Origin of the sequence: Paenibacillus sp. FSL H3-0310 (assembly GCF_038002785.1) — a bacterium.
Taxonomy (GTDB): Bacteria; Bacillota; Bacilli; order Paenibacillales; family Paenibacillaceae; genus Paenibacillus_AQ; species Paenibacillus_AQ odorifer.
This window is the reverse complement of record NZ_JBBODC010000001.1, coordinates 2,017,795-2,075,465: the sequence shown is the minus strand read 5'-3', so window position 1 is coordinate 2,075,465 and position 57,671 is coordinate 2,017,795. Positions and strand designations below refer to the sequence as shown.

Sequence of the window (57,671 nt, the reverse complement as noted above, 5' to 3'; positions counted from 1 at the left end):
ATACCTTCTCCGGATCCACACCACCCACTACGAACAACAGCATATTGCTGGGATGATAAAAAGAGTTGTAACAAGTGTACAGTGTTTCTTTCGTAATCGTACTAATCGACTCTATAGTTCCGGCAATATCAATCCGAACCGGATGTTTCGAATACATCGCCTCAATAAGGCCAAAGTACACGCGCCAGTCTGGATTATCTGCATACATATTGATTTCTTGACCAATGATCCCTTTTTCCTTTTCTACATTCTCATCCGTAAAATAAGGTCGTTGTACAAAATCAACGAGTGTACTAAGGTTGGTCTCTATGTTCTCTGTTGCCGAGAAAAGATAAACCGTCTGATCAAAACTTGTAAAAGCGTTAGCTGAAGCTCCATTTGAAGCAAAAGTGGCAAAAATATCGCCTTCTGGCTCTTCAAACATTTTGTGCTCCAAAAAGTGAGCTATACCATCAGGAACAGTGGTCTCTTCTCCACCTGCGACATGAAAATGGTTATCTACAGAACCATATTTAGTTGCAAATGTGGCGTAAGTTTTTTTGAATGTTGGTTTTGGCAATACATAAACCTGAAGCCCATTCTCCATCACCTCATGATAAAGGGTCTCTTGAAGTCTGTCGTATTGAATCTGTTCCATCTCTATTCCTCCTTCCCTGTCAAGAAATAAATCGTATCCAGCTGAAAGGTCTCCGCTGCAGCTTTTACTTCCCCTGCACCGATTTGTTCCACCTCTTCTAGCAGCTGATCCGCTGTCCGTTCTTTTCCTGACAACTGGCGGTTGAAGTCGTAAGAGATCATCTCAAAAGCAGAATCCGGAATCTCGGAAAGCTGATTGCGGATCATGGCTTTGGTCTGGCTTAACTCCAGATCACTGATATTGCCAGCTTTCATCTCTTCCAGTTGTTTCTCTATAATTTCAACAGCTTTGTTGTAATTTTGCGTTTCGATGCCTGATTGTATCGTTCCAATCCCCTTGTGACCGTCATAGCGTGAAGAAGCATAGTATGCAAGACTGGCTTTCTCCCGTACATTGACGAAGAGTTTGGAGTGTGGATACCCTCCTAATATTCCGTTGTACATAAGTGCGGACGCATATGTATCGTCCTTATACGTAATCGATGTGCGCAGACCCATGTTCAACTTGCCCTGACTGACATCCAGCTTCTCCTCTACCGTCCGCACCTCGCTGACGGATACTGGGACAAACTTGGAGCTATATAAGCCCACCTCCGACTGAATGCGTCCGAAGTGCTGCTGCACAAGCTTTTCAACTTCCTCAGTAGTCGTATCTCCCACAACATAGAGATCCAAAATGGCTCCATCCAGCCATGAGTTATAAGATTCGTACAAACTTTTTGGGGTAATCCGATCCAAATCTGCTCTTTGACCCAGTGGATGAAGACGATAGGGCTCGTTACGGCACATTTCTTCGATACAGCGTTCCGCAGCATAACGAATCTTATCATTTACGATAGATTCCAGCTTCTTGCGCACTGTTTCACGCTCTGTTGCAACATAGGAAGGACGGAAGCTTCCATCCTCCACCAACGGACGGGTCAGGACTTCTCCTAGGAAAGCAAAGGATTGTTCAAGTAAGCTCTCCTGACTCTGCACGAAGGAGTCATTAATGGTGTCCATGCGAAACTGAACAATCTGATAATCGCCTCTTTTATAAATATCAAAACCAAATCCAGCGCCATACAGCTCCTCCAAACGCTCACGGAATTGAGTAGTCTCTGGATAAGAAGCGGTACCTCTGCGGAGCACAAATGGAGCAAGTGCTGTAGGGGTGACCGTATCCTCATTAAGTGGGACGCCGGCATAAAGTGAGATGGCGTAGGTCTTGAACGCCTTGGTAGGCATCACGTGAATACGCATACCTGCAACGTTGCCATGCTGAAATACATTATTAGTCAAGTCCAAAACTCCTTTACCGCGTGGATAGTTGCTCATTAACATGTTTATGAATTAATAACCATTCTAAACCATTCCAAAGTAAGGAAGCAACCGGATGCCTCTTCCCGGTTGCTCTCTGGATTTACTTCTTTACTTATCTACATACAGAAAATATGCTGGCCTATAGTCTTGACCTGTGGACGAGTCCAAATCCATTTGGAGGTCGCCGTTTTAGGGTTGAAATAATACAAACATCCACCCGAAGGATCCCAGCCATTCAGCGCTTGCTGCACTGCTTTTCGTGCCTGCTCATTTGGCTCCAAATAAATCTGCCCGTCAGCTACAGCTGTAAAAGCTCCCGGCTGAAAAATAACGCCAGACGGCGTATTTGGAAAGCTCGGGGATTTTACCCGGTTCAAGATTACTGCAGCAACAGCAACTTGTCCTTCGAAAGGTTCACCTCTTGACTCACCATAGACGGCATTAGCCATAATTTTGAGATCATTTTCTGATAATCCCATCGTATTCCCTGAAGACAGAGACGCTGAATCCGAATTATTGGTTGTATTTGTTTTGTTACCGGTGTTGTTGTTTGCTGTATTATTTCCGGTTGCTGAAGCCGACTCTGTTGGCTTCCAGTTCTTAGTTGCGTTATACAATTTCAGCTTAGTCTTAGCGCCTACGATGCCGTCAGACTTCATTCCAAACTTCCATTGAAACCACGTTACTGAATTTTTCGTTTTCGGACCAAACTGACTGTCTATTTTCCCTTCATAAAAGCCCAGATGTTTTAAACGTCCTTGCAACTCATAAACATCCTGACCAGAAGAACCGAGTTTAATCGGAGTCGTGCTGAAGGCAGGCAAGGCCTCTTCTTCAGGATGATTTAGTTCATGGACAAATGACGCAGCAGCACTTTGCTTGGTCTGTACTATGCCATTACCCTGGAGCAGCATTCCTGCAAACGGCGCGGCAGCAAGTGCAAGGGTTAAAGAAGCAAAGATCCACAACTTATGTTTCTTCATAGGGGTTCGCTCTACCTTTCTTTTGTGAGTTCTGCATGGATGGCTAAAGTTATTATGACGACTGTCAGGACATCCTATGCATTACTAAAAAAGAAGTAATAGCATTTCATTGTAATTGAGAATAATTATCAACTATAATCGAAATAAGAAAACGTTGGAGTTGATATTAATCATGAATTTAAAGGACCACATTTTATTGTGGAACCACGCATTAATAGAAATTATTGATATACGCCATACTTTTCAACGATCTAGTGATCTGAATTCACATTATCAGCTGCCCTCAAGCGCATTCTTGTTGATCATAAACGGCAAAGCCGAAATACTGATTGACGAGATCCCGCATGAGATCGGCAACTTTCATATCCTTCATGGTGGAAAAGGAATGAACATTCAATTTTTACGCACGGAGGAACTACTGGAGTATTACTTAATTTTATATAAAGCAAACCTTTCACTCGCCTCACGCAACAATCTAAAAGCAATTATGGAACACAATAATCCCTTCAATCTCCAATATGGATTTACGCCTACTAGTCCACTGCCCTTATTTGATAAGATGGAGAACATGTTTACTGATTGGGGCAAAACAGGTCTTTTGGATCGGCTGCATGTTAAAACACTGTTTTATCAATGGATTTATGAGCTGCTTAGGCAGCTGCATACGCTGGAAACACAGTTAATCCAACCTGATCCGCTAAATCAAGCAATTCGCTATATGCAGACTTATTATAAGGAAACCTTCTCTCTTGAAAAATTAGCTAAAGCGGTAAACAGCAGCCCTAGAACATTATCCAGATTATTCAGAACACGACTGCAGACTAGCCCTGCTCAGTACTTAATCAGCATCCGCATGGAAAAATCGAAAATACTGCTCCTGAACACTGAGGCGAGCTTGCATGACATCGCAATTGCAGTAGGTTATCCTGATGGCTATTATCTAGGAAAAATGTTCAAAAAATATTACGGAACCTCCCCTGTCCGATACAAAAATAAATTGATCACCCAACCCAGTTGGCGTGATATGCCATCCCAAGGTGCGCAAACTGACATTGCCCGAACACAACCTCTCCGTTATATTGATTATGATAATCATTATCATTATAACGGAGAAGGGGAATTACCAATGTTTAGAAATGCCAAACCATCATTACTGCTCACCCTGTTATTATGCTTTACCATAGTGTTAAGCGCTTGTTCCACGGGAACCACAAATTCAAATGCGTCAAGCAATGGGACACCAACCCCCTCAGCAGAAACAAGTACAGTAGCAAATACAGACAAAGCTGCTGTCGAACAACAAACCCGGATAATTTCCACAGTTAAAGGAGACATTGCCGTTCCCACTAGTCCACAAAGAGTCGTAGTTCTTTATTTGCTCGGTGATGTACTGGCTCTAGGCATTAAACCTATAGGTGTATCCGATGTGTCCGAGGGTGCTGCATTTGAAGATGAGCTAAAAGATGTGCAAAAGCTTGGCACCTGGTTTGAGGCTAGCCCTGAAGCAATCCTTGCTCTAAATCCTGATCTTATCATCGTGCCGTCAGAGGAAACTTATGAAGCCCTCCACCAAATTGCACCAACAGTGTTAGTTCCGTATGAAAAAATGTCAACAGAAGAACGGGTGTCCTTTATTGGACAAGTCGTAGGCAAAGAAGATCAAGCAAAAGAATTATTTACTGATTTCCATAAAAAAGTTGAAGACAGCAAACAAAAGCTGCAAGAAGCTGGTATTCTGGATCACACAATATCCATCATGGAAGGTGGAAAAGACAACAGTATGGCTGTTGTGGCAAGCAAACAATTCGGACGTGGTTCGCAAATCATTTATGAATATTTAGGCATGAAGGCGCCGGAAATCATTCAACAGAAAATAGATACGGCGACTGGTGCGGATGGCGAATCCGTATCCTTTGAAGTCCTTGGCAAATACAGCGGTGACTATATCTTCCGCTCCTCTTATGATGGTATGGCTGATCTGACCCAAAACCCAATTTGGAACAATATCCCTGCCGTGAAAGAAGGCCGTTTGATGGAAATTGATTTTGGATTAGGTTATTACAGTGATATCTATTCTCTAAATGTGCAACTGGATTATATTGTTGAAGCTTTGCTTGCTGCACCAAGAGTCAAATAAGTACTCAGGATACAAAAAAGAGATGGTCCACTTCATAAAGTGGCCATCTCTTTTACTGTCTATTGAAGATTTCGACGGGCTTGTCCAGCTTAGGAGCTGATCTTGTTATGCTGATATTGCTCAAGTGACACCAGCACCTCACGCGGCTTGCTGCCCTCGTAAGGACCGATGACTCCACGAGCCTCCATAGAGTCAATCAACCGGGCTGCACGGGTATAACCGACACGCATACGACGCTGTAGCAGCGACACTGAAGCCTGTTTAGCCTCCAGCACAATTTGTACGGCCTGCTCGTATAATTCATCCTGCGGCTCCTGATCCTCTGTGATCGTATCATCCACTTCAGGAACGATGGACTCATCGTATTCGGCTTCACCTTGACTGCTGACATATTGAACAATAGTCTCTACTTCTTGGTCGCTCATAAAAGCTCCCTGTACACGAATAGGTTTAGATGCGCCCATTGGCAAGAACAACATATCACCTCGGCCTAACAACTTCTCTGCACCGGGCATATCCAAAATGGTACGTGAATCCACATTGGACGATACGCCAAAAGCGATCCGGGATGGAATATTAGCTTTAATTAAACCTGTGATGACATCTACTGAAGGACGTTGTGTAGCGATAATTAAATGAATTCCAGCCGCCCGCGCCATTTGTGCAAGTCGGCAAATTGCATCCTCGACATCATTGGCTGCAACCATCATCAAATCCGCAAGCTCGTCCACAATAACAACGATATACGGGAGAATTGCCGCTGGATTCTCAGCCATTAGCTTATTATAACCTTCCATATTCCGTGTTCCCGATTTGGAGAATAGCTCATAACGCTTCTCCATTTCCACAACAATCTTCTTCAAAGCTAGGCTAGCCCGCTTTGGATCTGTGACAACCGGAGCCAAAAGATGGGGAATTCCATTGTACACATTCAGCTCTACCATCTTAGGATCGACCATGAGGAATTTAACTTCATCAGGTTTAGCTTTGTATAAGATGCTTGTTATAATCCCGTTGATGCAGACAGATTTACCGGAGCCAGTTGCACCGGCCACCAATAAATGGGGCATCTTAGCCAGATTTCCAATAATGGTCTGGCCGGAAATATCACGGCCAAAAGCAATCGATAATCTGGATTCAGCCTCCTGAAAAATCTGTGTTTCCATAACTTCGCGCATGGTAACAATAGACACCTCAGAGTTCGGAACTTCTATTCCTATTGCAGATTTACCCGGAATCGGCGCTTCCATCCGAATGTCTTTGGCCGCAAGTGCAAGGGCAATGTCATCCGTCAGATTTACAATACGGCTAACCTTAACCCCAATATCCGGTTGTATCTCATACCTCGTAACCGCTGGGCCTCTTACTACCTCCAGCACCTTAGCCCGTACCCCAAAGCTTTCAAGTGTTGCTTCTAACTTACGGGCAGTCTGCATATAATCATTCTGATCTCCAGCTTTGCCACCATTGTTAGGTTTGGCTAGAAGACGGAACGATGGCAGCTTATATGGCTTCGGTGGCGGTGGTGCTGGAGGAGCAGGAATAATCTCTCCATCTGGAGAAGCACCTAGCAGGCCTTCCAAGTCTATGCTTACATTCTCCTCAGACTCATCCGTAGGCTGCTGCTTAACGGCATTAGGTCCGGCTACAGCAGGTTTAGCTGCTTCACCACGAGCTGCGGGTGAGAATTCACTCCACTCTTCCCGGTCTTCTTCGTTTAACCCTTCTGAACGGATATGTTCAAAGAAGTCACGAATAATAGGCGTCACAGGTTCAATATCCAGATCCGCATCATCAAAATCATGATCGATATCGTCTAATGGAATTACATGACTATCTGGAGTTAATCCCGAAATAATCGGACCGGTTGAAGCACTTGTCACAATTGGACCCTGATCGTCATCCTCAGAATCTGCTTCCACCTGTGAACGCGTGGACCCTGAGAACCAGCCAGATATTTTTTTCAAAAGGACAGGTTGTTTGCGATTAGGCAAATACCGATCGTCTTCGTCTTCTTCCTCCTCGTCATCATAGACAGGCTGCTTCACCTGCCGAGCTTTAGCTGGAGCAGCGGCTCTAGAAGGTCTGGCCGCTACGGGAACCGCCTTAGGACGGTTTGCAGCATGGAGACGAATCCCCTCCACAAACTTAACCAAGCGCACTCGCAAAAGCGTAAAAATCTCCACATAGGACAAGTTGGTAATTAGCATAAAGCTGATCGCCAGCATGACGATCATAAGCAGCTTAGCGCCCAGACTACCAAAAAGCCATAACAGCGCTGCATACTCCAACCCGCCAATGTACCCTCCGCTTATATCCTTACCCAGCATATAGACATTGCTTTCGTTCGAGCCAGGTGAAAGTGATCCCGAAAGATCATTATGTATTTGTGTCATTACATTGCCAGGATGTAACAAAGACAACGGGCCAAGCTTCTGCTCCATTGCAGATATTGTGCTCATAAGGCACATAGACAATAGAAGCAGAAGCACGCCAGTATGCCTGCTGTTCCACGAGGAAGGCCATCTTCGATGGATCATCACCATAAGTCCATAAAAAATGCCGATAAGCGGCAACACAAAATAAAATCTCCCTAATAAGTAACCCGCCATACTTGAAAGTGAGCGCCCTACGGCTGCTTCACCAGACAGTGCAATGACGGAAATAGTTATTAATAAAATTCCATATATTTCATATTTTAAAACGCTGCCGAGCAGCGCTTTTTTCTTCTTCTTTTTTCGTTTAGCCACGCCAGCCACCCCCGGAACAACATTATACCATATAATGGCGTGGCGTACCTATGTTCTCTTTTGTCAGAAAATGAATCTTTATGTTAATGTAATTATCGAACCTGGAGAGAACGCCGGATCTAGATAACGGTTCAGCGGACAATCCAATAATCTCACAATCCGCGCACGTCCTTCCTCCATCGGTTCAACCTGCATCAGCATGCCCTGCACACTAACTTCTCGGGTTGCGGCATAATTGTTAAATGCCCCCTCCCACACCTGTTCCATTGCAACTACTGTGTACAGTGTCATTGCGTAATCCCTCCTGGAGTCGATGCTGAGAAATCCCCGCCGATCATTCGGTTAAGATGCGCAAGTGCCGCTCCGATCCCGCCGACCTCATCCATCAGACCATATTTAACGGCATCCAAGCCCCCCACAGCCGTCCCGATATCACGATTGAGCTCACCTGTCTTAAACATGAGATCACGGAACTGTTCTTCAGAAATGCGCGAATGGGAAGTCACAAATTTAACGACACGTTCCTGCATTTTCTCCATATACTCGAAAGTTTGCGGCACTCCGATCACTAAACCATTCATTCGAATCGGATGAATCGTCATCGTTGCACTTTCAGCAATAATCGAATAAGTGGAGGAAACTGCAATCGGCACCCCGATGCTGTGCCCGCCTCCAATGACTACGGTTACCGTTGGCTTGGAGAGGGATGCAATCATTTCCGCAATTGCTAATCCCGCTTCTACATCTCCACCTACCGTATTTAAAATGATAAGCAGGCCTTTGATGTTTTTATTCTGTTCAGCTGCCACCAGCTGCGGAATGATATGCTCATACTTTGTTGTTTTGTTCTGTGGAGGCATAACAATATGTCCTTCAATCTGACCAATAATCGTTAAGCAAAAAATATCAGGCTCTCCACTTGGGACTACTGTTTGTCCAAGCTCCTTAATCGCTCCCATTGTAGTGGGCGGCATATTTTCATTAGGATTCGGATTAGTTTCTCCTGGGACAACTTCCTCATTTTTTGCTCCATTTGATCCTTCGATGTAGTTCATCTTCGCAGCTCTCCCTTGTTATATGCAGCTCTAGTCTGCTGTTGCCTTACTAACAATCCTTAGTATGACGTTTCAGGGTGCTGCATTATGCAATTTTCAGCTTATGAACATACAAAAACCCCTTCTCCCGTGGAAACCGTCCAATATTTCCGGGGAAAAGGGGCTCAGCCCTAGCTATATTCATTGAAGGAGAAACTCTCCTTACACTTCCATGATAATTGGCAAAATCATCGGTCTGCGGCGCGTTTGTTCATATAAGAAACGGCCCAGCGAATCTTTTACGCTTGTTTTAAGGGAAGCCCACTCATTTACTTTTTCACTCATCAGGCGTTGCAATGTACTGGATACAATTCGGTTAGCCTCGTCGAGCAGCCCTTCGGACTCCCGAACATAAACGAAACCACGTGAAATGATGTCAGGTCCAGAAACAATTGCACCATTCTGCTTACTAAGTGTAACCACGACAACCAAGATACCATCTTGAGACAGCAACTTACGGTCACGCAATACAATGTTACCAACATCGCCTACACCTAGTCCGTCAATCAATACGTTACCAGCTGTTACTTTACCAGCCTTACGAGCGGCACCGCCCTGGATTTCAACAATTTCACCGATTTCAGTGATAAAAATGTTCTGTGGCTCTACGCCAACCGATTCTGCCAGCAAAGCATGTTTGCGCTGCATACGGTATTCACCGTGGATCGGAATGAAGAATTTCGGTTTCATCAGGTTAAGCATAAGCTTAAGTTCTTCTTGACTACCGTGACCGGATACGTGAACGCCGGAGTTGGAACCGCTGTAAATCACATTAGCACCAAGACGGAACAATTCATCGATAGTACGGCCTACATACTTCTCATTACCTGGCACAGGTGTTGCCGCAATAATAACGGTATCGCCTGGCAGGATATCTACTTTGCGATGACTAGAACGTGCCATACGTGTCAATGCAGACATTGGCTCGCCTTGGCTGCCTGTGCAAAGAACAACTACACGATTTGCTGCCATTCTATTCATTTCTTCCGGTTCGATCAGCATTCCGTCAGGTACGTTCAAATATCCAAGCTCTGAAGCGATGGATACAACGTTGACCATACTACGGCCAATTACTGTAATCTTACGACCCGTAGATTCTGCTGCATTAACCACTTGTTGAATACGGTGCACATTGGAAGCAAAAGTTGCTACAACGACACGTTGCTCAGCCTTGCGGAAAATATCTTCCAGCACAATACCGACATTCTTCTCAGATGGGGTAAAGCCTGGTTTCTCAGCATTCGTACTATCCGACAAAAGAGCAAGTACGCCCTTTTGGCCAATCTCTGCCATCCGATGCAGATTTGCAAATTGACCGTTGACTGGGGTGTGGTCAAATTTGAAATCGCCCGTATGAACAACATTTCCTTCCGGAGTCTCAATGCATACACCCACGGAATCAGGAATACTGTGGTTGGTTCTAAAGAAAGTTACCTTAAGTGAGTTCCCCAATTGAATTTCTGAATCTTCGTTGATCAGAATCCGTTTGGTGTCACCCAGCAGGTTCGCTTCCTTCAATTTGTTCTCTACAAGACCTAAAGTCAATCTTGTTCCATAGACTGGAACATTCAAATTCTTCAGGACATAAGGTAGACCACCGATGTGATCCTCGTGTCCGTGAGTAAGCACAATACCTCTTACCTTGTCACGGTTCTCTGTCAAATACGAGATATCAGGAATTACGATGTCAATACCGAGCATATCCTCTTCCGGAAACTTGAGTCCCGAATCCACGACTACAATGTCAGCTCCGTATTGAATAACATACATGTTTTTCCCGATTTCTCCGACTCCGCCCAATGCGAAAATCGTCAATTTATCGTTGTTGTTTTTTTTGGACAAATGAATCTAACCCTCCTATGATGTTGGACGTCATACTTTTATTGGTAAATATCGAACTTCGATTATTTCAGCGGCGCTGAACACATTTCTTTCAAACAGCCAATAACTTCCAATCGACGAGGAAATTCCTGAAATCTGTAAAATGCGCAATGCGAAAGCTCCCGATTCCGGGCAGTAAAGTTCATATTGAAGCGGACAAACGCCGTCAAAATTCACCGTCGCGCCCCTCGCGCGAAGACATGTCATTTATTTAAACAGACTCATCTTGGGACCTATCCTGTCTCACAATGTATTACATTGACGGAAGATTACCGCATATTTAATTTTAACCGCACCCAGTCACTTAAGATCATTATACATGATTTTTTTGGCAAAAGACAAGTCATCCGCCTCGTATCCAAATTCTTTCCTTAAATTCGCCTCAATATTTCAGAAAAAAAATATAAATGCAAAAACCGGCTCCCTCAATAGAGTAGCCGGTTTAGAACGTACATCAGCAATGATTAATTCTTAGTGAAAAAGTGCTTCAATAAAAGCCGCTTCCGCTTCCGTTGGCGAAATAAGCGGCAATCTGACTCCGCCCACAGGGATCCCCTTGAGTCCTAAAGCATATTTTACAGCTGAAGGATTGGGCAGCGGTTGTGGGCATTCAAACATTCCTTTAAAAATCGGGAACAGCTGGCGATGAATCTCTCCAGCAAGCTGAACATTGCCGGAGGTATAAGCGTAAATCATTTCTGACATCTGCGCACCAACCACATGGCTAGATACACTTATAATTCCGTATCCACCGACAGCCAGACTGGCAAGACCTGAGGCATCATCACCCGTATATACACGGAAATCATCTGAACAAGCAGAGGCAATAAGTGTTACCTGATCTACAGACGCGCATTCTTTCGTAGCAACGATGTTCGGAATCTCAGCAAGTCGCAGGGTAGTGGCCACGCTCATACTTACACCTGTTCGACCTGGAACATTATATAGAATCACTGGTAATGAAGTCTCTGAAGCAATCGTGGAAAAATGCTGATAAAGACCTTCCTGATTCGGTTTATTATAATAAGGAACGACCAAAAGCACTCCATCTACGCCTATTTTCTCCGCTTCCTTCGTCAGATGAATGGAATGTTTCGTGTTATTGCTGCCAGTTCCAGCAATAACTTTACAACGTCCATTCGCCTTTTCCAGCACAAAAGAAAACAGCTGCAGCTTTTCCTCATCGCTTAACGTAGGCGATTCCCCTGTCGTTCCGCAGACAACCAAAGCCTCTGATTTCTGTACCTCAATTAAATAATCGACAAGCTGTGAAGTTACATCCCAGTTGATTTCTCCATCCCCATCAAAAGGGGTTACCATGGCTGTTATTAATCTTCCGAAATCCACTTTGAATTCCTCCTTGTCAGCGGTGCAATTCAAACATAGCATGCAGCGAACGCAGGGACTGCACCATATCTTCTTTTTTCACAAGCACCCATATCGTTGTATTCGAATCCGCGGATTGTAGAATTTGAATGTTTTGCGAGCTAAGCGCCTCAACAATGCGCGCCATAATACCAGGCACACCATTAATTCCGCCCCCGATAACAGAAACTTTGGCACAACCCGACAAACTCTTAGGTCGCAAACCCAGCTGCTGTAGAGCAGAAATAGCCTTCTCTGATTTGTCATCAAAAACCGTATAAAGAGCTTCCGTAGGTGTTACATTAATAAAATCAACGCTTATCCCGTTATCTGCCATACTCTTAAAGATTTGCAGTTGCACTCCGGTTCCGTTACCGTCCGGGCATTCCACAGAAATCTGTGTAACATTGCTGACATAAGCAATCCCTGTAACGAATCGATCCACAATTCCCCCTGCTTGGATATCGTTAAATCCTTCTGGATTCGTAACCAACGTACCTTCAGCTTCTGAAAAGGTTGAACGAACACGAACTGGGATCTGTGCCTGCATAGCAATCTCAACCGCACGTGGATGAATGACTTTTGCTCCCTGATGAGCCATATTGCAAATTTCAGTATAACTAACGTAAGTTAATGGCTTAGCATCTTCAACGATCCGTGGATCTGCTGTAAGAATCCCGTTAACATCCGTATAAATATCCACCATATCAGCATGAAGAGCAGCACCCAGTGCTGTAGCAGAGGTATCACTGCCGCCACGGCCTAAAGTTGTCAAATCACCCGCTTCAGTCTGGCCCTGGAACCCGGTAACAATAACCACCTTATCCTCACGCAGCTCACGGAGAATGCGTTCCGGACGTACATCCAGAATTCTGGCATTACCGTAGTTGCTGTCTGTCAGAAATCCTGCCTGAGCTCCCGTTAATACTGTAGAAGCGATGCCTTCATTCTCCAGTAGCCCACATAGAGTAGTAGCTGAAATAATTTCACCACAGCACATCAAGAGATCTTTTTCCCGGTCTGGAAGTGCATCTCCGTTCTGCACGGCCCAATCCAGCAAAGTGTCAGTTGCGTAAGGCTCTCCACGACGGCCCATAGCCGATACAACAATTACAAGGCTATAGCCACTAGCCAGCTCCCTTTTGACATTGCGGATTACGTGTTCTCTAGCTTGCGGTGTGGATAGCGATGTTCCTCCGAATTTTTGTACCAGAATACCCATGTATAATTCCCCCATTATTATCAAAGCAAACACACTAATCATTCGTGAAAAGATTACGGTACGTGAGCTTATTCGTTAAGTAAGTTGTTAAATGGCTGTACCGCCCTCGAACCTGAGGACGGTAGCAATACTGCTTATATTTTTTTGATAGCAATGAACTTAGCTGGTTCCACTACGTTATCTTGGCACTTCTCATTGCTCATTTGGTGCATCTCCCCTTTTATTGTCCACAACAAAATCAGCCGAGCTCTGTCAATTTTCTATGCTGAATGAAACCGTTCGATGATCATCGGCTGTAGTTGTTTACCTTGCAAAGCGGCATAGCAAGCTTCCGGGATAAGATCCATGCGTGCCACGAGCGAGTTAGGTTTACCCTCAGGGTTATCTTGACCGAATGGTACAAAATAAATATGTTTAGCCACCAGAAGCTTAGCAATATTTGCGGCATTTAGGCCCAATCCATCATTTGTAGATATCGCTAGAACTAGTGGACGTCCGTTGCGCATCTGTGATTTAGCTGCCATTAGCACGGGACTATCCGTCATGGCATTAGCCAGTTTACTCGTTGTATTTCCTGTGCAAGGTGCTATTGTCAGCACATCCAGCAGCTTGGAAGGACCCAGCGGCTCCGCTTCAACAATTGTAGAAATGATATCATTCCCTGTTATATCTTTCAACTGTTTTAACCAATTTTGCGATGTCCCAAAGCGGGTGTCTGTTCCTAGTACAGAGGCAGAAACTATAGGTACTACGTTTGCTCCCCCGTCTACGAAGCGCTGAATTTGTGGCATTACCTCAGCAAAAGTGCAATGAGATCCAGTGATCGCATACCCTACTGTTTTTCCGTGCCAATCCATTTTATTCGTCCCCCTTGATTAAAGCCTCGTCCGAAATCGACTGTACCAGCGCATTTGCCATAATAATCCCAGCGCTTTTTGGAGCTACAATGCCAGGGAGTCCTGGAGCCAGCATCGCCTTAATCCCACGTTTCTCAGCATAACGAAAGTCACAGCCGCCTGGTGCAGATGCCAGATCAATAATTACGCAATGCGGCGCAAGCCGCGAGAGCACCTGCGCGGTGATGATCATACTTGGTATCGTGTTAAATATAAGATCCACATCCGGTACGTGAAGCAGCAGCTCATTGGTCATAAAAGGCTTCCAGCCCATTTCCTCAGCACGTGCATAATGTTCTTGTTTTCTGACACCAACCTTTACACTGGCCCCCAGTCCCTGTAGACTTCGAGCCATTGTAAATCCAGTTCTACCTAAACCCAGCACCATTGACTTCGAGCTGTGAATTGTAAAATCCGTGTTCTGAATGGCCATTACCAGCGCTCCCTCCGCTGTCGGGATAGAGTTGTAAATAGCCACATCATCACGATTAAGCAGTTCGATTAACTTCAGTGAGTGCTTGGTACACATCCCGCGCAAGTAACTTTTAGCCATACCGGTATACACTAAACAATCGGATGGCAGCGCAGTGAAATGCTCCTCCAGAATCGTTAAACGCTCAGAAGAAAATAGAGCACTAATATTTCCTTCATCATCACAGCCTACCGTAGGCAACACTAATACATCTGCATTACTCAGCAGCTCTACCGTCAATTGTTCCAGGCTCACCCCTGGGCTAGGGGCCTCCCACTTATCGAACCCGGCAGCGCTTACCGTCGCATCCAATTCCACACATTTCCGAATCACTTCAAGCTGTCTCGCGTCCCCGCCCAGGAACACGATCCTGACGCCAGTAAGCATAGGGATGACGCTCCTTTCAACATACACTATCGACTATAAAGCATCTTATGCTGGGCATAGTTAATGGGTGAAGAGCGGAAATGAAATCCCCGGCACGCAAGGCTGATGATGAACTAATGGGTTACGGGTTACGGGTTACGGGTTACGGGTTACGGGTTACGGGTTACGGGTTACGGGTTACGGGTTACGGGTTACGGGTTACGGGTTACGGGTTACGGGTTACGGGTTACGGGTTACGGGTTACGGGTTACGGGTTACGGGTTACGGGTTACGGGTTACGGACCGAGATGCAACTATTTGTGTATTTTTTGCCTTTTAGGAGGAGTTTCGGACTGGAGAGCTCTTATTCGATGTAAATAGGTTCGTTAACAGGTGTTATTGATCAAATAGTGACACTAGGGTCCGAAAACAGCCGAATTAAGCAGAATTGTTATAAATAAGAGCACTGGGGTCCGATAGGGGCTTCGTCTTTACTTTGACGGTAGGGTTAGAGTAGTGGCAGAGCGCCAATGAAAATGCTGAGTTTATTCGATGGGGGAATCGGAGTTAGTTGCATAACAATCGAAGAAATTAAAGTTTTGGATAATTAACTCTGCATATCAAAAAAAGCTCACGAATCATGCCTTGGGCATGAATTCGTAAGCTTTTTAAATGAATTGTAACAACAATCTTACTTGCCAGTATGGCCAAAGCCTCCGGCTCCGCGTTGTGTTTCGGACAACTCTTCCACTTCCACCAAATTAACCACTGGAACGGCTTGAAATACCATTTGGGCAATCCGCTCATTGCGAGCGATAGCAAAAGGCTCCTGCCCCAGATTGATCAAGAGCACTTTGATCTCTCCGCGGTAATCAGCGTCTATAGTTCCAGGTGTATTCAAGCAGGTAATCCCGTGCTTCAAGGCCAGTCCACTACGCGGACGGATCTGCGCTTCAAGCCCCTCTGGCATAGCCAGTGAAATCCCTGTTGGAATTAATGCCCGCTCTCCTGGTGCAAGTACAATTTCACCCGCAACGGCAGCATAAAGATCATAACCGGAAGCTTGCTCCGACATTTTACAAGGAAGATTTACATCCTCGTTTCCAGCAAGTTTATTGATTTGTACGTAATAAGACAAGATCATCTCTCCTAACATTTGCAATAGCTTTATCTGATGAGCCTACCATCGCTAAAGAAAGCGGCTCCGCGAACATATGGTCCAGCACACTGTTGATATTGTCCATCGTCACTAGCTGAATTTTGGCGATCATATCGTCCAATGTATTATGTCTTCCGAGCATAAGTTCATTTTTTCCGATACGGTTCATTCGGCTGCTAGTGCTTTCGAGACTAAGAATGAGGCTGCCTTTAAGCTGCTCCTTACCTTTTCTCAGCTCATCTTCACTGAGGCCGTTGGTAGCAAGTTCGTACATCATTTCCTTGATTAACTCCATGACATCCTTTGTTTGCTTGGGCGCTGTTCCAGCATAGACCGTAAACAGACCAGAATCTGCCTGGGAGCTGTGATAGGAATACACCGAATAAGCTAATCCGCGCTTTTCACGAATTTCCTGGAACATGCGGGAGCTCATCCCTCCGCCTACGGCATTATTAATCAGCACCATAGCATACTGCAGGGGATCGCCAGAACGGACACCTGGTAAGGAAAGACAGATGTGATTCTGCTCTGTTTTCTTGCGGTGAAATAAGAGCTCTCCATAGTAATCTGGTGGAGTCAGCGGCGCACTTGTACCATGATTATCAAAAGAACCAAAATGCTGTTCCAGCAGTTCAATCAATCCATCACTGATGTTGCCGGCAACGCTTATAACCGTATTCTCAATCGTGTATTGTTCCTTCATATACGCCCGAAGATCATCCGGCTTCATCTCCATTAGCCGTTCCTTCAAGCCAAGGATGGAATACGCAAGCGGATGGTCCTTGTAGGCAGCAGCACACATCAAATCATGCACAAGATCATCCGGCGTGTCCTCGCACATGGAAATTTCCTCAAGGATGACATTCTTTTCTTTCTCCAGCTCTTCAGCATCCATCCGTGAACGGAAGAACATATCCGCTAACACATCTACAGCGATGGGCAGATGCTCATCCAATACTTTAGCATAATAACATGTATATTCTTTTGAGGTAAACGCATTTACATTGCCGCCGATGGCGTCAAACTGCTCAGCAATATCCTTGGCACTGTACCGATCCGTACCTTTAAAAAGCATATGTTCTACAAAATGGGATATCCCGTTGTTTCCAGGATGTTCATTCCGAGAGCCTGTCTTTACCCAGATTCCGAAAGAAACGGACCGGCCGGTCGGGATTTTCTCCATTACCACTCGTAAACCATTGGATAACACTATTTTTTCCACTTCAAGTCCTCCTGGCTAATAGCCATGTTCTATCTAATTTAATTACACGTGCCTATAATCCTACCAGAAATACATCTCTCACTCAACATTAGAGGGGATTAGCCGCTCTGCTGAGAGTGTTTGACTAACTGTGCCTAGCTGTAACCCTTTTGCTTTGATTCCACGTATCATGGCCTTCAGAGCTTTGGAGGATGCGGCTGTGGGATGCATTAGGACTAGAGTGCCCGGTTCCGCTTTGCTTGTGATTTTGGCAACCACAGATTCAGGAGACGGATTACGCCAATCTACGGTATCCACGGTCCAAAGTACGGTTTTGAGCCCTAAACTGCCTGCAATTTCTACGGTCTCCTGATCGAAATCACCAGAAGGGGGAGCGAACCATTTATTAGTGACTCCAAGCGATTCCTTTAACAGCTTTTGTGTCTTCTCAATTTCTACAGTAGCTCGTGCACGACTTAAAGTACTCATATTAGGGTGGGTATAAGCGTGATTCTCCATCTCATGACCGCGTTTTAGCATTTCTTTAGCCAGTTCCGGGTTTTTACTCAGCCAGCTCCCATCCAGAAAAAACGTAACTTTAACGTTCTCTTCATCCAAAACATCCAACATTGGCACAATGTACTCATTTCCCCACGCCACATTAATCATCAGCGATACCATCGGCTTAGCCGGATTCCCACGATATATGGGTTCAGCTCCCAGTTGATTCAGGGATATCTGTGGTTCGATCTGCCGATACACAAATTTTATAGGTTCTTTTGGTGCCAAAAGAGCATTCCGATATGTACTCTCTACATCAATTTCAAGCCCGTTATAACCCGGAATCGCCTTCCATACCCGATCAACCACAGCATTCACTGGAGGGGCATTAAGCTTGGCTGCGGCGGTCTCAATCCGTGCCCGAAGATCATTGTTCTCCGCCTTAGAAATATCCTTCCACACAGCTAGGTCATCCTGCGGCTTCAATTGCGCAAGCATGTCCTTTACCGGTCCCTGAGTGCTGCCAATTCCTATCACGATCGCAATACAAGCAACCACTAAAGCCACTTTTTCCGTCTTCATGACGACTTCCTCCCCGGTAGAAACGACTTGTAGTCCGTTCCACACGAATACAAAGACACTTTGTCCCAATCTATGAGACAAGAGAGGAATTTATGTCATAAGAACAGAGGCCAGAGGCGTGATAGTGATGCACTTTACTTTATTTCATATAAAAAAAGAGCCAGAACGCAATCGCTTCTGTCTCCTTTTATTATGCTATTAGGTACTTTAGAAAAGGTACCTCTACAATCGAAACTTAAGCTTTAGCTCCAGTTTCCGAAGTCAATACCGCTTTACGCGACAGGTTAACCCGGCCTTGTTGGTCGATTTCGGTAACTTTAACGGTAATTGTATCCCCGACAGCTACAACATCTTCAACCTTAGCTACGCGCTCAGTAGACAATTGGGAAATGTGTACCAATCCGTCTTTACCCGGAATTAGTTCAACAAATGCTCCAAATTTCTCAATACGTCTAACTGTACCCACATAGATTTCTCCAACTTGTACTTCACGCACAAGTCCTTCGATAATCGAACGCGCCTTTTGGATCATTTCTTCATCTGAAGAACCGATAAAGACACGGCCATCTTGTTCGATGTCGATTTTTACGCCGGTTTCTTCAATAATTTTATTGATAATCTTACCACCAGCACCGATAACATCACGGATTTTGTCCGGATTGATGTTGATAATAATGATTTTTGGAGCATATTTGGACAGATTAGGTCTTGGCGCAGAGATCGCTTCATTCATTTTGTCCAAGATGAACAGACGGCCTTCTTTAGCCTGCTGAAGTGCATCCTGAAGAATTTTGCGGTCGATACCGGCAATCTTAATGTCCATTTGAATAGCTGTAACACCTTCTGCTGTACCAGCTACCTTGAAGTCCATATCTCCGAGATGATCTTCCATACCTTGAATATCCGTCAGGATGGAGACATGCTCTCCGTCTTTGATCAGACCCATTGCTACTCCGGCTACAGGTGCTTTGATTGGCACACCAGCGTCCATCATAGCCAGAATGCTGGCACAGATACTTGCCTGGGAAGTAGAACCGTTAGATTCAATCGCTTCTGATACTAGACGAATCGTGTACGGGAATTCAGTTTCACTAGGAATAACCTTGGATAATGCACGTTCTCCAAGTGCTCCATGACCGATTTCACGGCGTCCTGGTGCTCTAAGCGGACGAGCTTCCCCTACGCTGAACGGCGGGAAGTTGTAATGGTGCATGAAACGTTTCGTTTCAGTAGGATCGATTCCGTCAAGAATTTGCACATCACCTAGTGCTCCAAGAGTACAAACGCTAAGGATTTGTGTTTGTCCACGTGTAAACAGACCGGAACCGTGTGTACGCGGTAACAGACTTGTATCACATTCAATCGGACGGATTTCATCAAGTTTACGTCCATCTGGACGAACCTTATCATGTGTGATTAGACGTCTTACTTCATCCTTCACGATATCATGTAGGACTTCTTTAACATCTTTCAGAAGCTCCGGTGCTTCTATGTACTTCTCTACGAAATACGCAACCGCTTCATCATTAACGACATCAATCGCTTCCTGACGCGCATGTTTTTCAGCTATTTTAACGGCTTCCACCAGACGAGCCTCAGCAAATGCACGGACCTCAGTATTCACGTCAGCATTCACTGTATGCAGCTTCACAGCCATTTTTTCTTTACCAGCCACTTTAACCAGTTCTTCAATGGTTGCAACGATCTTGCGGATTTCATCATGACCGAACATAATCGCTTCGAGCATCACATCTTCCGTCACTTCGTTCGCTTCTGCTTCAACCATCATGATTGCATCCTTCGTTCCAGCAACCACCACATAAACATCACTGATTGCTTGCTGAGACATATCCGGATTGATCACAAACTCTCCATTAATCCGACCTACAGCAACGCCGCCGATGGGTCCATCAAAAGGCACATCGGAAATACTAAGTGCTGCTGAAGTACCGATCATAGCAGCAATATCTGGTGCGCAGTCCTGATCCACACTCATTACCATGTTCAATACCTGAACATCGTTACGGAAACCTTCAGGGAACAGTGGTCTGATTGGACGGTCAGTCAAACGGCTGGACAGAATCGCTTTCTCACTCGGTCTACCTTCCCGTTTAATAAATCCGCCAGGAATTTTACCTACCGCATATAATCTTTCCTCATAGTTAACTGTAAGCGGGAAAAAATCCAGATCCTTAGGCTCTTTTGAAGCCGTAACGGTACATAATACCGAAGTATCCCCGTAACGCACCATAACGGCTGCGTTTGCTTGTTTAGCCAGGCGGCCCGTTTCCAGCACAAGGCGTCTTCCACCCAGCTGCATTTCTACACGTTTTTCCATAAATACCTCCTTGAATAGTAGTAGACCCGCAGTCTAAAATAGCAGGTTCACATATCGATCTAAATGAATTGGAAAGGCTTGTCCCAAAGGGAGGCTGCCTATTCTGTATGCATATAAGAAGAAACGGCTGGGCCTTACTGAAAAGTAAAGTCGCCGTTTTTGCGAATAATCTCATCGATCCTAATATTAAGTTTTCCCTAAATTTTCAAAAAGCAACCCAGCTGTCCCGCTGTCGCTCCGAGAAGGACATACGGTATACAACCAGGCTGCTTTAAGAGTAATCTTATGGAAAATTAACGACGCAATCCCAGTCTTTCGATCAGGGCGCTGTAACGTCTGATGTCTTTGTTTTTCAAATACGCCAGAAGTTTACGACGTTGTCCAACCATTTTCAACAATCCACGACGGGAGTGATGATCTTTCTTGTGCGTACGCAAGTGGTCAGTCAAATTAACGATGTTCTCCGTTAGGATAGCAACTTGCACCTCAGGGGATCCAGTATCGGATTCGTGAGTTTTGTGCTCGTCGATCAATTGATGTTTACGTTCTTGAGTTAATGCCATCCTGTTCACCTCCTTCAATATAATCGCCACTAGCCTCGTCACCGTCGGTGAGAACGTGCAACCAAGCTAAGGTTATGATGCTGTAAGCCAGCAACGTTACTTAGTATAGCATCTCCATTAACAAAAGTAAACGGCTTGTCCGGGATGACTATAAATTATACTCCAGAATCTTCTTCGCGGTTTCTGCATCCTCGCCAATCTGAGTAATCAATGCTCCAATGGAGTCAAACTTCCGTTCTGGACGAATGTAAGATACCAATTCTACCTTAAGCTCTTGATCATACAGGTCACCCTCGAAGTCAAAAAGATGAACCTCAAAGCTCGGAGTTAACACACCCTCATGAAAGGTTGGTTTAACACCCACATTCATAACCCCGTACAGAACTTTATCCTTATAAAAGACTCGGACCGCATATACACCTTTGGTCGGAATGACAAAATGATCACTGAGCTTCAAATTGGCAGTTGGAAAACCAATTGTGCGGCCTCTCTTCTCACCATGCCCCACTTCACCACGCAGATGATAGCAACGTCCGAACCAGGAGTTTGCCAGCCCCAGATCTCCATTTTGGAGACTTTTACGAATGCCGGAGCTGCTAACCTTTTCACCTTCAAGCAGAAAAGGAGGAGCAACTTCCACATTCATAACACCTTCACCCAGTTTGCGAAGCATCTCAACATCGCCTTCACCTTGGTAGCCAAAGCGAAAGTCAAAGCCAACAACTGCAGTTACAATATGTAGCGGCAAAAGCATAACAGAGACAAAATTCTGTGGACTAACCCGGGAAAGCTGCTCATTAAATTCAACAACATACAGGATATCGACACCCATGCTGGCAAGAATCTCTTGCTTTTCAAAGGGTGGCGTCAAGTACCCTTCATAATCTCCCTTACCCATAACATCTTTGGGATGAGGATGAAATGTAAGGACTGCAGCCGGCACACCTTGTTTACGGGCTAAGGCTACAGCGGATGTAATGACGCTGGCATGTCCACGATGCAGGCCGTCAAACTGCCCTAGAGCAGCCACTTGAGGTTGTGCCCATTCGGCAGCAGTCTCCGGCGACATCGGATAGGTTAACGTTACGGTTCTCACGCTGTTTCTCACCTACAATTCACTTGGTAAAATTGATTTAAGCTTGTGCAAACACCTTTACTGGGGCAATAGCACCTGTCTCTTCCAGCTCATAAATGCCAAGAAACAATCCCTGAAGATCGTATAGCCGAATTTGACCTGTTGTCTTCACTTCTGGAGCAATGAACCGCGAAGACAAACGTTGCCCTTGCAGTGCTGCCTTCTTCTTCTCATCCATAACGGTATGCTTAGGCAAATGCGAAATTGCCTCATCAGCAGCGATTAAATGATCTTCCAATGTTCCGGCTTCCTTGTGCGCGGCAATATCCTCAAGAGATAAGCAATGGCTGGCAGAAATTCCTGCCGACATTGTTCTCTCCAGCTTCACCATTACACCCGGCAGTCCAAGCGCACGACCGATATCTACACAAAGTGTACGAATATACGTGCCTTTGGAGCATAATACCCGGAAAGTGATGTCGGGATGATTACCTTCCCAAGTCATATCCGTCATTTCGATTTCATAAATCTCTACTTCGCGACTTTTCCGTTCAACGGTTTTGCCTTCTCTAGCCAATTCATAAAGACGTTTGCCGTCGACTTTCACCGCAGAGTACATGGGAGGAACCTGAGAAATTACGCCTTTGAAAGAGGCAAGCACTGCAAGAATCTCTTCCTCAGTTACATGAACCTCATCAACAGTTTCCGTAATGGTTCCAGTTAAGTCTTCAGTATCACTGGACATCCCCAGTCTCAGTGTTGCCACATATTCTTTGGGCAGCTCCTGAATATACTCCACAACGCGAGTAGCACGTCCCAGACAAAGCGGCAATACACCAGTCACTTGGGGATCTAGTGTCCCCGTATGACCAATTCGTTTCATGCCGAGAATCCGACGTGCCTTGGCTACAACATCATGTGAAGTGAAGCCTGCCGGTTTATAAACCGCCAGAACACCTTCTAATTCACTCATAAATGACGTCTTACCTCCTCAAGCACCTGAGCTATTGCCTCTTCAAGCGTAGCTTCTATACGCGCACCTGCAGCACGGGTATGACCGCCGCCTCCAAACGTTTGCGCCAATGCAGCCACGTCTACTTTACCGGCAGAACGCAGGCTAACCTTGACCGCATGTTCGTGAATAACTTTAAAAAGAATGCCTACTTCCACGCCCCGAATATTACGAGGGTAGTTTACGATTCCTTCCAAATCTTCATTAGCAGCAGCACATTCGATCATATGCTCGGGTGTAACATATAGCCAGGCAATATCTCCTTCAGGAGATAATTCCAGCGTATTTAAGGCTTTATTTAATATTTTAACCTGTGGCAGCGTCATTTCTTCAAGCAATGTCTCAGCGAGTTCAGGACCGTTAACCCCAAGGGATAATAGCTCAGATACAGCTGCCATTACTTTTGGTGATGTGTTGGTATAACGAAAACCACCGGTATCTGTTAACAGACCCGTATATATAGCTGTGGCGATATCAATATCCCATTCGATCTCGAATGTCTTCAGCAGGTCGAACAAAATTTCCGCTGTCGCAGCTGCATCCGGTTTGATTAAATTAACGAATCCATAACCGTTATTTGTTGGATGGTGATCAATGTTCAGGATAAGAGCCTCATTCGCAAAATAGCGATTTGTCAGCCCTACTCGCTGAAAATCCGCACAATCCACACAGATGACGTTGCTGTATTGACGGGGCGGTTCACTAGAGGCCATATTGATGATTTCATCCGAATGCCATAGGTATTCCATTCGCTTCGGGATTGGTCCTTCATTCAGCATAGTGTATTTTTTGCCCAGACATGAGAGAAGCCAGCCCACCGCAAGGGTGGAGCTGACTGCATCTCCGTCCGGCTGAACATGCGACACTACAAGGTAATCGTCGTGTTCCAGCAGAAACTCACGGGTCTGCTGGAGACTTTGTTCATAGCTCTGCATTCGCCGTCTCCTTTTTAAAGGTTGTTCAAAATAGCATAACGCTATTTTGAACCCCACTTTAATCACTTATTTCTAATCGTTCTTATGAAGCTCTCCAAGAAGCTTCTCAATATGACTGCCATAAGCGACAGATTCGTCGAACTTGAAGATCAGCTCCGGTGTATGCCGAAGGCGAATGGCCTTGCCAAGCTCTGAGCGAAGAAAACCATTGGCTTTCTCAATCGCTTTAAGCGAGTCTGACTTCTGCTCTTCATCCCCGAACACGCTTAGGTATACCTTGGCTTGCGATAGATCGTTAGTCACGTCTACGCCAGTTACAGTTACAAAACCGATTCGAGGGTCTTTCAGACCGCTTTGGATAAGTTGACTAAGCTCTTTCTTGATCTGCTCGCCCACTCGTCCTGCTCTAATTTTAGACATCTATATTCACCTCTTCGCTTAGCGCTCTACAGTTTCCATAAGAAACGCTTCGATAATGTCGCCCTCTTGGACGTCATTATAGCGTTCCAAAGTTATGCCACATTCATAACCTTGCGCCACTTCTTTGGCATCATCTTTGAAACGTTTCAAAGTATCAACCTTACCTGTGAACACTACGATTCCGCTACGGATCAAGCGCATTTCAGCATTACGGGTAATTTTACCGGAAGTAACCATACATCCTGCAATGGTACCCACTTTGCTGATTTTGAACACGCTGCGAACTTCGGCGTGACCGATAACATTCTCTTTATAGATAGGATCGAGCATACCTTTCATGGCACTTTCGATTTCTTCAATTACATTGTAGATAATGTTGTGCAGACGAACATCTACTTTTTCTTGCTCAGCAGCTGCTTTGGTCTGTGCGTCTGGACGAACGTTAAAGCCGATAACGATAGCATTCGATGCTGCTGCAAGCGTAATATCGGATTCAGTAATTGCACCAGCACCGCTGTGAATGATCTTCACGCGTACGCCTTCCACTTCGATCTTAGCCAAGGATCCTTTAAGCGCCTCGACTGAACCTTGTACGTCAGCTTTGATAATCACGTTAAGGTCTTTGATCTCGCCATCTTTAATGTGCTGGAACAGATCATCCAAAGTTACACGGGTGTTCGTATTCAGCTCAGATTGACGTTGGGAAGTAGAACGTCTATCAGCAATCGCACGCGCTTTACGCTCATCTTCGAAAGCCATAAACGGATCTCCAGCTTGTGGTACCTCAGTCAAACCTGTAATTTCAACTGGAGTAGATGGTCCAGCTTCTTTGATCTTACGACCTTTATCATTGACCATCGCACGTACACGTCCGAAGCAGTTACCTGCTACAAAGGCATCGCCGACTTTCAACGTACCGTTCTGAACGAGTATACGAGCAACTGGTCCACGGGATTTATCAAGCTCAGCTTCTATAACAGTACCGCGTGCCCGTTTGTCAGGGTTCGCTTTGTACTCATTAACTTCAGCTACGAGCAGGATCATTTCCAGCAGTTCTTCCAAGTTAATACGTTGTTTCGCAGAGAGGTTAACGAAGATGGTATCTCCGCCCCACTCTTCAGGAACAAGTTCATAACTTGTAAGCTCTTGCTTCACCTTATCAGGATCTGCACCCGGTTTGTCGATTTTATTAACAGCGACAATAATCGGAAGTCCAGCAGCCTTAGCGTGTGCAATAGCTTCAACGGTCTGAGGCATAACACCGTCATCAGCAGCTACTACGATAATTGTCATATCCGTAACCTGTGCACCACGAGCACGCATAGCAGTAAATGCTTCGTGACCAGGTGTATCAAGGAACGTGATTTTCTTTTGGTTGATTTCGACTTGATAAGCACCGATGTGCTGAGTGATTCCGCCGGCTTCGCCTAGCGTCACATTGGTCGAACGAATAGCATCAAGTAGTGTAGTTTTACCATGGTCAACGTGACCCATAATAGTAACTACTGGAGGACGAGTCTGAAGATCCTCTTCATTGTCATTCTCTTCCACTGTTTCGAAGCTGTCCTCGTCAACAGGAATCTTCACTTCTACTTCTACGCCAAATTCAGCAGCGAGCAGCAAAATGGTGTCGATATCAAGTTCTTGGTTGATGGTAGCCATAACACCCATCGAAATCAGCTTTTTGATTACTTCAGAAGCATCCTTGTGAAGCAATTTCGCTGTTTCACCAACGGTCATGCTGCCACGAACGATGATTTTCTTAGGTGTGTTATCGATCTTCTCGCGGTGTACCATTGGCTGGTTCTTGCCACGACCATTCTTACCACCACGACCGCGGTAGTTACCACCTTTACCATCATCGAAACGTCTTTGATTATTATTCGGTCTGCCACCAGTTGTGTTCTTTTTAGGACCTCTGTCATCACCGCGTGTGAAACCTCCGCCTGTGCCAGATTGACCTTGTGGACGGCTGTCAGTGCGTGGTGCACTGCTTTGTCCTTGCGGACGGCTGCCACTTGTATTGCTGCCTTGTGGACGGCTTCCACCAGTGTTGCTGCCTTGTGGGCGGCTACCACCAGTATTGCTACCTTGCGGACGGCTGCCACCGGTATTGCTACCTTGTGGACGGTTGCCGCCAGTATTACTGCTTTGCGGACGGCTGCCACCGGTATTGCTACCTTGTGGGCGATTGCCGCCAGTACTGCTGCTTTGCGGGCGGCTGCTACTAGTACTGCTAGTACTGTTAGTACGTGGAGCACCGCTTTGTTGCGGACGTGCATTCTGCGTTGAACCTGTTTGTGTTCTGCGGGAATCTTGTCCGCTTTGGGGCCTTGGGGACGTCGTCGATTGGTTGTTGTTTTGGTTACTGTTCATACCTACCTGCTTTTCCTGTTGATTTTTGTTGGCATTCTGAGCACTTTGAGGTTCGGCTGTTACCGCACCGGTTGTTACCGGCCGGCTGCTGGTGCCGGTATCCCGCTTGGCTGCAGCATTTGATTTGATATCCTTAAAGAACTGTTCAACTTTGTTCACGGATCCATTCTCCATGACACTCATATGATTATTCACAGGGACATTCAAACGCTTCAGAATAGTAATAATTTCTTTACTGCTCATGTTTAGTGACTTGGCGTATTCGTACACGCGCAATTTATCTTTGTTCTCTTCTTTAGTCAATAAATCCACCTCCGACAGTATCTCCGAGTTGCTTGGAGATCATTTCCGCGAATCCTTTATCCGTAATGGCCAGTACTACGCGCTGGTCTTTACCAATACTTGCACCGAGTTCATCCCGGTGAAATGCGATTACTAGTGGAATATCGTAAGTTCCGCATTTATCACGGAACTTTTTTTGGGTATTATCTGAAGCGTCACCTGCCAGAACGACCAGCTTCGCCTCTGAAGACCGTACAGCTTTGAGTACAGCCTCGTCACCGGTGACTATCTTGCCTGCTCTCATGGCAAGCCCTAAATAAGAAAGCGCCTTACTCATTATCCTCACTATCCTTTGCTGCTAGAAACTGCTCTTCCACGGAAGTAAACTCCCGGGCTAGCTGGGCGTAGATTTCAGGACTCACTTGACATTTCAATGCACGGTCAAGTGCTTTGTTCTTTTGTGCCAGCTGAAAGCATTCAAGCTTGCCGCATATGTAAGCACCACGGCCTGACTTCTTGCCCGTCAGATCAATCAGCACTTCACCTTCAGGCGTTCTTACCACACGAATCAGCTCTTTTTTAGGCATCATCTCTTGGGTAGCAACGCATTTACGCAGCGGCACCTTTTTTTGTTTCATTACAAACGCCTCCCGTCAAGCAGGTTAATTAATCTATGGAGACGGAATCCTGATGCATTTCATCAATAGAAGATTTCGGTCTGCCGTATTCCTGCTCCGCTTGAGTTTCACTCTTGATATCAATCTTCCAGCCGGTAAGTTTAGCGGCAAGACGTGCATTTTGCCCTTTAATACCGATAGCCAGTGACAATTGATAGTCAGGAACGATAACTCTCGCCATCTTCTCCGTTTCAAAGACTTGAACTTCAAGAACCTTTGAAGGGCTAAGTGCATTCGCAACATATTCCTGCACCAGATCAGAATAACGGACGATATCGATCTTCTCACCGCGAAGCTCAGTAACGATGGTCTGAACGCGTGTGCCTCTTGGACCTACGCAAGAACCAACGGGATCTACTTCTGGATTGCGGGAATACACAGCAATCTTCGAGCGGAAGCCAGCTTCACGGGCTACAGAACGAATCTCAACTACACCGTCAAATATTTCAGGAACTTCAAGCTCGAACAGACGCTTCAGTAATCCAGGATGACTGCGGGAGAGCATAATCTGCGGACCTTTTGTTGTATTCTCAACTTTTGTGATATAAGCCTTGATGCGTTCGCTTTGTTTGAACTTTTCACCTGGCATCAATTCGCTAAGCGGAAGAACCGCTTCGATTTTACCAAGATCAATGTAAATGTTCCGCATATCTTGACGTTGAACTAGTCCAGTAACGATATCATCTTCTTTGTCGATAAAAGCATTATAGATAAGTCCACGCTCTGCCTCGCGAATTCGTTGAGTTACAACCTGCTTAGCAGTCTGTGCGGCAATACGTCCAAAATCACGCGGTGTCACTTCAAGCTCAGCGATATCTTCCAGCTGGAAATGCGGGTTAATTTCTCTGGCTGCCGGCAACGAGATTTCAGTCCTTGTATCCAGGACCTCCTCAACAATTAACTTGCGGGCAAACACTTTAATGACACCTGTATTGCGATTCATGTCAACACGCACGTTCTGTGCTGCATTGAAATTACGTTTATAACTAGAGATCAGCGCCGCTTCAATCGCTTCAAACAGCACATCTTTACTGATGCCTCTCTCCCTCTCCAGCTCATTCATTGCTTCAATAAACTCCATACTCATGAATTTCCGGCCCCCCTTTCAAGACGTTAAAAAATAATGGCCAATCTCGCACTTGCGACCTTGGCGTACGGTACTACATGTTCTTTTTTGCCCGCGGAGATGAGCAGTTCCTCGTTCTCGAACGAGAGCAAACGACCTTCAAATTCTTTGAGTCCTTGAATCGGCTCATAAACAGTCACATACACGTCCTTACCTACCGCTTTAGCTACATCCGCAGCTTTTTTGAGAGGACGCTCTGCTCCCGGCGAGGAAACCTCAAGGAAATATGCCTCAGGAATAGGATCATTCTCATCTAACTTCTGACTGAAATATTCGCTAATGATCCCGCAGTCATCAATATCAATGCCGCCTTCTTTATCTACGAATATACGCAGAAACCAATTGGAGCCTTCCTTCACGTATTCAACGTCCACCAGTTCGAAACCATTGTCGTCGAGATAGGGCCCGAGCATCTGCTCTACCGTTTGTTTAATTTTAGATTTGGGTGTGCTCAAAAGAAAATTACCTCCACGAACTTGTCTTTTGCTATATACCAAAGATAAAGAGTGGGTTTCCCCACTCTTTACACAACGGACTTATCTCATTATTACCAAAGAAATTATACCATAGGGAAACTGGACTGACAAGTGCTAGCCCTTGACTCCCCCTTTGGAGCACTCTTTTCTAGCCATGAAATAAGTGTTGTTAAAGCCTTTAAAATAGGGAAAGTTGATTGCTTTCCGGTAAGCCGCGGAAGCAGCCCATGCCGGTCAGCAGCTCAATAACCGTCTTACTTGCCTTTGATTTCTGCTGGAAATCTTCAATAGACAGGAACTCGCCAGCATCTTTCGCAGCAGCTATGTTGATAGCAGCATTCTCACCAATTCCCGCTAAAGCAGAAAACGGAGGGATCAAACTCTTGTCATCAACAATAAACTTATTCGCTTCTGAGCGGTAAAGATCAATGTTTTTGAATGTAAACCCACGTGCCGTCATCTCCAAAGCCATCTCAAGGACAGGCAACATAGCCTTTTCCTTAGGCAAAGCTTGAAATCCTTTTTGCTCAATTTCTACGATCTGACGGCTGATGGCTTCATACCCCTTACAGCACAATTCAATATCAAAATCTGCTGCACGTACAGAGAAATAAGTCGCATAATATTCAATAGGATGATACAGCTTGAAGTAGGCGGTACGCACTGCAGAAATTACGTATGCAGCAGCATGCGCCTTCGGGAACATGTATTGAATCTTTAGACAAGAATCAATATACCATTGTGGGACCTTGCACTTTTTCATTTCCTCGATCCACTCGTCAGACAAACCTTTACCTTTACGAACACTCTCGGTAATTTTAAAGGCCAAGCTCGCATCCATTCCCGCTTTATAAATTAAGAAGAGCATGATGTCATCACGACAACCGATAACGGTCTTAATGTTACAAGTGTTATTCTTTATAAGCTCTTGAGCGTTACCAAGCCAAACTCCAGTACCATGAGACAAACCTGATATTTGCAGTAAGTCAGCAAAGCTGGACGGCTTCGACTCAATAAGCATTTGACGTACGAACTTGGTACCCATTTCGGGCACACCATAGGTCGCAACCGGTGATCTGATTTCGTCAGGTCTTACTCCAAGTGCATCTGTAGAGTTAAACATGCTCATTACTTTCGGATCATTCATCGGGATAGAAGTTGGATCAACACCTGTCAAATCCTGAAGCATCCGCATCATCGTCGGATCATCATGACCCAGAATATCAAGCTTCAGCAAATTCGCGTCAAAAGCGTGATAATCAAAGTGTGTGGTCTTCCATTCAGCATTGACATCATCCGCCGGGAATTGTACTGGCGTAATATCTTCTACCTCCATATAGTCTGGAACAACGACTATACCACCCGGATGCTGTCCCGTACTACGTTTAACGCCTGTACAGCCAGCCGCCAGACGGCCAACTTCAGCTCCACGCCAACGTTTCTGGTGCAGTTCTTCGTATTTTTTTGCAAATCCGAAGGCTGTCTTCTCAGCTACGGTACCAATCGTTCCGGCACGGAATACATTTTTCTCACCAAACATTTCTTTGGTAAAGTTATGTGCATTCGGCTGATATTCCCCTGAGAAGTTCAAGTCGATATCGGGGACTTTATCCCCTTTAAATCCAAGGAAGGTCTCGAACGGAATATCCTGGCCTTCACCTTTGAGCTTCTGACCGCAATCCGGGCAGACTTTATCTGGTAAATCGAATCCGCTCCGCACACTACCGTCCAGGAACCATTCATTATGGCGACACTCGGGGTTTAGGCAAATATAATGCGCAGGCAAAGGATTTACTTCTGAAATCCCAAGAAATGTAGCTACTACAGAAGAACCTACGGAACCCCGCGAGCCTACGAGATACCCATCCTGATTTGACTTTTTAACAAGACGTTCAGAAATCAAATAGTTGGCAGAGAACCCGTATTTAATAATCGGTGCAAGCTCTTTCTCCAAACGGGCAATAACTACCTCAGGCAGCTCTTCACCGTAAATGGATTTGGCAGTATTGTAGCAGGTCTCGCGAATTTCTTCGTCCGCCCCGTCAATAATTGGTGTAAATAGCTTATCTGGAAATAGCTCCAGTTCTTCAAAACGCTCCGCCAGCTCAACTGTATTTGTGACAACGACTTCCATCGCTTTTTCAGCACCAAGAAATTCGAATTCAGACAGCATTTCATCTGTTGTGCGGAAGTGTGCATCCGGTTTGCGTTGGTCTTTAAGCGGACTAAAGCCCGTGATCCCATTAATCGTAATATCACGATACAGCTTGTCCCGGGGTTCAAGATAATGCACATTCCCCGTTGCGATAACAGGTTTATTCAACTGTTCCCCTATTTCGCAAACCTTCCGGACTACATCGCGAAGCTCATCAGGACCTGCTACAAAGCCCTTGTCCACCAAGTGCATGTACATGGTCAATGGCTGAATCTCCAGCACATCATAAAAATGAGCAACCTCCATGGCTTCCTCAGTCGTTTTGTTGAGTACTGCTTCAAAAAACTCTCCACGTTCACAACCGGAAATCACGAGCAGTCCATCTCTATGCTCTTCCAGCTTGGATTTCGGAATACAAGGTACACGTTTGAAATATTCCGTATGTGACATGGAAATGAGCTTATAGAGATTTTTTTTCCCTATTTGATTTAGTGCATAAATATTACAGTGGAACGGTCGTGTGTTCGAAAGATCATTACCCACATAATCGTTTAGTCGATCAAGGCGGGTCATGCCCTTCATCTTTTCAGCATCTGCGAGCAATCCTGTTAATATACCGCCGAGTGCTATGGTATCATCAATCGCACGGTGATGGCTTTCCAGAAGAACTTTATATTTATCGGCTAATGTGTTCAGCCTGTGATTCTTCATGCTTGGATATAGTAACCGCGCGAGCTCAAGCGTATCAAGAGATGGATTCGGAAGCACAGGTTCACCTATTTTACGTAACGAGGCCTGAATAAAACCCATATCAAATCTGGCGTTATGAGCTACAAGGATACTGTCACCCACAAATTCAACAAACTTACGCAGCACTGGTTCAAGATCAGGAGCATCCTTAACCATTTCATCCGTAATATTGGTCAATTGCTGAATATGATAAGGGATTTTCTCATGCGGATTAACAAAAGTAGAATAACGGTCTACTTCTTTGCCTTCGCACATTTTAATGGCCGCCAGCTCCGTAATATTATTGCGGGTAATCGATAAACCCGTGGTTTCTATATCAAACACTACATAGGTAGCTGTCTTCAAGTCCAAAGGCTGAGCGTTCTCGACAATATTCACAGAGTCATTCACAACATTAGCTTCCACACCATAAATCATTTTTATCTTATGCTTATGAGCTGCATGGTTTGCATCAGGAAAAGCCTGAACGCCGCCATGATCAGAAATAGCAATCGCAGGATGACCCCACTGGGCAGCTGTTTTGACATAGGTAGTGATCGGAGTGACCGCATCCATCGTACTCATCGTAGTGTGAAGGTGGAATTCCACCCGTTTCTTAGGAGCTGTATCTTTACGCGCAGGCGGTGCCTTAACTTCCGTTAAATCTGAAGGGATCATCACGAGCTCAGGAATCTGCATAAAACGGTCATATTCTACTTTCCCGCGTGCTCTTACCCATTTGCCATTAGCTAGCTGACTCATAACCTTCAGATCATCTTTAGTCTTCGCGAACATCTTCATTTGTAGAGAATCCGTAAAATCGGTCAGACTGAAAGTGAACAAGGTACTGCCATTGCGAAGCTCCTTACGATCCAGACCAAAAATGGTACCCTGAATTGTAATTTTCTTCTCTTCATCTTGAATTTCAAGAATCGGCACGGCCTGTTCCTTAATTTCATACCCCACTTGAAGCTTAATTACTTCATTAGGATCGCTATCATCAGCAGGAGCTTCTGTTTCCACAGCAGTCATCATCTGCTCAACGATCTCGCGTTGTTCTTGCTGAAGCTTTTGCTGAAATTCTTCGAATGCTTCAACATTATTATTTTCGTTCTCCGCCATTAGTAATTTAACTTTTAAGGAGAGACCGAAATACTTTTCATAAAATTTAATAATTGCTCCATCGATGCCTTTTTTGCGAGCCAGCTCCATCGAGGTGGAATCACTCATCGTTAACATTAAAGTATCCTCTTTAAGCTCCTGTGAGGAGCGGGTCAGCCAGCCGTTCACCGATGGAATCTCCCGATGCACCCACTCCAGAAACAGTCCCCAATATTCCTGGACAAGCTCCGCTCTACTAACCTTCTCATCATATAGGAACAAAAAGCTTACTTTAGCTATATGCTGTAGCTTCTCACGCATTCTAAGGCAAAATGTCCGATATACCTGTGCTGGAACCAGACTTTCTTTCGCAATAATGATTTGCCAGTCCCGATTACCGCGACTGATCTCAACACGTTCTATATACCCGTCCAAAAAGTAGGGGTCCATGATTGCAGGCGGAATTTCACCCTGCTTCATCAAGAGCTCGAACCTTTTTCTTCTCTCCTGGTTTTGTTCCATGCTTTCCTCCCACCTTTAATAACCCAGTTAAAACTATCCATGATATACAGTGAAAGTACAATATGATAAGAAGAAACGATGTAGTCGCCTTTTAAAGACGACAACTGTTTCTCGTAAAATATAAGGATAATTTATAGCGAATTCCTATAAATTCTTATATTTTAAAAAGCTTCTGGTTTCAAAAAGCATTGGGTTCTTACGGCCCGCCGACTCCTTTCGCCAGAAGCTAAATTAAAATACTACAAGACTGTTGATCGGTGCCTAATGATTAATACGCCTTTGCAAAAACCACAGTATGCTTGGCTGGTTGGCCACAGCAAATGCAGACTTGCTTAGTCTCCGCTGGATCAAAAGGAATATTGCGGCTACCCGCACCTGTCTCTTCCTTAACTTTGGACTCGCATTCTTCGGAACCACACCATCCCGCTAGAGCAAATCCACGTTTTTCGTCCATCGAAGCTTTCATTTCCTCCAAGGAATCTACAGAATAGAAATGGTCCTCACGGAATTTCAGCGCACGTTCGAACATTTCATTGTGAACCTGTTCAAGCATTGTTTGAACCTCTTCTACGAGGTTTTCCTGTTGAATAACCTTCTTCTCTCCGGTGACACGTGAGACGAGAACGCAGACGCCATTCTCCATATCGCGTGGTCCAAGCTCCAAACGTACTGGCACTCCACGCATTTCATATTCATTAAACTTCCAGCCTGGGGTAACATCTGAACGATCATCTACACGTACACGTACGCCAGCATTCTTCAATTCCTTGAACAGCTCGTCCGTCCGCCCAATCACAGCTTCGCGGGTCTTAGGAGGTCCGATAGGAATCATAATAACTTGCGTTGGAGCTACCTTAGGCGGCAGAACAAGACCGCGGTCATCTCCATGTACCATAATCAAGGAGCCAATCAAGCGAGTGGTTGAGCCCCATGAAGTAGTGTGTACATACTCCAAATTATTGTCACGGCTTAAATATTGAATCTCAAAAGCTGTGGCAAACTTGGTGCCAAGGTAATGTGAAGTAGCAGCCTGAACAGCGCGTCCATCCTTCATCATCGCTTCAATAGAATACGTATCTACCGCACCGGCAAAACGCTCGGAAGGTGTCTTTTGTCCGGTAATAACCGGAATGGCAAGATAGGTCTCGACAAAATCACGGTAGTTATCCAGCATCCGCATAGTTTCTTCACGAGCTTCCGCTTCATTCTCATGCGCGGTATGCCCTTCTTGCCAAAGAAACTCAGTAGTGCGGATAAATGGCAATGTACGTTTCTCCCAACGAACCACGTTCGCCCATTGATTGATAAGTACAGGAAGGTCACGATAAGATTGAATCCATTTGGAGTACATGTGGCCAAACATGGTCTCTGAAGTAGGACGAACTGCGAGACGTTCCTCAAGTACGTCACCACCCGCTTCTGTTACCCATGGCAGCTCTGGATTAAAGCCTTCAATGTGATCCTTTTCCTTCTGAAAGAAACTCTCTGGAATGAACACTGGAAAATAAGCGTTTCGATGCCCAGTTTCCTTGAGTCGACGGTTCATTTCCTCCTGAATATGCTCCCATATTTCATAGCCTTCTGGCTTAAATACAATACAGCCACGAACAGGAGAGTAATCCATCAAGTCTCCTTTTTTAATAACATCAATATACCAGCGTGAGAAATCCTCGCTTTGCGGCGTGATTTCCGTAACGAATTGTTTATCTTTTGCCATGTAATGGAATGCCTCCCGAAGAAAATTAGCCGCTGATCAAACGTAAAATATCATTATACGTAACAGCAATCATTAATAAAAATAGCAGTGCAAAACCTACAAAGTGAACCATGCCTTCATGACCCGGATCCACAGGTTTGCCACGCAGTGCCTCTACACCTAGGAATGCCAGACGGCTTCCATCGAGTGCCGGAATCGGCAAGAGGTTAAATATCCCCAGATATAGACTCAAAATAGCGGCCCAGTATGTAAGATACTGAATACCTTGTTGAGCAATTTGACCGGTTACCTCAAACGTACGAACCGGACCTCCAATATCATCCATATTGAATTTATTGATCAATTGTTTAAAGCCCAAAAAGATAGCTTCTGTCGTATCGACCATAGCTTTTCCTGAACCCGTTATCGTCTCGCCAAAACCAGCTTTACGAGTAGGCAGCTCAGGAGTGATGCCTATTTTACCGCCTTCTTGTCCTTCCATACTGCGAGGAACTAGCGTAACGTTAAGGGTTTCCTCTCCCCGCTGCAGCGTCCAGTTCATTTCTTTCCCTTTGGACTCCGAGGTCAAGCTAATCATTTTTTTGTAATCAGCACCGATTTTCTCACCATTGATAGAGACAATGATGTCACCCTTTTGGAGTCCTGCTTCTTGCGCAGGCATTCCTTCGGAGACGTCACCAATCTTAACAAAAGTAGGATTTTCAACTTGAATACCGACCATTTGCAAATGGATGGCAAAGAGTACAAAGGCTAACAGAAAGTTCATCACAGGACCCGCAACGATAGCCAACGCACGCTGACCCACGGTCTTGCTGCCGAATTGACGATCTTTAGGTGCAATTTGTGTCTGTTGCGTTCCTTTAATCATCATCGCTTGCGGATGAACATCATAAGTTGTAACTTCTCCGTCCACATCTAAGGTAATCTGCAATTTATCCTCGAGATCGGTATTCAGCGCCTCACCACGGATAACATTTCTACGGGTGTCTAGTGCATCCAGATAAATGTTTTTAACTTTATTGTCTTGTCCGAGCCTTACCGCAATGGTCTGTCCAGAACCTATCTCGACAATCTCAGGATCTTCACCAGCCATGCGGGCATAACCGCCAAAAGGCAGTAAACGAAGAGTGAACTGAGTCTCATTCCGTTTATAAGAAAACAGTTTCGGACCGAAACCGATAGCAAATTCCCTCACGAGAATACCGGCGCGTTTGGCAAAATAATAGTGACCCCATTCGTGTACAGTCACAAGTACAAAAAACATGAGCACCGTTAAAAAAACGACCTGAACCATTTCCAAACGTATCATCCCCCTTTAGGTGTAAGACCGAAGTATGTCCTCTTAATTTATCATTATTCTCCGATCAGGCACAAGAGAATCAACTGTCCCAACCTATTTTTAGGGCAAAGTAAGTATTTCCAGTCAAGCAATAACACCATCGGTGTCCCTTAAGGAGTCGGTACGCGTTTACGCGAGAAATATAAGGATACTGTATAAAGTGAAACTTATACTTTCTTATATTTCTAAAAGGAGATCTTTCAACGTTCTACAGCGTAGCTGCCAGTTCTCGAACACGTCTATCACAGGATTCAATTTGTTCCAGATTCGGATTATGCTCGTTATTATGACGATCTAGCACTTCTCCGATAATCTCCTCAATACGCAGGAACGAGATCTCATGACTCAAGAATCGAGCAACAGCTATTTCGTTCGCAGCATTAAAAGCCGTAGTCGCTGTTCCACCAGCTTTTCCACAATCTATCGCTAGCTTCAGTGCAGGGTAACGTTCAAAGTCCATTTCACGGAAGGTCAAACGTCCTATCTCTGCTAACGACAAACGCTGTGCCGGAGATTCCCAACGAGCTGGATAAGTAAGTGCATATTGAATCGGGACACGCATATCGGGATTGCCAAGCTGGGCAATAATACTGCTATCACGGAATTCAACATATGAGTGAATGATGCTCTCCGGGTGCAGCAGCACATTCACTTGTTCATACGGAAGACCGAATAACCAATGCGCTTCAATAACCTCTAGGCCCTTGTTCACCATTGTAGCAGAATCTATCGTTATTTTCGCGCCCATGCTCCAATTCGGATGACGAAGCGCATCTTCTACCGTCACATCCTTAAGCTGATCACGCGTAAAGTCACGGAATGAGCCGCCGGATGCTGTTAAAGTAATATAGGCAATATCTGAGATGTTCTCGCCATTGAGACATTGATAAATAGCTGAATGCTCACTATCAATCGGCAACAGCTTAACTCCCTTACGATTAGCAAGATCAGTGACCAAATGTCCGGCCGTTACTAATGTCTCCTTATTGGCGAGTCCAATATGTTTGCCAGCTTCAATTGCCGCTAGTGTTGATTGAAGCCCTACGCTTCCCATAACAGCCGTTACGACCATTTCGGCATCGCCGCCAGCCGCCACTTCAACAAGCCCTTCATTCCCGCTGTAAAGCTCTATACCAGAAGGTAGGCTGGATCTAATCTCATCTGCCAGCTCTTTCGTTGCCACAGAGACTCTACGCGGGTTAAAACGACGAACTTGCTCCAGTAATAATGCTGTATTTGTTCCGGCCGCCAAGCCATCTACTTCAAAAGAGTCTGGGTGCATTGCGATGACATCTAGAGTCTGAGTGCCGATCGAACCCGTCGAACCTAGAACACTTATTTTTTTCATAGTTATACTCTCTCTCCCTTCGTTTAATAGTAAGGCATAAGCATTACAATATGTACGAATGGAAATACGATAATCCAGCTGTCACATCGATCAAGAATACCGCCATGCCCTGGCAAAAGTGTACCTGAGTCTTTAATGCCATACGCACGTTTATAAGCTGACTGCACAAGATCTCCAAGCTGTCCTAATATCGCACAAGAAAGCCCAATAAGCAATGCTCGTCCTATCGTCAAGTGTTCAGGAGCAAGCAGCGCAAACACGATAGAAATAAGCATCGAGATCAGTACCCCGCCAACAGCACCTTCCACCGTTTTGTTAGGACTGATGGCCGGCCAGAGCTTATTCTTGCCAAAGCTTCTGCCTACAAAATATGCCCCCGCATCACTGCCCCAAATGCAGAACAGGAGCAAAAAAGTCCAGAACAAACCATGTCCGTCATCCGATGCACGAGCCACGGCCATATAAGAGAAGCCCATTCCAATGTATACAATGCCAGTAAACAGCAAGGCTGTTACTCGAATATCTAATTTATTTTTAGTAAAAACGGTGACCAGAAGGAACAATAACAGCAGAATCCAAATCCCTTGCTCCCAGGACAACGGCTCATTAACACCAAGCAAATTCCATGGGATCATGAAGCTTAGAATAGCTGCGTAACCCAGAACAGTAGTACCGGAAAGCGTAGGAATACCTATCATTTTGACAAATTCATAAAAACCTATAAGAGCCATAGCAATAAGCAGAACCTGATACGGCCAGTTTCCCAGTACACATAACCCTAAAAATAATACTCCGGCAACAATTCCGGTAATCAATCGCTGCTTCAAAGGTTCCATCTCCTAACAAGCTACTTCAGTCCACCATAACGGCGTGTTCGTCGTTGATATTCAGCAACGGCCTGATGCAAATGCTCTTTGTCGAACTCAGGCCAGTACACATCAGTAAACCACAGTTCACTATAGGCAACCTGCCATAACATAAAATTGCTAAGCCGAATTTCTCCGCTTGTACGTATCAGCAAATCAGGATCGGGTAAACCAGCAGTTAATAGTCTGTTGTTAATCAACTCTGATGTAATTTCTTCTGGCGACAATATACCAGCTTGGATATCTTTCCCTAAACTGCGCATACAGCCTTCTATTTCATTGCGTCCACCATAGTTAAGAGCAAAATTTAAGATCAATCCAGTATTCTCTTTTGTTCGAGCTACCGCCTCTTCCATAGCCTTACGGGTATATGAAGGTAAAGCGTCAGCGTCACCCATCATGCGTACTTGAACATTCTTCTCGATTAGCTCATCAAGCTCAATCGCCAGAAACTCCCCAGGCAAACGCATCAAGTAATCGACTTCTTCTTTCGGGCGTATCCAGTTTTCTGTCGAGAACGCATACATCGTTAAGTATTTAATACCTAATTCGTCTGCAGCGATCGTAGCACGTTTGACAGCCTTCATGCCGTTCTGATGACCCATAACGCGCGGTAAGCCGCGCCGTTTAGCCCAGCGTCCATTACCATCCATTATCACAGCCACATGCCGGGGAATGTTATCCGGTGAAATCTCGACTGACTGTTGCCTGTCTTTACGGCTCAGCCACGCTTGAATCCGTTTGATCATTTCCGTTTCCTCCAAGCTCTTATCAGAAAGAGACAAACCCCACCATTAACGGAGGGGCCTTAAGTCTCTTGAATATCATTAAACTTCCATAATCTCTTTTTCTTTGGAAACAAGCACTTTGTCAACTTCGGCTATGAACTTATCCGTTGTTTTTTGAATGTCTTCCTGATGGCCACGGGACTCATCTTCAGAGATACCGTTTTTCTCCATCTTTTTAATATCATCGTTGGCATCACGGCGAATGTTGCGGATCGCAACTTTCGCTTCTTCACCAAATTTCTTAGTCAGCTTAACCAAGTCCGTCCGACGCTCTTCAGTCAGCGGAGGGATAGAAAGACGAATAATGGTGCCGTCATTGGCAGGTGTCAATCCGATATCGGATTTCATGATCGCCCGTTCAATATCAGACATCGATGTTTTGTCCCACGGCTGAATCAACAGTGTCCGGGAATCCGGAGTACTAATGTTGGCCAGCTGATTAATTGGAGTAGGTGCCCCGTAATATTCAACTTGAATACGATCGAGAAGCGATGTTGTTGCACGTCCTGCACGTAATGTCGCCAAGTCACGTTTCAGCGATGAAATCGCTTTTTCCATACGCTCTTCAGCATTTTTTTTGACCGATTGTGGCATTAATCTACACTCCCTTTAACAATCGTTCCGATCTTCTCACCGAGAACGACACGTTTGATATTGCCTTGTTCTGTAATGGCAAATACAATGAGCGGTATATTGTTATCCATGCATAAAGATGAAGCTGTTGAATCCATAACACCGAGGTTTTTGTTCAGAACATCCATATAAGTAAGCTGTTCGAATTTCTCAGCGGTACTATCTTTGAACGGATCAGCAGAATATACTCCATCAACCTTATTTTTCGCCATCAGAATAACTTCTGCTTCGATCTCTGCCGCTCTAAGTGCTGCAGTAGTATCTGTTGAGAAGAATGGGTTACCTGTGCCTGCTGCAAAAATAACAACACGGCCCTTCTCCAAGTGGCGAATCGCACGACGACGAATGTATGGTTCAGCAATTTGCTGCATCGAGATCGAAGTCTGTACTCTTGTTGGCACATCGATTTGCTCCAATGCATCCTGCAGTGCAAGTGAGTTCATTACTGTTGCCAGCATGCCCATATAATCTGCAGTAGCGCGATCTATGCCGCTTGCGCTGCCCGCGATCCCGCGCCAAATGTTCCCCCCGCCACAAACAATCGCAACCTGAACGCCAAGTTCTACAACTTCCTTGATCTGTTCAGCGATGGAAATAATCATGTCGGCATCAATACCATATCCGTTTTGTCCTGCCAAAGACTCTCCACTTACCTTAAGGACTACTCTCTTAAATACCGGCTGTTCCAAATGTATACCCTCACTTTCTGCAAAAGACGGAACACTACGTGTACGTGTTCCGCTCTTCTGATGCTTGCCTTTATTCAATTCTTCACATTTATGATGAAACTATTATTGATTAACTTGTGCCATAACTTCTTCAACAAAGTTATCCACTTTCTTTTCCAAACCTTCGCCTAGTTCAAAACGAGCAAAACGACGGATCGAGATGTTTTCTCCGATGGTGCTGATTTTTTCATTCAACAATTGGGAGATTGTTTTGTCAGGGTCTTTAACGAAAGTTTGCTCAAGCAAGCAATATTCTTCGTAATATTTACCAATACGTCCTTCAACCATTTTTTCAATGATTTTCTCAGGCTTACCTTCGTTCAAAGCTTGAGCTTTCAGGATTTCTTTTTCTTTTTCAACATCTTCTTGTGGAACTTCTTCACGACGAACATAACGCGGGTTTGCTGCAGCGATTTGCATAGCGATATCGCGAGCAAATTCCTTGAAGGAATCTGTTTTACCAACAAAGTCAGTTTCGCAGTTGATTTCTACAAGTACACCAATACGGCCGCCAGCGTGGATGTAAGATTCTACAACGCCTTCAGTAGCAATACGTCCTGCTTTGTTCGCTGCTGCAGACAGACCTTTTTCACGAAGCAATTCTGCTGCTTTAGTGATATCGTTATTAGCTTCTTCAAGCGCTTTTTTACAATCAAGCATACCAGCGCCTGTTCTTTCACGAAGTTCTTTTACTGCTTTTGCATCAACTGCCATTGTTTATTCCCTCCAGGTAATTGTCGTTTTCTTACATTATTCAAGGCCTTTATCCTAAAAAAAGGGCAGTGAGAGGTTATCCACCTGCCAACCACCCTTTTCATTTAAGTTCTTGTATGTGTTAGTCGCTACTTAAGCAGTAGTTGTGTCTTCGCCTTGGTGAGCTTCAACAACAGCGTCTGCCATTTTACCAGTCAACAATTTAACAGCGCGGATAGCGTCGTCGTTACCTGGAATTACGTAGTCGATTTCGTCTGGATCACAGTTAGTATCAACGATAGCTACGATTGGAATACCCAATTTGCGAGCTTCTGCAACTGCAATACGCTCTTTACGCGGGTCAATGATGAACAGCGCGCTTGGAAGACCTTTCATGTTCTTGATACCGCCCAAGAATTTTTCAAGACGATCTTTCTCTTTGCGAAGAAGGATAACTTCTTTCTTAGGTAGTACTTCAAAAGTACCGTCTTCTTCCCAAGATTCCAATTTCTTCAAGCGATCAATACGCTTTTGGATAGTTTGGAAGTTGGTAAGAGTTCCGCCCAACCAACGTTGGTTAATGAAGAACATACCGGAACGTTCTGCTTCTTCTTTTACGGAATCTTGAGCTTGTTTCTTTGTTCCTACGAATAGGATTGTGCCGTTGTCACCAGCGACGCTTTTTACAAAGTTGTAAGCTTCCTCTACCTTTTTGACTGTTTTTTGCAAGTCAATAATGTAAATTCCGTTTCTTTCAGTGAAGATATAACGATCCATCTTTGGGTTCCAACGACGAGTCTGGTGACCGAAGTGTACCCCAGCTTCTAGAAGCTGTTTCATGGAGATTACTGCCATCTTCACACACCTCCTAAGTTTGGTTTATTGTGTGTCTCCTCCGCCATGCGTCATCTTTCAGCAAGACTTTCTTCAGAAGAAAGCACCCCTTGTCGAAATCAACCGGCGTGTGTTTTAACACCGTCAATTACTATACCATATTATCTCAGTGTATGCAACGATCACTTTAAAGTTATTAATTTCTCTATTATCGAGTCAATACTTTCTCCCTTATTAAAGCTATAAGAACCGGATTGAATTTTGGTATTAATCTTACGTTTGTTTGCAGCCTCTAGAAAAGTAGACTTATCTTTAATGACGCCAGCCTTCGCTAAAATATCTGTTGTTGCGGTCAATGTGCTGCCAGATGGAATTCGAACAGAAACACTAGCATTTGCTGTGACTTTAGGCGTTACAGGAGCTACAGCGGTTGGAGCGGCACTGGCCTTTGGAGTGACCTTTGGCTGCTCAACCTTGCCGTTAGTAGGCGTAGATGGCTTGTTCGGCGCAATGGCTTTATCAGAGCTCTCAGGCGTTGTAGGTGACACTGCCGGCGTGGGGGAGGCTGCAGCAGCCGGCGCAGAGGGGCTGACGTTCTCCTTGCTTTCTGCTGTCGCCCCCCCGGTCTCTGTGACTTCCTCTTTATTATCATTCTCAGTTTCCCCTGAGGAAGGTACTGCAGCTTCATCGATGACTTTCATATTCAGTTTCTCCGCACCCTGTAGAACTTGTTCTTTGGTAAGTGGAGCCGCTCCACCGGAGATCATTAATTGAAGTAATAAAGCGCCAGTAATTAGTCCTGTGCCTAGCCCGAACAAGAATGAACGGTTCTTAATCATACCGATTCCTCCTGTTTGGCAAGTTGCAGAATCAGTTGCACTTCCCCTCGCTGAAGTCCAGCTGTCTTGGCAATGGAGTCTATCGATTTGCCCTGCTCATGCAGTTCAAACAATCTTGGGTAACGTAATTTTATCGAACTAATAGGTTTCGCTTTCACATCTGGCGACACTGAACTCATCTCTGCTGGGAGAGACGGATCTTCGTTTACACCAACTTTAACCTTCGAACCTTGTTCAACCGACACTGCAAGTTCTTTCAAACTCTTTTCTTCCTCGGCCACTCGTGCTTCTAGCTTTAAAGAGCTGTTCTGCAACTCTACCACTTGACTCTGTAATTCATTAACCTGTCCCTGCAGTACATTATGATTAGTTTGCGATTGTTGTTTAATACTACTAACTAATTGTACCAGTTCCTCATTCTCGCGCTCTATGTCTGCCATATATAGCTCAAGCGCAGCCTCTGTATCTTTGAGGCTTTGCTGATTAGCTTTTCCTTCCTTTACACGTGCGGGAAGTAAAAGGGCATAAAGAATAGCGGCGACACCTACTAGCACAATATAAACCCATGGTTGCAAGTGCCTTATCTCCTTTTACATATCAGATGTAGATTCGTGTAGATTCTTATTAAAGACTTAGATCAATGCGTTGGCCTTTGTAAGGATGCTCAGCATCACGGGTTGCAGGCGGGTTCGAATGTTTATCTGACGAAGAATTGCCACCTGAATGCTGATTGCCTTTTCCACCGCCATCCCGTAAAGCTGATTCAGAAGACTCATCCACTTCAGTGCTCCGCATGGCCAATTCCTGACTTTGTTTTACATTTTGCCCAGCCAATTGATGTTGGTCGATAGCAGGACGTTGCTGAGATTCATTCTGAAGCTTGCCCGCCTCCGTGGTGCGAGGCAAAGCAATTTGCAGTTCCACCGGTTTTAGGCTCATCTTAACCCTTCTCTCACAAGTAATGGCCGGCCGCAAATGCTGCCCGCCCGATTAATTGTACGGCGTTAAAGATATATCCCCATCACTGTAAATAAACACAACCCGCTCCGTAGCATCCTTAACAAATCGGGTATATCTGCCGATCATGATCTTTGAACCGCCATAAATGGTTTTGATAACCTCAACTCTCGCTCTACCTGTATCTTCTAACATTCTTTCTATCTCTAGCACTCGTTCTTTAATTCTTTTTTCTTCACGTTGATGGGATTGTTTAGTAGCATTTAATTTGACGCGAAGCGCCACTTTATCCGCAGGGAGCTGACCGTTAGTAGCCAATTGATTTAATAGATACAAAGCTTTAGAGGTTTTATCCTCGTTCTCCAGCAGCTGCCGCAGCTCTTGACGAAGTTCGTTAATCTCATTTCTAAGCTCTGGAACCACGCCTACCTCAATCACAGTCGCAGTGGACATGGTGTTACCTATAGTTCTTGCTACAACTCTTTCTCCAGACTGAACGATTCCACCCACTATCAAACCTTTAGAGCCGTTACAGATAACATCTCTACCAGCACGTATATTGGAGTGCATAATACTCTGAGAAACAATTACATCTTCACCAGCGGTTACGTTTCCATCTTGAATGAAAGAAACCTTCACACTTTTTCCAGCGGTAACTTGGCCTTTGTTATATCCGATAATTCCACCAGTAATTTCAATGGAGCCCCCAGAGATTAACTCTGCACCTTCAACGCCGCCTACAACCCGAATATCACCGGCAGACTTTACAGTGAAGCCTGAAAGGACATTCCCACGTATGACGACTGTACCTACAAAATCAATATTTCCAGTGCCGTAATCGACATCACCATTCACTTCATATACAGGAAACACATTAATTTTCCCGTTATCAGTTAACGTGACCAGTCCATCAATCGCTGCGTACATCGAAGTGCCATCGTTATCAATGAGTACATTTTTCCCGATTTTAAAATGAGCTTCCTTTCCAGCCTTGAAAGCAAGCTCATCACCAGTAACAGTCATCCCTAACTTTCCAGGCTGGGCAGGGATAATTTTAGCTATTAACTTTCCTTTAAGCACATTACGAAGCCGGACCAAGTCCTTGTAGTCGACCTTACCATCCGCTTTCTCAAGCGGTTTGCGGTCCTCTTCCAGATCAACTGTAAGCATAACTCGTCCATCCGTGCCATGCACAGCAGGATAACCTGCAGCAATCGGAACTTTACTCCAAAAAAACTCCTCAGGATGACTACTAATACGTTCGACAACATCACTCTTGATACCGTAGCGAATATTGTGACTGTGCAGGAAGGCTTCCAGTTCTGTAGATGAGCAGGAAAAATTCTCATCCTTTTTGGAGAACTGCAAATACGCGATTCCTTTGTCCTCCGAAAAAGTTATACTCAAGTACTGATTCAAAGCATATTGACCGATCAAATTTTGCTCCCCCTTGTCACCGCTAACGGTTAATCGTTCTGCATAAGGAGATCACGGTTCTTCTCGAGCGTTCCCCTCAGCCGCAGAATAGCTTTGGAATGCAACTGCGAAATTCTTGAAGGAGATAACGACATGACCTCAGCAATCTCACTTAAAGATAAATCTTCATAATATAAAAGGGACACAACGGTCCTTTCTTTCACCGTTAATTTCTCAATACCTTTGGTGAGCGCTTCGCGCAAGTAGAATTCATTTACCTTGCTATCCGGATTCTTAGCTTTATCGTCCACCAGTATGGACATTCGGGTCTCTGATTCCTCTTCACGAATCGGGTCTTCCAGTGAACAAAGTGACATCACAGCCACATCCTGCAACATATTTTGAAATTCCAGTTCACTAATATTAAGGTATTGGCTCATTTCCTCGTCACTAACTGACCTTAAGTGCTTCTGCTCCAGCTGCTGATAAGCGTCCTCAATTTTTTTAGCTTTTTCCCTAACGGATCTAGGTACCCAATCACTTTGGCGTAATGAATCTAATATCGCACCACGCACACGCCAGGACGCATAGGTCTGAAACTGCAATCCTCGTTTGTAGTCGAATTTCTCAATCGCATCAATTAGTCCCATAACCCCATTACTGGCTAAATCATCTTTGGATACATTTTTGGGTAATCCCACAGCCAAACGACTGGATACATAATCAACAATATGGAGATAACTCTCTATCAGCTTCTTTTTGGCATCAGGGTCTCTGTGTTCTTTCCACTGTTCCCATAGCTCGTCAGTTTCCAATTGAGAAGCTTTACGCTCGTTCAATAGCTTTCACCCTTCCCAAAGTTTAGTCAGCGAGCATTCGCGGCGAAATGTACCTTCCAATAAGATCACCGATTCCGCCTCAGCCCTCACTTATTCTTCTTTCAGGTGACGAACGGCCTTGGCCAATTCTTCAGGATCCTTCATCGAAACTAGCTTAGGAGGTGTAAGAGGCTTAAATCCCTCGCTATTTTCGTTTCCTTGTCCTGGCTTCGGTTTTAGTAGATTGATTAATTCTTCATCCTCATTAGGCGTGCTGATATCCAGCTTCGCCCCAAGTTCTTCACCACCAGTATCCACTTCATCCGGAGGCGATGTTTGAATCATAATAAAACCCAATACCCATCTTACGAGGAAAGCAAGCAGAAACCAGATGATAAATGCAATTAGGCTTCTTAATAAACTAGTACCCAATACATTGTTACTGTAGGTTACAAAAAAGGTAAATATGAAACCTACCAAACCCGACACCAAGTTTATCAAAATGTTTCCAATCATATTCATAATTATAGTTCCTTAGCGCCTTTTTGCACACTGCGAATAAACAATATACCAGTGTTGCAGGCTATTTCTATCGTACGGCCATAATTGCCGCCTGTGTCTTCTGCGATTAACGGAATTTTTAAATTTTCAAGTGCTAGTTTACAAGATTCAACATTACGAGGCCCGATCCTCATGGTGTCGCTCCCCCCGGCAAAGGCAAACATTTGTGAACCTCCGGCCATCTTGGCTACGATCCGGCTCCGAACCGCCCCAAGCTCTAGCAGACGGGATAAGAGCTCCGGCACTGCAGTATCTGCAAACTTAGCGATGTTTAACTGCCCTTCCCTAGCAATCTCAGATGATGGGAGCATTACATGCGCCATCCCTGCAAGCTTTTTTCCAGGGTCAAACAATGTTAATCCCACGCAGGAGCCAAGACCTGTGGTACGAATTAAACTGTCTTGGCTACCCACGTTAAGATCCGCCATCCCTACTTTAATAATGCTTTGTTCTTCAATCATTTTCAAAAGGAACTCCTAGCGATTTGAAGATTTTCGGGAATGATTCCGGATCGGGAATAAGGAAAAATTGCCCTTCAATTTCGTTTTTCCCTTCGAAGAAGGTAGTGTCGATCAACAATGCATCGTCCCCCATCTGCCCGAATTGCAGCAGACCGTAGCTAAGGATAGCGCCAGCCATGTCCATAGCAAGGGCCGGCACCGTTGGATACATAGAAAGTGCGGTGAAATCTGCTAGAGAAGAAAGATACGATCCTGCCAAAATATTGCCAATTTCGCTTAGTGCAGAGAGCTCCATTTCTCCAAGCTCTTCATTACTCGATAGCTCAATGCCCGCAATACGACTAAGCAAGTTCATAGCCGCTTCTGGTGACAGAATGAAAAACAGGTTACCTGGAGCTTCACCCTCCACACGTAGAAACACCGCATATACAAGTTCTTCGGCTCCGCCAACTTTATCTGTTATTTCTTCAAAGTTAAGGAGCTGTACCTTAGGAACAGCCATATCTATCGGCTTATTCAAGAGCTGTGATAATGCGGTGGCTGCATTTCCAGCTCCAATGTTCCCAACTTCCTTAAGCACATCCATTTTGAAATCCTTATAGTGCTTAAATAGTTCCACAGGTTAGCCCTCTAGGCTTTCTAATTGAACGATTTCGCTTTTGTTAAGCACTTCTGACAAGTTAAGCATAATCAGTAAGCGCTCGTCTCCAATCTTGGCCACCCCATCCAAATACTTTGCCTTGATGCCGCCAACAACATCAGGAGGTGTATCAATAGAATCTCTGTTCAAATCTATAACATCATTTGCAGAGTCTACAATGAAGCCTACTTCCATTTCATTAACAGACACGATGATGATTCTTGTCTGATCGGTGTGTTCAGCCTCTTCGATGCCGAAACGGCCCCGTAGATCAATTACAGGAATAACAACCCCACGTAAATTAATTACACCTTTGATAAATGAATAGGTCTTAGGTACACGAGTAATGGGCATCATGCGCTCAATAGTTTGTACCTTTTCAACTTCAATTCCATATTCCTCTACGCCTAATTTAAACACTATCACTTTAATATCTTCAGCCATGGAATGAACCTCCCTGTTCTATCCTAGTTATTTAATAAAAGCGTTCGGATCAATAATAAGTGCTACTTGACCATCACCAAGAATGGTTGCGCCAGATATTCCTTGTACATCAGGCAAATATTTACCCAGATTCTTAATCACAACCTCGTTCTGGCCAATAAAATCCTGTACTGCTAAGGCAACTAATCTTTCTCCCTTGCGCACCACTACGATTTCTGTTTCTTCTTCGGTACTCTCATCATAATCTGGTACTGAAAAGAGACGACTTAGCGAAACCAGAGGAATATGCGAATCACGGAATTCTACCATTTTATTGCCATGGATTGTACGGATCTGAGATTGCTTCACGATTCCGGTTTCCACTATAGAGGTCAAAGGAATGGCATACTTCTCGGAACCTAATCGGATAAGCATTGCAGCAATGATTGATAGAGTTAAAGGCAGCTGCACTGAGAAATTTGTTCCTTTACCTGGAGCAGAATAAATCGTTACATTGCCGCCTAAAGAAGAAATCTTAGATTTCACTACATCCAGCCCTACCCCGCGGCCTGAAACATCAGAAATGACCTCTGCTGTACTGAAGCCTGGGGCAAATAACAACTGAAAAGCTTCATCGTCCGACATACTGGCTGCCTGCTCTTGTGTTATAACACCCTTCTTCACAGCAGATTTCAGAACCTTCTCTGGATAAATCCCTGTTCCATCTTCTTCGATCTCAATGAAGACGTGATTACCACTGTGGAAAGCCCGCAAATAGACCGTTCCGGTCTCAGGCTTACCAGCAGCAACACGATCCGCAATGGATTCGATACCATGGTCAACTGCATTACGCAATAAATGCACCAGCGGATCCCCGATTTCGTCAATGACCGTTCGGTCTAGCTCAGTTTCTGCTCCTGTGATGATAAGATCTACTTTTTTGTCTAGTGACTTGGCTAGATCACGAATCATACGTGGGAATCGGTTAAATACTGTATCTACTGGAACCATCCGCAGCTTCATTACAATATTCTGGAGATCTCCGCTTACCCGGCCCATATGCTCAACCGTTTCTGTAAGATCACCATTTTGAACCTCAGAAGCCAGCTGTTCCAATCGGACACGGTCGATAAGAAGTTCACTGAATAAATTCATCAACACGTCCAAACGTTCAATATCTACACGAATGGTACGTGATGGTGCCCCACCTGTTTTGTGAGCTGCCGGTTTGTTCCCTTCTTCTTTGGTTGGCAGGGGTTTAGCGGCAGAAGCCGCAGGTGTAGCTGCTGGAGCCTCAGTAGTCGTGGCAGCCACTTCAGAGGCTGCTGCTGCTGTTTCTTGACCCAGCTGTTGCAGAGAGTCTTGATCCAATGCTACTGCCGATACCTTATCAATCTCAGACAGATTTAGTATCATAGCCTGAATTTGATCAGCACTTTTTTGAGTTATGTAATAGAGAGAGAAGCTTTGATCAAATTTCTCTTGTTCAATATCCTGAACGGATGGGAAGGATTTAACCACTTCACCTGAACGCTCCAAAAGATCAAACACCATATATGCACGTACTGCCTTAAGCTGACAATCCTTGCGAATGGTTACGTCCACATATAATACTTGATGTCCTTCTTGAATCGACTGTTCTAGAACAGAAAATTGAAACTCATCTAAATGAATCGGGGTTTCAACCGCTTGTGCAGCAGGTCCTGAGACAGAAGCTGCCTCACCACCCGCAACAGGAATCTCTCCCCGGACTATAGCCTGTAAGGAGGAGACGATAGACGAAACATCCGCTTTACCCTCGCCTCCTCCCGTAATATCCTCAACCATAGACTCCAAGGCATCCAAACTTTTGAACAACGTATCAAAAATGAAATCCTGCATGCGCAGTTTGTTGTTGCGTACCAAATCAAGAACATTTTCCATTTGGTGTGTGAGTGAAGCCAAATCTTCAAAGCCCATAGTTGCTGCCATACCTTTTAAGGTATGCGCAGAGCGGAATATTACCTGTACAATACTAATGTCCTCAGGATTCGCTTCCAGCCCCATCATGCTCTCGTTCAATGACTGCAGATGATCGTTCGACTCATCAATAAACATGGATAAATATTGGTTCATGTCCATCAGTGAGCACCTCCCCTTTGAGTTCGCTTTTCTGTTATTTAACAGCTTGCACCAGCCTTGGAGCAATTTCTTGCAAAGGCAGTACGTGCTGGACGCACTGTAATTCCACCGCAGATCGCGGCATTCCATATACGACACAAGTTTCTTCGCTTTCAGCAAAGGTTGAGGTTACCCCAGAGTCGTATAAGGATTTCATCATTCTTGCCCCATCACTACCCATCCCTGTCATTAGTAACAAATGACGTTCTAACGATGTGAGCGGCAGCAATGATTCAAATAAAACATCCACAGAAGGTCGATGGCCATTACGTGCCTCCTCCTTTGTGAGTACAACCGCATATTGCCCTCTAGAGGATGGGACAACTTGTAAATGATAGCCTCCAGGTGCTATATAAGCAGTTCCTTTTTGCAATATCATCCCCTGCTCAGCTTCAATCACTTCTAGCGGGCTGAAGGTATTCAGTCGCTGGGCTAGTGATTTGGTAAAGTTAGGCGGCATATGCTGCACAATAACAATAGGCGCTGGAAAATCCGCAGGAATCTTCTCCAGAAATACCTTTAGAGCACGTGGTCCACCTGTAGAGCACCCCACGGCAACCAACTTTTGCAGATCATTACTCCCATACTTCCGGACCTGAGGATTTGCAGGAGCGTCAGAAGACACTTCCACTTTAGGTTTAGGCAACGGTTTTGGTGGGGTAGCGTTATTCTCTACTCTTGACCTTGCATTACTCTTTTCTGATAAAGGTGGTGGAGTAGAGATTAATGGTTTTGCTGCTCTTTTAGGAACAGTATGATCTAACGGCTGCTTCACCCGCGGTTTTTTGGTCACTTCATTTTTGAGTGAAGCTTTAGGTTCTACCTTGGGTTTGCCGGGCATCACTCTCGGTACAGTTGGCGGTGCGACTTCTACTGGCGGTATGTCTGGCAACTTAAATGCAGAAGCACGTGCTTCGCGCTGCTCCCGGGCCATCATAGCCTCTTTCATTTGTTCCCTTAAGGATTCTCCCACTCCCATGATATCCTGAGAGTTGGTAATCGAAGGTTTACGAATAAAGTCAAAAGCGCCCCATTCCAGTGCAAGAATGGTTTCCTTCATGCCCTCTTCATTGATCCCTGACAGCATAATCACTGGCAGAGGGTCTGAGGCCATTATTATTTTCAGCGCTTCCAGGCCGTTCATTTCTGGCATTTCTACATCCATAGTAACCAGATCTGGACGAAGCTCATTGATTTTTTCGATAGCCTCACGACCGTTTTTTGCTGTTGCCGTCACCTGAAAGTCAGCGTCATTTTCAATTAAATCGGAAATGATCTTGCGCATAAATGCCGAATCATCAACAACCAATACTTTATATGGCTTCATATCATTTCCACCTCTGTCCCAAATTCAGAACAACTATTTACTTCGCTTTAACCATTTATGGATAAAGCCTTTAATCCCTTGGACTTTTGTGGTCTTTTTAGAATCAATGGTCAAATAACTTAGGGCAAGCCGATGTATATCCTTTGCAGCAATACAGTTTGGAAAAGCCAATGTGAATGGCGTTTGCCTTTTGACAGCCTGCACTACATGGGCATCTGAGCTTATATGACCAAGATAAGAAATATCTAATTGCAAAAAACGACTGGCGGCCATTCGGATCTTGTCGCTTGTCGCTATGGCTTCCCTTTCATCACCTGCCTGGTTCACAATCAATTTAAAGGAAGTCTCAGGATAGGTACGATTCACAACCTTCATTAATGCGTATGCATCTGTGATAGCTGTTGGTTCTGGTGTAGTAACGACTAAGCAATCGTCGGCAGAAGTTATAAACTTCATCGTTTCCTTAGATAATCCAGCACCTGTATCGAATAAAATATAATCCATGCTGTCCGCGATAAGTGCTATCTGATTTGTGAAATAATCAAGATCAGACTCTGAAAGAGTAAATAGCTCATCCATTCCAGAGCCACCAGCTATAAAAGGGAGCGAATTCGGACCGTATTGAATAATCTGCTCGATATCCGCTTCTCTTTTTAACAAATGATAAAGATTATATCTCGCCGATACGCCCATCAACACATCTATATTAGCCATGCCGATATCTGCATCGAACAGCAAAACCCGTTTGCCCATAGCCTTTAAAGTTAGAGCGAAGTTAAGTGTGAAATTCGACTTACCAACGCCCCCTTTACCACTACACACCGTAATGATCCTGGCGGATGATCCCCCTCTTACAGCTACTTTAGAATCCTGACTGGATACAAGCTGTCTTAAGGATTGTGCCTGATCCATCATGTTTCACCTGTTCCAAGAAGCAACTCACTAAGCTGTCCTTTGGTAGCCATAAGCAGATCATCAGGTACATTTTGACCATCAGTCATATAAGACAAGGTAAGTGGGAAGTCATTCAGGACATTAAAGAGCGGGCCGTAACTCCCCGTCTCATCCAGCTTTGTGAAAATAACCTTATCCAGTCTATATCTGCCGAAATGCTCTGCAATAAGTTTCATATCACGGCTTTTGGAGGTCAGGCTAAGCACAAGATAGGTTTCACTTCTCAATTCCTTCGCAAGCAAGCTTTGCAGTTCTGCTACTAGCATATCATTGCGATAATTTCGGCCAGCTGTATCCATTAATACTAGATCACAACTCTCCAAGCGAAAGAGTGCTCTTTGCAAATCTCCTGGCGATTGGACAACCTCCAGTGGAACATTGAGGATAGCAGCATAGGTTCGCAACTGTTCAACAGCTGAGATTCTATACGTATCGGAGGTGATAAAACCTACCTTGCGTCCGTGCTTAAATAGCTGTTCTGCCGCAAGCTTAGCTATGGTTGTGGTCTTTCCAACTCCAGTGGGTCCGGCAATATATACAATTTGAGTATCCCGGGCAATTCCATCAGCAATTCGTCCCGTCAGGAAACCATCAATCTGTTCTTTAAGAGATCCCATAAATTTCTCTGGTCCCCAAGTACGCCCTTCATCTACCCAACGTTCCGAGATGTTACTGATCCATTCCTCAACAAGCACAGCATCCATTTCTTGCTCTAATAAAAGATCCCGTAGCTCCTGCAGACTGTCTGGAAGTTCTCTTCCACCTGAGGATTGTCTGGCAATTCGCTCCATCCAGAGCTTCATATCTCTAATCTCACGAAGAACATCATTTTCGAGAGCAGTGGCAACCTCTGGCGATTGTTCTAATCCTAATGATTCATACAACGCTGATACAGAAGGTGCATCTTCCAGATTTAATTCAGGAAGTTTTTGCTCAGGTACTGGCTCCGGATGCTTGGCTATCGATTCTTGTACATTGATAGCTTCCGATAAGGCTGCGGCAATCTCAGCAAACGTCCGTGACTCTTCTGGCTTTTCTAATGAAACAGAAGGTACGGAAGGTATAGAAGATGTAGTGGAAGCAGATGACGCTTTTTGATAAGCCTGTGGTACTGCACTCCGTGGAATGTTCATCGCTGGCGCAGCCGGCTTTTTTGGAACATTATTCTTCTCTGCCTTTTCTACTGCTGCTACAACTTCTATTTTTTTCTTCTTAAATAACCCTAAAAATCCGCCGATTTTGATTTCCTTTGTACTTAAAATGACGGCCTCGCTCCCAAGCTCGTTGCGAATGGAAAGCATGGCGTCAGGCATCGAATCGACCACGTAACGCTTCACTCTCATAAATTCACCACTCCGACGCTTTGTATTTCAATGTTAGGCTCTAGCTCGCTATAAGACAGTACAGGAATGTCCTGCATCGTTCGTTCAATCACCTGCCGCAAATACATACGAATGGTTGGTGATGTGAGCACTATTGGCTGTTGCCCTGTCTGCAGCAATCGATTGATCTGTTCACTTAACCGCTGATAGATCGTTTGTGTCGAAGTTGGATCAAGGGCCAAATAACTTCCCTGTTCAGATTGCTGCACACTCTCGGAAATTTTCTTTTCAAGATTAGGTCCAACCGTGATGACTTTCAGTGTCTCTCCTACTTGTGAGAATTGCTGAGTAATCTGTCTGGACAAGGACTGACGAACATATTCAGTGAGAATATCCGGATCCTTGGTGTATGTCCCATAATCCGCCAATGTCTCAAAAATCGTAACCAAATCTCTGATCGATATCTTTTCACGAAGCAGCTTAGCAAGAACCTTCTGCACATCCCCAATCGCCAATACGGAAGGAATAAGATCGTCGACGAGCACTGGATAATTATCCCTAAGGTTGTCCACCAGCATCTTAGTTTCCTGTCTTCCTATCAGCTCATGTCCATGACGTTTGATTAACTCCGTCAGATGTGTTGCGACAACAGATGGAGGGTCGACTACAGTATAGCCGGACAATTCAGCCCGCTCTTTAACCGATTCATCAATCCATAATGCTGGAAGCCCAAAGGATGGTTCGATGGTCTCAATACCGTTTATAGATTCATCATCATATCCTGGACTCATTGCAAGGTAATGATTAAGTAATAATTCACCACCACCGACTGTATTTCCTTTAATTTTTATGACATATTCATTCGGTTTTAGTTGAATATTGTCGCGAATGCGAATAACAGGTACTACAAGACCCATTTCTAGGGCACATTGCCGTCGAATCATGATGATACGATCTAACAGATCGCCTCCCTGACCTGTATCCGCCAAAGGAATAAGACCATAACCAAACTCGAATTCAATGGGATCAACTGACAGCAAATTAATGACACTTTCCGGACTTCGTACCTCTTCAATCTGCTTCTCTTCAACAAGTTGCTCTTCGGCAATCTGTTTCTTATTTAAATTTTGTCCCATACGGTAGGCTGCAAAAGCCAGCAAACCGGCCAATGGGAGCGTTGTAATCATATGTATGGGTGTAAAGAGTCCAAGAAAAGCTACCGTAACTGCGACAATATACAACAATTTCGGATAGGACAACAACTGTCCTGTCAGCTCTTCTGCAAGATTACCTTCCGAAGAAGCTCTAGTAACAATCAAGCCGGCTGCTGTCGAAATCAGCAAAGCTGGAATTTGACTGACGAGACCGTCCCCGATGGTCAATACAGAATAAGTGGATAACGCAGTAGCAAAGTCCATCCCGTGAACCATCATACCGATGATAAATCCACCGATGAGATTGATCAGCAAGATGATAATACTCGCAATCGCGTCTCCTTTAACGAATTTACTCGCACCGTCCATGGCTCCGAAAAAATCCGCTTCGCGTTCTACGTTACGACGACGCTCACGTGCCTGGGTTTCGTTAATCATGCCTGCGTTAAGATCGGCATCAATACTCATTTGCTTACCGGGCATCGCATCCAAGGTAAATCTAGCGCCTACCTCAGCTACGCGCTCTGAACCTTTGGTGATAACAATAAACTGAACTACTACCAAGATCAGAAACACGATAAATCCAACAGCAATTTGTCCGCCAGCGATCCAGCTACCGAAAGTAGATACCACTGAACCGGCATCTCCATAAGTCAGGATCAGTTTTGTAGTCGAGATGTTAAGTGACAGACGAAACAGTGTGGTTACTAGGAGCAATGAAGGGAAAATTGAAAATTCGAGTGCATTTTTCGTATTCATAGCAACCAGAATGATAATTAATGCGATTGAGATGTTAATAACAAGCAAAACGTCCAATAGCCAGGACGGGATAGGCAGAATCATCATAAGCACGATCCCGATGATGCCTAGCAAAACTGTTAAATCTTTAGCTTTCAATGTCCTAACCCCCCCGCCTTATCTCCTCTTACCTTTAAGCTTATATACATATGCCAGCACTTCAGCCACAGCCTGGAACAGATCATTTGGAACGACATCTCCAATCTCTGCCCTTTGGAATAATGCCCGTGCCAGCGGTTTGTTTTCCATAGTCACGACGCCGTGCTCTTTAGCCAGCTCCCGGATGCGAAGTGCTACATAATCCTGCCCTTTTGCTATAATCTGCGGCGCTTCCATCTTGGTACCGTCATATTTAAGCGCAACAGCAAAGTGCGTAGGATTCGTAATGATTACATCCGCATTTGGAACTTCCTGCATCATACGCTGCATGGCCATTCTACGTTGGCGTTCCCTGATCTTACCTTTGATTAGAGGGTCACCCTCCATTTTTTTGTATTCATCCTTGATATCCTGCTTGGACATTTTTAGGCTTTTTTCATGCTCGTATTTCTGATACATGTA

At 44.8% G+C, this 57,671-nt stretch carries 52 protein-coding genes (2 of these 52 only partly in view); 2 read left to right on the top strand and 50 right to left on the bottom strand.

Translation table 11 applies throughout. The features are described from left to right. The 3 genes from yfmH to sleB all read right to left on the bottom strand — a co-directional run. Positions 1-637: the start of an EF-P 5-aminopentanol modification-associated protein YfmH gene (yfmH, locus tag MHH63_RS09360; RefSeq protein ID WP_076179904.1), read on the bottom strand. 644 nt of this gene lie to the left of the window's left edge; only the first 637 of its 1,281 coding nucleotides appear in the window; it begins with the start codon at positions 635-637; its stop codon lies beyond the left edge, outside the window. Positions 638-639: 2 nt separating this feature from the next. Further along, on the bottom strand, positions 640-1,878 hold the full coding sequence (gene yfmF, locus MHH63_RS09355; RefSeq protein ID WP_248548863.1) for an EF-P 5-aminopentanol modification-associated protein YfmF: 1,239 nt from the start codon (positions 1,876-1,878) through the stop codon (positions 640-642). A gap of 176 nt (positions 1,879-2,054) precedes the next feature. Next, the gene (sleB, locus tag MHH63_RS09350; RefSeq protein WP_036688421.1) at positions 2,055-2,921 is read right to left on the bottom strand and encodes a spore cortex-lytic enzyme; all 867 of its coding nucleotides are present in this window, start codon (positions 2,919-2,921) and stop codon (positions 2,055-2,057) included. A gap of 172 nt (positions 2,922-3,093) precedes the next feature. Here sleB and MHH63_RS09345 point away from each other — a divergent pair, with 172 nt between their 5' ends. After that, a complete protein-coding gene (locus MHH63_RS09345) occupies positions 3,094-5,058 on the top strand; it encodes an AraC family transcriptional regulator (RefSeq protein WP_248548831.1) in 1,965 nt (654 codons plus the stop codon). Positions 5,059-5,147: 89 nt separating this feature from the next. Here the strand turns inward: MHH63_RS09345 and MHH63_RS09340 are convergent, their stop codons facing one another. From MHH63_RS09340 to dpsA, 8 genes are all read right to left on the bottom strand, one after another. Then, positions 5,148-7,808 carry an FtsK/SpoIIIE family DNA translocase gene (locus MHH63_RS09340; protein ID WP_076301620.1) on the bottom strand — a complete coding sequence of 887 codons (2,661 nt, stop codon included), beginning with the start codon at positions 7,806-7,808 and terminating at the stop codon, positions 5,148-5,150. Positions 7,809-7,886: 78 nt separating this feature from the next. After that, complete coding sequence (locus tag MHH63_RS09335; protein ID WP_076127863.1) at positions 7,887-8,099, bottom strand: YlzJ-like family protein; 213 nt, start codon at positions 8,097-8,099, stop codon at positions 7,887-7,889. Continuing rightward, the gene (locus tag MHH63_RS09330) at positions 8,096-8,863 is read right to left on the bottom strand and encodes a ClpP family protease (RefSeq protein WP_076136428.1); all 768 of its coding nucleotides are present in this window, start codon (positions 8,861-8,863) and stop codon (positions 8,096-8,098) included. The genes MHH63_RS09335 and MHH63_RS09330 overlap by 4 nt, the downstream gene beginning before the upstream one ends. 201 nt (positions 8,864-9,064) lie before the next feature. Then, entirely contained in the window at positions 9,065-10,744 is a 1,680-nt protein-coding gene (locus MHH63_RS09325) for a ribonuclease J (RefSeq protein ID WP_076127859.1), read from the bottom strand. A 510-nt stretch (positions 10,745-11,254) separates the two neighbouring features. After that, on the bottom strand, positions 11,255-12,130 hold the full coding sequence (dapA, locus tag MHH63_RS09320; RefSeq protein ID WP_076201735.1) for a 4-hydroxy-tetrahydrodipicolinate synthase: 876 nt from the start codon (positions 12,128-12,130) through the stop codon (positions 11,255-11,257). A gap of 16 nt (positions 12,131-12,146) precedes the next feature. Beyond that, the gene (gene dapG / locus MHH63_RS09315; RefSeq protein WP_036688442.1) at positions 12,147-13,370 is read right to left on the bottom strand and encodes an aspartate kinase; all 1,224 of its coding nucleotides are present in this window, start codon (positions 13,368-13,370) and stop codon (positions 12,147-12,149) included. 260 nt (positions 13,371-13,630) lie between these two features. Next, positions 13,631-14,227 carry a dipicolinate synthase subunit B gene (locus tag MHH63_RS09310; RefSeq protein ID WP_036688443.1) on the bottom strand — a complete coding sequence of 199 codons (597 nt, stop codon included), beginning with the start codon at positions 14,225-14,227 and terminating at the stop codon, positions 13,631-13,633. Between the two features lies 1 nt (position 14,228). Beyond that, positions 14,229-15,125, bottom strand: coding sequence for a dipicolinate synthase subunit DpsA (gene dpsA / locus MHH63_RS09305; protein ID WP_076182605.1), 897 nt, complete (start codon positions 15,123-15,125; stop codon positions 14,229-14,231). 80 nt (positions 15,126-15,205) lie between these two features. On the opposite strand from dpsA, the gene MHH63_RS09300 reads away from it, so the two are divergent. Next, entirely contained in the window at positions 15,206-15,481 is a 276-nt protein-coding gene (locus MHH63_RS09300; RefSeq protein WP_341171428.1) for a hypothetical protein, read from the top strand. A gap of 314 nt (positions 15,482-15,795) precedes the next feature. Here MHH63_RS09300 and dut read toward each other — a convergent pair whose 3' ends face one another. The 39 genes from dut to flhB all read right to left on the bottom strand — a co-directional run. Then, on the bottom strand, positions 15,796-16,242 hold the full coding sequence (gene dut, locus MHH63_RS09295; protein WP_172628834.1) for a dUTP diphosphatase: 447 nt from the start codon (positions 16,240-16,242) through the stop codon (positions 15,796-15,798). Next, on the bottom strand, positions 16,217-17,485 hold the full coding sequence (locus MHH63_RS09290; RefSeq protein WP_036688449.1) for a M16 family metallopeptidase: 1,269 nt from the start codon (positions 17,483-17,485) through the stop codon (positions 16,217-16,219). The genes dut and MHH63_RS09290 overlap by 26 nt, the downstream gene beginning before the upstream one ends. 78 nt (positions 17,486-17,563) lie before the next feature. Further along, entirely contained in the window at positions 17,564-18,547 is a 984-nt protein-coding gene (locus MHH63_RS09285) for a polysaccharide deacetylase family protein (RefSeq protein WP_076182607.1), read from the bottom strand. 235 nt (positions 18,548-18,782) lie between these two features. After that, positions 18,783-20,885, bottom strand: coding sequence for a polyribonucleotide nucleotidyltransferase (gene pnp / locus MHH63_RS09280; RefSeq protein WP_076127850.1), 2,103 nt, complete (start codon positions 20,883-20,885; stop codon positions 18,783-18,785). A gap of 293 nt (positions 20,886-21,178) precedes the next feature. Further along, positions 21,179-21,448, bottom strand: a complete 270-nt coding sequence (gene rpsO, locus MHH63_RS09275; RefSeq protein ID WP_036656390.1) for a 30S ribosomal protein S15 — start codon at positions 21,446-21,448, stop codon at positions 21,179-21,181. 148 nt (positions 21,449-21,596) lie between these two features. Then, complete coding sequence (locus tag MHH63_RS09270; protein ID WP_076182610.1) at positions 21,597-22,544, bottom strand: bifunctional riboflavin kinase/FAD synthetase; 948 nt, start codon at positions 22,542-22,544, stop codon at positions 21,597-21,599. A 37-nt stretch (positions 22,545-22,581) separates the two neighbouring features. Next, on the bottom strand, positions 22,582-23,496 hold the full coding sequence (truB, locus tag MHH63_RS09265) for a tRNA pseudouridine(55) synthase TruB (protein ID WP_076127847.1): 915 nt from the start codon (positions 23,494-23,496) through the stop codon (positions 22,582-22,584). Then, complete coding sequence (locus tag MHH63_RS09260) at positions 23,493-24,470, bottom strand: DHH family phosphoesterase (protein ID WP_076106341.1); 978 nt, start codon at positions 24,468-24,470, stop codon at positions 23,493-23,495. Before MHH63_RS09260 ends, truB begins: the two co-directional genes overlap by 4 nt. 72 nt (positions 24,471-24,542) lie before the next feature. Continuing rightward, the gene (gene rbfA / locus MHH63_RS09255) at positions 24,543-24,890 is read right to left on the bottom strand and encodes a 30S ribosome-binding factor RbfA (protein WP_076127845.1); all 348 of its coding nucleotides are present in this window, start codon (positions 24,888-24,890) and stop codon (positions 24,543-24,545) included. A gap of 18 nt (positions 24,891-24,908) precedes the next feature. Then, entirely contained in the window at positions 24,909-27,569 is a 2,661-nt protein-coding gene (infB, locus tag MHH63_RS09250; RefSeq protein WP_341143235.1) for a translation initiation factor IF-2, read from the bottom strand. Beyond that, positions 27,562-27,852: a L7Ae/L30e/S12e/Gadd45 family ribosomal protein gene (locus MHH63_RS09245; RefSeq protein WP_370511500.1), complete on the bottom strand. Its 291-nt coding sequence runs from the start codon at positions 27,850-27,852 to the stop codon at positions 27,562-27,564. The genes infB and MHH63_RS09245 overlap by 8 nt, the downstream gene beginning before the upstream one ends. A gap of 25 nt (positions 27,853-27,877) precedes the next feature. Beyond that, on the bottom strand, positions 27,878-28,186 hold the full coding sequence (gene rnpM / locus MHH63_RS09240) for an RNase P modulator RnpM (RefSeq protein WP_036688467.1): 309 nt from the start codon (positions 28,184-28,186) through the stop codon (positions 27,878-27,880). A 28-nt stretch (positions 28,187-28,214) separates the two neighbouring features. Next, complete coding sequence (gene nusA / locus MHH63_RS09235) at positions 28,215-29,312, bottom strand: transcription termination factor NusA (RefSeq protein WP_076182615.1); 1,098 nt, start codon at positions 29,310-29,312, stop codon at positions 28,215-28,217. 26 nt (positions 29,313-29,338) lie between these two features. Then, a complete protein-coding gene (gene rimP, locus MHH63_RS09230) occupies positions 29,339-29,806 on the bottom strand; it encodes a ribosome maturation factor RimP (protein ID WP_076127842.1) in 468 nt (155 codons plus the stop codon). Between the two features lie 199 nt (positions 29,807-30,005). Then, entirely contained in the window at positions 30,006-34,334 is a 4,329-nt protein-coding gene (locus tag MHH63_RS09225; RefSeq protein WP_248548834.1) for a PolC-type DNA polymerase III, read from the bottom strand. A 268-nt stretch (positions 34,335-34,602) separates the two neighbouring features. Next, a complete protein-coding gene (gene proS / locus MHH63_RS09220; RefSeq protein WP_036688477.1) occupies positions 34,603-36,051 on the bottom strand; it encodes a proline--tRNA ligase in 1,449 nt (482 codons plus the stop codon). A 25-nt stretch (positions 36,052-36,076) separates the two neighbouring features. Beyond that, entirely contained in the window at positions 36,077-37,351 is a 1,275-nt protein-coding gene (gene rseP / locus MHH63_RS09215) for an RIP metalloprotease RseP (RefSeq protein WP_076190904.1), read from the bottom strand. A 247-nt stretch (positions 37,352-37,598) separates the two neighbouring features. Then, complete coding sequence (locus MHH63_RS09210; protein ID WP_076127837.1) at positions 37,599-38,738, bottom strand: 1-deoxy-D-xylulose-5-phosphate reductoisomerase; 1,140 nt, start codon at positions 38,736-38,738, stop codon at positions 37,599-37,601. 23 nt (positions 38,739-38,761) lie between these two features. Next, positions 38,762-39,565 (bottom strand): phosphatidate cytidylyltransferase, encoded by an 804-nt coding sequence (locus MHH63_RS09205; RefSeq protein WP_076127836.1) that lies wholly within the window; start codon positions 39,563-39,565, stop codon positions 38,762-38,764. Positions 39,566-39,585: 20 nt separating this feature from the next. Then, entirely contained in the window at positions 39,586-40,353 is a 768-nt protein-coding gene (locus tag MHH63_RS09200) for an isoprenyl transferase (protein WP_076127834.1), read from the bottom strand. A 78-nt stretch (positions 40,354-40,431) separates the two neighbouring features. Beyond that, a complete protein-coding gene (gene frr / locus MHH63_RS09195) occupies positions 40,432-40,986 on the bottom strand; it encodes a ribosome recycling factor (RefSeq protein WP_076127832.1) in 555 nt (184 codons plus the stop codon). After that, positions 40,986-41,714, bottom strand: coding sequence for a UMP kinase (gene pyrH, locus MHH63_RS09190; protein WP_036688491.1), 729 nt, complete (start codon positions 41,712-41,714; stop codon positions 40,986-40,988). The genes frr and pyrH overlap by 1 nt, the downstream gene beginning before the upstream one ends. A gap of 102 nt (positions 41,715-41,816) precedes the next feature. Further along, complete coding sequence (gene tsf / locus MHH63_RS09185) at positions 41,817-42,467, bottom strand: translation elongation factor Ts (RefSeq protein ID WP_036688492.1); 651 nt, start codon at positions 42,465-42,467, stop codon at positions 41,817-41,819. A gap of 132 nt (positions 42,468-42,599) precedes the next feature. Then, positions 42,600-43,301, bottom strand: a complete 702-nt coding sequence (gene rpsB / locus MHH63_RS09180; protein WP_036688493.1) for a 30S ribosomal protein S2 — start codon at positions 43,299-43,301, stop codon at positions 42,600-42,602. Between the two features lie 161 nt (positions 43,302-43,462). Next, positions 43,463-44,119: an endolytic transglycosylase MltG gene (locus MHH63_RS09175; protein ID WP_076127830.1), complete on the bottom strand. Its 657-nt coding sequence runs from the start codon at positions 44,117-44,119 to the stop codon at positions 43,463-43,465. After that, on the bottom strand, positions 44,116-44,694 hold the full coding sequence (locus MHH63_RS09170; protein ID WP_076127828.1) for a hypothetical protein: 579 nt from the start codon (positions 44,692-44,694) through the stop codon (positions 44,116-44,118). Before MHH63_RS09170 ends, MHH63_RS09175 begins: the two co-directional genes overlap by 4 nt. 49 nt (positions 44,695-44,743) lie before the next feature. Continuing rightward, a complete protein-coding gene (locus tag MHH63_RS09165) occupies positions 44,744-45,058 on the bottom strand; it encodes a hypothetical protein (protein ID WP_076127826.1) in 315 nt (104 codons plus the stop codon). 51 nt (positions 45,059-45,109) lie between these two features. Further along, a complete protein-coding gene (locus MHH63_RS09160) occupies positions 45,110-46,513 on the bottom strand; it encodes a DUF342 domain-containing protein (RefSeq protein ID WP_036688497.1) in 1,404 nt (467 codons plus the stop codon). 29 nt (positions 46,514-46,542) lie between these two features. Beyond that, complete coding sequence (locus tag MHH63_RS09155) at positions 46,543-47,331, bottom strand: FliA/WhiG family RNA polymerase sigma factor (RefSeq protein ID WP_076127824.1); 789 nt, start codon at positions 47,329-47,331, stop codon at positions 46,543-46,545. Between the two features lie 90 nt (positions 47,332-47,421). Continuing rightward, positions 47,422-47,799, bottom strand: a complete 378-nt coding sequence (locus tag MHH63_RS09150; RefSeq protein ID WP_445321765.1) for a hypothetical protein — start codon at positions 47,797-47,799, stop codon at positions 47,422-47,424. 35 nt (positions 47,800-47,834) lie between these two features. Then, positions 47,835-48,332: a chemotaxis protein CheD gene (locus tag MHH63_RS09145; protein WP_036688499.1), complete on the bottom strand. Its 498-nt coding sequence runs from the start codon at positions 48,330-48,332 to the stop codon at positions 47,835-47,837. Then, positions 48,325-48,918 (bottom strand): chemotaxis protein CheC, encoded by a 594-nt coding sequence (locus MHH63_RS09140; RefSeq protein ID WP_282579874.1) that lies wholly within the window; start codon positions 48,916-48,918, stop codon positions 48,325-48,327. The genes MHH63_RS09145 and MHH63_RS09140 overlap by 8 nt, the downstream gene beginning before the upstream one ends. A 36-nt stretch (positions 48,919-48,954) precedes the next feature. Then, on the bottom strand, positions 48,955-49,416 hold the full coding sequence (locus MHH63_RS09135) for a chemotaxis protein CheW (protein WP_036688501.1): 462 nt from the start codon (positions 49,414-49,416) through the stop codon (positions 48,955-48,957). Between the two features lie 27 nt (positions 49,417-49,443). Continuing rightward, complete coding sequence (locus tag MHH63_RS09130) at positions 49,444-51,516, bottom strand: chemotaxis protein CheA (protein WP_076182652.1); 2,073 nt, start codon at positions 51,514-51,516, stop codon at positions 49,444-49,446. A gap of 34 nt (positions 51,517-51,550) precedes the next feature. Next, positions 51,551-52,882 carry a protein-glutamate methylesterase/protein-glutamine glutaminase gene (locus MHH63_RS09125; protein WP_076127819.1) on the bottom strand — a complete coding sequence of 444 codons (1,332 nt, stop codon included), beginning with the start codon at positions 52,880-52,882 and terminating at the stop codon, positions 51,551-51,553. 33 nt (positions 52,883-52,915) lie between these two features. Next, positions 52,916-53,797: a MinD/ParA family protein gene (locus MHH63_RS09120; RefSeq protein ID WP_076127818.1), complete on the bottom strand. Its 882-nt coding sequence runs from the start codon at positions 53,795-53,797 to the stop codon at positions 52,916-52,918. After that, the gene (gene flhF, locus MHH63_RS09115) at positions 53,794-55,179 is read right to left on the bottom strand and encodes a flagellar biosynthesis protein FlhF (protein ID WP_076304474.1); all 1,386 of its coding nucleotides are present in this window, start codon (positions 55,177-55,179) and stop codon (positions 53,794-53,796) included. The genes MHH63_RS09120 and flhF overlap by 4 nt, the downstream gene beginning before the upstream one ends. Continuing rightward, on the bottom strand, positions 55,176-57,209 hold the full coding sequence (gene flhA / locus MHH63_RS09110) for a flagellar biosynthesis protein FlhA (RefSeq protein ID WP_036688509.1): 2,034 nt from the start codon (positions 57,207-57,209) through the stop codon (positions 55,176-55,178). Before flhA ends, flhF begins: the two co-directional genes overlap by 4 nt. A gap of 18 nt (positions 57,210-57,227) precedes the next feature. Next, positions 57,228-57,671, bottom strand: the end of a protein-coding gene (gene flhB / locus MHH63_RS09105) for a flagellar biosynthesis protein FlhB (RefSeq protein WP_341171427.1). 651 nt of this gene lie beyond the right edge of the window; only the last 444 of its 1,095 coding nucleotides appear in the window; the start codon falls outside the window, past its right edge; the stop codon is at positions 57,228-57,230.

Coding starts and splice junctions, on each gene's coding strand:
- yfmF (WP_248548863.1), bottom strand. CDS start 1,878: ATGCGTATTCACGTGATGCCTACCAAGGCGTTCAAGACCTACGCCATC.
- sleB (WP_036688421.1), bottom strand. CDS start 2,921: ATGAAGAAACATAAGTTGTGGATCTTTGCTTCTTTAACCCTTGCACTT.
- MHH63_RS09345 (WP_248548831.1), top strand. CDS start 3,094: ATGAATTTAAAGGACCACATTTTATTGTGGAACCACGCATTAATAGAA.
- MHH63_RS09335 (WP_076127863.1), bottom strand. CDS start 8,099: ATGACACTGTACACAGTAGTTGCAATGGAACAGGTGTGGGAGGGGGCA.
- MHH63_RS09330 (WP_076136428.1), bottom strand. CDS start 8,863: ATGAACTACATCGAAGGATCAAATGGAGCAAAAAATGAGGAAGTTGTC.
- dapG (WP_036688442.1), bottom strand. CDS start 13,370: ATGGGTATTCTGGTACAAAAATTCGGAGGAACATCGCTATCCACACCG.
- MHH63_RS09310 (WP_036688443.1), bottom strand. CDS start 14,227: ATGGATTGGCACGGAAAAACAGTAGGGTATGCGATCACTGGATCTCAT.
- dpsA (WP_076182605.1), bottom strand. CDS start 15,125: ATGCTTACTGGCGTCAGGATCGTGTTCCTGGGCGGGGACGCGAGACAG.
- MHH63_RS09300 (WP_341171428.1), top strand. CDS start 15,206: ATGAAATCCCCGGCACGCAAGGCTGATGATGAACTAATGGGTTACGGG.
- MHH63_RS09285 (WP_076182607.1), bottom strand. CDS start 18,547: ATGAAGACGGAAAAAGTGGCTTTAGTGGTTGCTTGTATTGCGATCGTG.
- pnp (WP_076127850.1), bottom strand. CDS start 20,885: ATGGAAAAACGTGTAGAAATGCAGCTGGGTGGAAGACGCCTTGTGCTG.
- rpsO (WP_036656390.1), bottom strand. CDS start 21,448: ATGGCATTAACTCAAGAACGTAAACATCAATTGATCGACGAGCACAAA.
- truB (WP_076127847.1), bottom strand. CDS start 23,496: ATGAGTGAATTAGAAGGTGTTCTGGCGGTTTATAAACCGGCAGGCTTC.
- MHH63_RS09260 (WP_076106341.1), bottom strand. CDS start 24,470: ATGCAGAGCTATGAACAAAGTCTCCAGCAGACCCGTGAGTTTCTGCTG.
- rbfA (WP_076127845.1), bottom strand. CDS start 24,890: ATGTCTAAAATTAGAGCAGGACGAGTGGGCGAGCAGATCAAGAAAGAG.
- MHH63_RS09245 (WP_370511500.1), bottom strand. CDS start 27,852: ATGAGAGCAGGCAAGATAGTCACCGGTGACGAGGCTGTACTCAAAGCT.
- rnpM (WP_036688467.1), bottom strand. CDS start 28,186: ATGAAACAAAAAAAGGTGCCGCTGCGTAAATGCGTTGCTACCCAAGAG.
- nusA (WP_076182615.1), bottom strand. CDS start 29,312: ATGAGTATGGAGTTTATTGAAGCAATGAATGAGCTGGAGAGGGAGAGA.
- MHH63_RS09225 (WP_248548834.1), bottom strand. CDS start 34,334: ATGGAACAAAACCAGGAGAGAAGAAAAAGGTTCGAGCTCTTGATGAAG.
- proS (WP_036688477.1), bottom strand. CDS start 36,051: ATGGCAAAAGATAAACAATTCGTTACGGAAATCACGCCGCAAAGCGAG.
- MHH63_RS09210 (WP_076127837.1), bottom strand. CDS start 38,738: ATGAAAAAAATAAGTGTTCTAGGTTCGACGGGTTCGATCGGCACTCAG.
- MHH63_RS09200 (WP_076127834.1), bottom strand. CDS start 40,353: ATGATCAAACGGATTCAAGCGTGGCTGAGCCGTAAAGACAGGCAACAG.
- frr (WP_076127832.1), bottom strand. CDS start 40,986: ATGCCACAATCGGTCAAAAAAAATGCTGAAGAGCGTATGGAAAAAGCG.
- tsf (WP_036688492.1), bottom strand. CDS start 42,467: ATGGCAGTTGATGCAAAAGCAGTAAAAGAACTTCGTGAAAGAACAGGC.
- rpsB (WP_036688493.1), bottom strand. CDS start 43,301: ATGGCAGTAATCTCCATGAAACAGCTTCTAGAAGCTGGGGTACACTTC.
- MHH63_RS09175 (WP_076127830.1), bottom strand. CDS start 44,119: ATGATTAAGAACCGTTCATTCTTGTTCGGGCTAGGCACAGGACTAATT.
- MHH63_RS09165 (WP_076127826.1), bottom strand. CDS start 45,058: ATGAGCCTAAAACCGGTGGAACTGCAAATTGCTTTGCCTCGCACCACG.
- MHH63_RS09145 (WP_036688499.1), bottom strand. CDS start 48,332: ATGATTGAAGAACAAAGCATTATTAAAGTAGGGATGGCGGATCTTAAC.
- MHH63_RS09140 (WP_282579874.1), bottom strand. CDS start 48,918: ATGGATGTGCTTAAGGAAGTTGGGAACATTGGAGCTGGAAATGCAGCC.
- MHH63_RS09135 (WP_036688501.1), bottom strand. CDS start 49,416: ATGGCTGAAGATATTAAAGTGATAGTGTTTAAATTAGGCGTAGAGGAA.
- MHH63_RS09130 (WP_076182652.1), bottom strand. CDS start 51,516: ATGGACATGAACCAATATTTATCCATGTTTATTGATGAGTCGAACGAT.
- MHH63_RS09125 (WP_076127819.1), bottom strand. CDS start 52,882: ATGAAGCCATATAAAGTATTGGTTGTTGATGATTCGGCATTTATGCGC.
- MHH63_RS09120 (WP_076127818.1), bottom strand. CDS start 53,797: ATGATGGATCAGGCACAATCCTTAAGACAGCTTGTATCCAGTCAGGAT.
- flhF (WP_076304474.1), bottom strand. CDS start 55,179: ATGAGAGTGAAGCGTTACGTGGTCGATTCGATGCCTGACGCCATGCTT.